This window comes from Paenibacillus sp. YAE3, from assembly GCF_057546105.1.
Window position 1 is genome coordinate 56,517 of record NZ_BAAIYF010000004.1, and the last position, 56,495, is coordinate 113,011.

58 protein-coding genes (2 of these 58 cut by a window edge) are annotated in these 56,495 nt (G+C 53.9%); 43 read left to right on the top strand and 15 right to left on the bottom strand.

Annotated elements, in window-relative coordinates; translation table 11 throughout:
- Window positions 1-840, top strand: partial view of a methyl-accepting chemotaxis protein gene (locus tag AC27KL_RS08920; protein ID WP_487169463.1) — the 3' portion only. The gene continues 708 nt to the left of window position 1, outside the view; 840 of the gene's 1,548 nt are visible here — the last part of the coding sequence; its start codon lies beyond the left edge, outside the window; the stop codon is at window positions 838-840.
- A gap of 163 nt (window positions 841-1,003) precedes the next feature.
- On the top strand, window positions 1,004-1,666 hold the full coding sequence (locus AC27KL_RS08925; RefSeq protein ID WP_487169464.1) for an HAD family hydrolase: 663 nt from the start codon (window positions 1,004-1,006) through the stop codon (window positions 1,664-1,666).
- 617 nt (window positions 1,667-2,283) lie between these two features.
- On the opposite strand, the gene AC27KL_RS08930 is transcribed toward AC27KL_RS08925, so the two are convergent.
- A complete protein-coding gene (locus AC27KL_RS08930; RefSeq protein WP_487169465.1) occupies window positions 2,284-3,204 on the bottom strand; it encodes a hypothetical protein in 921 nt (306 codons plus the stop codon).
- Window positions 3,205-3,262: 58 nt separating this feature from the next.
- Here AC27KL_RS08930 and AC27KL_RS08935 point away from each other — a divergent pair, with 58 nt between their 5' ends.
- The 15 genes from AC27KL_RS08935 to AC27KL_RS09005 all read left to right on the top strand — a co-directional run bounded on the left by AC27KL_RS08935 (window position 3,263) and on the right by AC27KL_RS09005 (window position 11,374).
- Complete coding sequence (locus tag AC27KL_RS08935) at window positions 3,263-3,559, top strand: hypothetical protein (RefSeq protein WP_212949192.1); 297 nt, start codon at window positions 3,263-3,265, stop codon at window positions 3,557-3,559.
- A gap of 5 nt (window positions 3,560-3,564) precedes the next feature.
- Entirely contained in the window at window positions 3,565-4,083 is a 519-nt protein-coding gene (locus AC27KL_RS08940; protein ID WP_487169466.1) for a P-loop NTPase family protein, read from the top strand.
- Window positions 4,080-4,382 (top strand): hypothetical protein, encoded by a 303-nt coding sequence (locus AC27KL_RS08945; protein ID WP_036708358.1) that lies wholly within the window; start codon window positions 4,080-4,082, stop codon window positions 4,380-4,382. Before AC27KL_RS08940 ends, AC27KL_RS08945 begins: the two co-directional genes overlap by 4 nt.
- Before the next feature lie 12 nt (window positions 4,383-4,394).
- Complete coding sequence (locus tag AC27KL_RS08950; RefSeq protein WP_487169467.1) at window positions 4,395-4,865, top strand: GNAT family N-acetyltransferase; 471 nt, start codon at window positions 4,395-4,397, stop codon at window positions 4,863-4,865.
- Between the two features lie 46 nt (window positions 4,866-4,911).
- Window positions 4,912-5,250: an HIT family protein gene (locus tag AC27KL_RS08955; protein ID WP_487169468.1), complete on the top strand. Its 339-nt coding sequence runs from the start codon at window positions 4,912-4,914 to the stop codon at window positions 5,248-5,250.
- A gap of 21 nt (window positions 5,251-5,271) precedes the next feature.
- A complete protein-coding gene (locus AC27KL_RS08960) occupies window positions 5,272-5,745 on the top strand; it encodes an NUDIX hydrolase (protein WP_487169469.1) in 474 nt (157 codons plus the stop codon).
- Between the two features lie 36 nt (window positions 5,746-5,781).
- The gene (locus tag AC27KL_RS08965; RefSeq protein WP_052146885.1) at window positions 5,782-6,201 is read left to right on the top strand and encodes a GNAT family N-acetyltransferase; all 420 of its coding nucleotides are present in this window, start codon (window positions 5,782-5,784) and stop codon (window positions 6,199-6,201) included.
- A gap of 69 nt (window positions 6,202-6,270) precedes the next feature.
- Entirely contained in the window at window positions 6,271-6,927 is a 657-nt protein-coding gene (locus AC27KL_RS08970; protein WP_487169470.1) for an HD domain-containing protein, read from the top strand.
- A 120-nt stretch (window positions 6,928-7,047) separates the two neighbouring features.
- Window positions 7,048-7,482 carry a VOC family protein gene (locus tag AC27KL_RS08975; RefSeq protein WP_487169471.1) on the top strand — a complete coding sequence of 145 codons (435 nt, stop codon included), beginning with the start codon at window positions 7,048-7,050 and terminating at the stop codon, window positions 7,480-7,482.
- Window positions 7,483-7,529: 47 nt separating this feature from the next.
- The gene (locus tag AC27KL_RS08980) at window positions 7,530-7,664 is read left to right on the top strand and encodes a hypothetical protein (RefSeq protein ID WP_487169472.1); all 135 of its coding nucleotides are present in this window, start codon (window positions 7,530-7,532) and stop codon (window positions 7,662-7,664) included.
- 20 nt (window positions 7,665-7,684) lie between these two features.
- Window positions 7,685-8,572 (top strand): TIGR01777 family oxidoreductase, encoded by an 888-nt coding sequence (locus tag AC27KL_RS08985; protein WP_487169473.1) that lies wholly within the window; start codon window positions 7,685-7,687, stop codon window positions 8,570-8,572.
- 99 nt (window positions 8,573-8,671) lie between these two features.
- Window positions 8,672-9,424 carry an enhanced serine sensitivity protein SseB C-terminal domain-containing protein gene (locus AC27KL_RS08990; RefSeq protein ID WP_036708379.1) on the top strand — a complete coding sequence of 251 codons (753 nt, stop codon included), beginning with the start codon at window positions 8,672-8,674 and terminating at the stop codon, window positions 9,422-9,424.
- A 105-nt stretch (window positions 9,425-9,529) separates the two neighbouring features.
- Window positions 9,530-9,724, top strand: coding sequence for a DUF4177 domain-containing protein (locus AC27KL_RS08995; RefSeq protein ID WP_036708384.1), 195 nt, complete (start codon window positions 9,530-9,532; stop codon window positions 9,722-9,724).
- A gap of 198 nt (window positions 9,725-9,922) precedes the next feature.
- Complete coding sequence (locus AC27KL_RS09000; protein ID WP_036708389.1) at window positions 9,923-10,636, top strand: YjjG family noncanonical pyrimidine nucleotidase; 714 nt, start codon at window positions 9,923-9,925, stop codon at window positions 10,634-10,636.
- 213 nt (window positions 10,637-10,849) lie between these two features.
- Window positions 10,850-11,374, top strand: a complete 525-nt coding sequence (locus AC27KL_RS09005; protein ID WP_212949180.1) for a hypothetical protein — start codon at window positions 10,850-10,852, stop codon at window positions 11,372-11,374.
- Between the two features lie 78 nt (window positions 11,375-11,452).
- Here the strand turns inward: AC27KL_RS09005 and AC27KL_RS09010 are convergent, their stop codons facing one another.
- The 3 genes from AC27KL_RS09010 to AC27KL_RS09020 form a co-directional block, all read right to left on the bottom strand.
- Complete coding sequence (locus tag AC27KL_RS09010) at window positions 11,453-12,217, bottom strand: SDR family oxidoreductase (RefSeq protein WP_487169474.1); 765 nt, start codon at window positions 12,215-12,217, stop codon at window positions 11,453-11,455.
- 153 nt (window positions 12,218-12,370) lie between these two features.
- Window positions 12,371-13,294, bottom strand: a complete 924-nt coding sequence (gene cysK, locus AC27KL_RS09015) for a cysteine synthase A (protein ID WP_036708603.1) — start codon at window positions 13,292-13,294, stop codon at window positions 12,371-12,373.
- 225 nt (window positions 13,295-13,519) lie between these two features.
- The gene (locus AC27KL_RS09020; protein ID WP_487169475.1) at window positions 13,520-14,248 is read right to left on the bottom strand and encodes a YwaF family protein; all 729 of its coding nucleotides are present in this window, start codon (window positions 14,246-14,248) and stop codon (window positions 13,520-13,522) included.
- Between the two features lie 216 nt (window positions 14,249-14,464).
- On the opposite strand from AC27KL_RS09020, the gene araA reads away from it, so the two are divergent.
- From araA to AC27KL_RS09045, 5 genes are all read left to right on the top strand, one after another.
- Window positions 14,465-15,952 carry an L-arabinose isomerase gene (gene araA / locus AC27KL_RS09025; protein WP_212949176.1) on the top strand — a complete coding sequence of 496 codons (1,488 nt, stop codon included), beginning with the start codon at window positions 14,465-14,467 and terminating at the stop codon, window positions 15,950-15,952.
- Window positions 15,953-16,083: 131 nt separating this feature from the next.
- On the top strand, window positions 16,084-17,172 hold the full coding sequence (locus tag AC27KL_RS09030) for a GntR family transcriptional regulator (RefSeq protein ID WP_212949174.1): 1,089 nt from the start codon (window positions 16,084-16,086) through the stop codon (window positions 17,170-17,172).
- Window positions 17,173-17,259: 87 nt separating this feature from the next.
- Window positions 17,260-17,955 (top strand): L-ribulose-5-phosphate 4-epimerase, encoded by a 696-nt coding sequence (gene araD, locus AC27KL_RS09035; protein WP_212949172.1) that lies wholly within the window; start codon window positions 17,260-17,262, stop codon window positions 17,953-17,955.
- 181 nt (window positions 17,956-18,136) lie between these two features.
- Complete coding sequence (locus tag AC27KL_RS09040) at window positions 18,137-19,807, top strand: ribulokinase (protein WP_487169476.1); 1,671 nt, start codon at window positions 18,137-18,139, stop codon at window positions 19,805-19,807.
- Window positions 19,808-19,923: 116 nt separating this feature from the next.
- Entirely contained in the window at window positions 19,924-21,048 is a 1,125-nt protein-coding gene (locus tag AC27KL_RS09045; protein ID WP_487169477.1) for a sn-glycerol-1-phosphate dehydrogenase, read from the top strand.
- Between the two features lie 108 nt (window positions 21,049-21,156).
- On the opposite strand, the gene AC27KL_RS09050 is transcribed toward AC27KL_RS09045, so the two are convergent.
- Complete coding sequence (locus tag AC27KL_RS09050; protein WP_339321997.1) at window positions 21,157-22,074, bottom strand: ArsR/SmtB family transcription factor; 918 nt, start codon at window positions 22,072-22,074, stop codon at window positions 21,157-21,159.
- Window positions 22,075-22,639: 565 nt separating this feature from the next.
- On the opposite strand from AC27KL_RS09050, the gene AC27KL_RS09055 reads away from it, so the two are divergent.
- From AC27KL_RS09055 to AC27KL_RS09065, 3 genes are all read left to right on the top strand, one after another.
- On the top strand, window positions 22,640-23,974 hold the full coding sequence (locus AC27KL_RS09055) for an ABC transporter substrate-binding protein (protein WP_487169478.1): 1,335 nt from the start codon (window positions 22,640-22,642) through the stop codon (window positions 23,972-23,974).
- A 73-nt stretch (window positions 23,975-24,047) separates the two neighbouring features.
- Entirely contained in the window at window positions 24,048-24,941 is an 894-nt protein-coding gene (locus tag AC27KL_RS09060) for a carbohydrate ABC transporter permease (protein ID WP_487169479.1), read from the top strand.
- A gap of 3 nt (window positions 24,942-24,944) precedes the next feature.
- A complete protein-coding gene (locus tag AC27KL_RS09065) occupies window positions 24,945-25,778 on the top strand; it encodes a carbohydrate ABC transporter permease (RefSeq protein WP_339321994.1) in 834 nt (277 codons plus the stop codon).
- A 105-nt stretch (window positions 25,779-25,883) separates the two neighbouring features.
- Here the strand turns inward: AC27KL_RS09065 and AC27KL_RS09070 are convergent, their stop codons facing one another.
- Window positions 25,884-26,801: an ArsR/SmtB family transcription factor gene (locus AC27KL_RS09070; RefSeq protein WP_339321993.1), complete on the bottom strand. Its 918-nt coding sequence runs from the start codon at window positions 26,799-26,801 to the stop codon at window positions 25,884-25,886.
- 357 nt (window positions 26,802-27,158) lie between these two features.
- Between AC27KL_RS09070 and arfA the strand changes: the two genes are divergently transcribed.
- From arfA to odhB, 11 genes are all read left to right on the top strand, one after another.
- The gene (arfA, locus tag AC27KL_RS09075; protein ID WP_487169480.1) at window positions 27,159-28,673 is read left to right on the top strand and encodes an arabinosylfuranosidase ArfA; all 1,515 of its coding nucleotides are present in this window, start codon (window positions 27,159-27,161) and stop codon (window positions 28,671-28,673) included.
- 422 nt (window positions 28,674-29,095) lie between these two features.
- A complete protein-coding gene (locus tag AC27KL_RS09080) occupies window positions 29,096-30,310 on the top strand; it encodes an extracellular solute-binding protein (protein ID WP_487169681.1) in 1,215 nt (404 codons plus the stop codon).
- An 86-nt stretch (window positions 30,311-30,396) separates the two neighbouring features.
- Window positions 30,397-31,272, top strand: a complete 876-nt coding sequence (locus tag AC27KL_RS09085) for a carbohydrate ABC transporter permease (RefSeq protein WP_339321991.1) — start codon at window positions 30,397-30,399, stop codon at window positions 31,270-31,272.
- A gap of 51 nt (window positions 31,273-31,323) precedes the next feature.
- The gene (locus AC27KL_RS09090; protein ID WP_487169481.1) at window positions 31,324-32,169 is read left to right on the top strand and encodes a carbohydrate ABC transporter permease; all 846 of its coding nucleotides are present in this window, start codon (window positions 31,324-31,326) and stop codon (window positions 32,167-32,169) included.
- Between the two features lie 31 nt (window positions 32,170-32,200).
- Window positions 32,201-33,685: an alpha-N-arabinofuranosidase gene (locus AC27KL_RS09095; RefSeq protein WP_487169482.1), complete on the top strand. Its 1,485-nt coding sequence runs from the start codon at window positions 32,201-32,203 to the stop codon at window positions 33,683-33,685.
- A gap of 60 nt (window positions 33,686-33,745) precedes the next feature.
- Window positions 33,746-34,006 (top strand): hypothetical protein, encoded by a 261-nt coding sequence (locus AC27KL_RS09100; protein ID WP_339321988.1) that lies wholly within the window; start codon window positions 33,746-33,748, stop codon window positions 34,004-34,006.
- Between the two features lie 78 nt (window positions 34,007-34,084).
- Window positions 34,085-35,068 carry a glycoside hydrolase family 43 protein gene (locus AC27KL_RS09105; RefSeq protein WP_487169483.1) on the top strand — a complete coding sequence of 328 codons (984 nt, stop codon included), beginning with the start codon at window positions 34,085-34,087 and terminating at the stop codon, window positions 35,066-35,068.
- 185 nt (window positions 35,069-35,253) lie between these two features.
- Window positions 35,254-35,796: an AAA family ATPase gene (locus AC27KL_RS09110; RefSeq protein WP_487169484.1), complete on the top strand. Its 543-nt coding sequence runs from the start codon at window positions 35,254-35,256 to the stop codon at window positions 35,794-35,796.
- A gap of 80 nt (window positions 35,797-35,876) precedes the next feature.
- Window positions 35,877-36,764, top strand: coding sequence for a DUF72 domain-containing protein (locus tag AC27KL_RS09115; protein ID WP_487169485.1), 888 nt, complete (start codon window positions 35,877-35,879; stop codon window positions 36,762-36,764).
- A gap of 349 nt (window positions 36,765-37,113) precedes the next feature.
- Window positions 37,114-39,990, top strand: a complete 2,877-nt coding sequence (locus AC27KL_RS09120) for a 2-oxoglutarate dehydrogenase E1 component (RefSeq protein ID WP_487169486.1) — start codon at window positions 37,114-37,116, stop codon at window positions 39,988-39,990.
- Window positions 39,991-39,996: 6 nt separating this feature from the next.
- Window positions 39,997-41,253 carry a 2-oxoglutarate dehydrogenase complex dihydrolipoyllysine-residue succinyltransferase gene (gene odhB, locus AC27KL_RS09125; RefSeq protein ID WP_487169487.1) on the top strand — a complete coding sequence of 419 codons (1,257 nt, stop codon included), beginning with the start codon at window positions 39,997-39,999 and terminating at the stop codon, window positions 41,251-41,253.
- Between the two features lie 208 nt (window positions 41,254-41,461).
- Here the strand turns inward: odhB and AC27KL_RS09130 are convergent, their stop codons facing one another.
- Together AC27KL_RS09130 and AC27KL_RS09135 are read right to left on the bottom strand one after the other, a co-directional pair.
- Window positions 41,462-42,511 (bottom strand): LCP family protein, encoded by a 1,050-nt coding sequence (locus AC27KL_RS09130; protein WP_487169488.1) that lies wholly within the window; start codon window positions 42,509-42,511, stop codon window positions 41,462-41,464.
- A gap of 236 nt (window positions 42,512-42,747) precedes the next feature.
- A complete protein-coding gene (locus tag AC27KL_RS09135) occupies window positions 42,748-42,903 on the bottom strand; it encodes a hypothetical protein (RefSeq protein WP_197069936.1) in 156 nt (51 codons plus the stop codon).
- A gap of 129 nt (window positions 42,904-43,032) precedes the next feature.
- Between AC27KL_RS09135 and AC27KL_RS09140 the strand changes: the two genes are divergently transcribed.
- The 5 genes from AC27KL_RS09140 (at window position 43,033) to AC27KL_RS09160 (ending at window position 48,553) form a co-directional block, all read left to right on the top strand.
- Window positions 43,033-43,653 (top strand): NUDIX hydrolase, encoded by a 621-nt coding sequence (locus AC27KL_RS09140; RefSeq protein ID WP_339321981.1) that lies wholly within the window; start codon window positions 43,033-43,035, stop codon window positions 43,651-43,653.
- 167 nt (window positions 43,654-43,820) lie between these two features.
- Window positions 43,821-44,117 (top strand): DUF6509 family protein, encoded by a 297-nt coding sequence (locus AC27KL_RS09145; RefSeq protein ID WP_339321980.1) that lies wholly within the window; start codon window positions 43,821-43,823, stop codon window positions 44,115-44,117.
- Window positions 44,114-44,650, top strand: coding sequence for a hypothetical protein (locus AC27KL_RS09150; protein ID WP_212949144.1), 537 nt, complete (start codon window positions 44,114-44,116; stop codon window positions 44,648-44,650). Before AC27KL_RS09145 ends, AC27KL_RS09150 begins: the two co-directional genes overlap by 4 nt.
- 240 nt (window positions 44,651-44,890) lie before the next feature.
- Complete coding sequence (recQ, locus tag AC27KL_RS09155) at window positions 44,891-46,753, top strand: DNA helicase RecQ (RefSeq protein ID WP_487169489.1); 1,863 nt, start codon at window positions 44,891-44,893, stop codon at window positions 46,751-46,753.
- An 18-nt stretch (window positions 46,754-46,771) separates the two neighbouring features.
- The gene (locus AC27KL_RS09160; RefSeq protein WP_487169490.1) at window positions 46,772-48,553 is read left to right on the top strand and encodes a B12-binding domain-containing radical SAM protein; all 1,782 of its coding nucleotides are present in this window, start codon (window positions 46,772-46,774) and stop codon (window positions 48,551-48,553) included.
- Between the two features lie 76 nt (window positions 48,554-48,629).
- On the opposite strand, the gene AC27KL_RS09165 is transcribed toward AC27KL_RS09160, so the two are convergent.
- The 4 genes from AC27KL_RS09165 to mnmL form a co-directional block, all read right to left on the bottom strand.
- Window positions 48,630-49,589, bottom strand: coding sequence for a lysophospholipase (locus tag AC27KL_RS09165; RefSeq protein ID WP_487169491.1), 960 nt, complete (start codon window positions 49,587-49,589; stop codon window positions 48,630-48,632).
- Between the two features lie 89 nt (window positions 49,590-49,678).
- Complete coding sequence (locus AC27KL_RS09170) at window positions 49,679-50,650, bottom strand: type I phosphomannose isomerase catalytic subunit (RefSeq protein ID WP_212949136.1); 972 nt, start codon at window positions 50,648-50,650, stop codon at window positions 49,679-49,681.
- Window positions 50,651-50,777: 127 nt separating this feature from the next.
- Window positions 50,778-51,362, bottom strand: coding sequence for a tRNA 5-(aminomethyl)-2-thiouridylate-methyltransferase MnmM (mnmM, locus tag AC27KL_RS09175; RefSeq protein WP_212949134.1), 585 nt, complete (start codon window positions 51,360-51,362; stop codon window positions 50,778-50,780).
- Window positions 51,363-52,316, bottom strand: coding sequence for a tRNA modification radical SAM protein MnmL/YtqA (mnmL, locus tag AC27KL_RS09180; protein ID WP_212949132.1), 954 nt, complete (start codon window positions 52,314-52,316; stop codon window positions 51,363-51,365).
- Window positions 52,317-52,582: 266 nt separating this feature from the next.
- On the opposite strand from mnmL, the gene AC27KL_RS09185 reads away from it, so the two are divergent.
- Together AC27KL_RS09185 and trmB are read left to right on the top strand one after the other, a co-directional pair.
- A complete protein-coding gene (locus AC27KL_RS09185) occupies window positions 52,583-52,771 on the top strand; it encodes a hypothetical protein (protein ID WP_036708437.1) in 189 nt (62 codons plus the stop codon).
- A gap of 207 nt (window positions 52,772-52,978) precedes the next feature.
- The gene (gene trmB, locus AC27KL_RS09190; protein WP_036708440.1) at window positions 52,979-53,728 is read left to right on the top strand and encodes a tRNA (guanosine(46)-N7)-methyltransferase TrmB; all 750 of its coding nucleotides are present in this window, start codon (window positions 52,979-52,981) and stop codon (window positions 53,726-53,728) included.
- Window positions 53,729-53,865: 137 nt separating this feature from the next.
- On the opposite strand, the gene AC27KL_RS09195 is transcribed toward trmB, so the two are convergent.
- From AC27KL_RS09195 to AC27KL_RS09205, 3 genes are all read right to left on the bottom strand, one after another.
- A complete protein-coding gene (locus AC27KL_RS09195) occupies window positions 53,866-54,999 on the bottom strand; it encodes an MGDG synthase family glycosyltransferase (protein ID WP_487169492.1) in 1,134 nt (377 codons plus the stop codon).
- Window positions 55,000-55,050: 51 nt separating this feature from the next.
- A complete protein-coding gene (locus tag AC27KL_RS09200; protein ID WP_487169493.1) occupies window positions 55,051-55,578 on the bottom strand; it encodes a phosphatase PAP2 family protein in 528 nt (175 codons plus the stop codon).
- Between the two features lie 198 nt (window positions 55,579-55,776).
- On the bottom strand, window positions 55,777-56,495 hold the 3' portion of the coding sequence (locus tag AC27KL_RS09205; RefSeq protein ID WP_487169494.1) for a LytTR family DNA-binding domain-containing protein. Its footprint extends 58 nt past the window's final position; 719 of the gene's 777 nt are visible here — the last part of the coding sequence; its start codon lies beyond the right edge, outside the window — the gene reads right to left on this strand; the stop codon is at window positions 55,777-55,779.

Genomic DNA, 56,495 nt, shown 5'->3' on the forward strand with positions numbered 1-56,495 from the left:
CATCGGATGGTTCAATCCATGCAGGACATTGTGGAGGGAACCCAGTCCCAGGTCATGGGTTCCGCCGAGAGTACCCGGGCCATGCAGGAGATCGCTGCCGGGATCATGCGCATTGCTTCGTTTTCAACAGAGGTGTCCCGCTCAGCACAACAATCGGCAGCGCTCGCGAAGGAGGGGAATGAATCGGCCCGCCGCGTAAGCGAGCAAATGGACCGGATTCAGCTGGCGGTCAACCGTTCCGATCACAGGGTACAAACGTTAAATGACCGCGCTTTGGAAATCGGCAAACTGCTTGAAACGATCCGGGCAATATCCAGCCAGACCGATTTGCTTGCGCTCAATGCCGCTATCGAAGCATCCCGGGCCGGCGAGCATGGGCGGGGTTTTGCCGTCGTCGCTTCGGAGGTTCGGAAGCTGTCCGATCAATCCGGCAAGATGGCCGGGGAGATTTCCCGCCTGGTTGAGACGGTCCGGCAAGATTCCCTGGACGCCTTGCTGTCCATGGACGAGGTGCAAGAAAGTGTTCGGAGCGGCATGGATATCACCTTGAGTGCCGGAAGGTCGTTTGAGAAGCTGCAGGTGTTGTCCAAGCAGGTAGCCGACCATATCCAGGACATCTCCGCAACCGTTCAGCAAATATCCTCCGGCTCTGGGCAGGTGTCGGCATCCATCGGGGATTTATCCTCCATTGCCAGCCGGAATGAGGACATTTCGCGCAAAGTTTCCGCCGAATTCAGATCGCATGCCTCTTTCTTGGAAGAGATGCAGGGAACCGCCCGGCTGCTGCACGAGTCGTCCCGCGAGCTCGAAGCCATTATGGATCAGATGCAGAGGGAGTAGGCCCTGAGGGGCTATAAAGGTACATAAGCACATAAGATGGCTCACCTGAAAAAGGGGCCATCTTAATTTTTAACTTGAGAAGGCCACAAAGCCTTTTCCAGGTTTTCACGACTCGGACCACCCGCCACAGTACCACGTTTGCAAGAGAGGAGGAAACTGCAAGTTGAACGGGATCAAAGGCATTATTTTTGACATGGATAATACGTTATTGAAATCCAAAATAGATTTTGCGGCCATGAAACTCGAGACCTTTCGATTTTTGGTTTCCAGGGGATTGCTCTCCCGGCCGCTTGATATATCGAAGCACACCACTTCCACCCTAATTGAAGAAGCTGCGAAAACCGGCGGCATGACGGAGGAACTGGTCGCCGAAATGTGGGAGATCCCCAGAAGATTTGAAATGGAAGGCATGAAGGGGGCCGAATTGGAGGACGGCGTTGCTGAAACTCTGGAAGAGCTGAAGGGGAAATACCGTATGGCCGTTGTGACGAATAACTCGAACATTGCCGCGGAGGCTGCTTTAAGGGATCATGATATATTGGATTTTTTTGATGTTGTCGTCGGTAGAGAAACCATGTCCTCCCTAAAACCATCGCCTGCCGGGTTTCATTACATTTTGGATCGGTGCAGCGATATTTCAGCCGGGGAATGGATTTCGGTAGGCGACTCTTGGATCGATGGAAAAGCCTCGATGACCGCGGGGATTCGATTCATATCCTATCAAGGAGACATCGCTAAGATGAACAGAATGGGCGTACATCCGTACGCATCGATTGCGGATATAAGAGAATTGCGGGATGTTGTAGGATCTCGGGAGCAGATCTGATATATAAAAAAATATTGTAACTAAACTAAAACCAAATGGTTATATTAAATGACAGTTTGATCGATGGTTAGGGGGAGAGCGTTTTTTATATTCATATGATATTGAAATTGGTCTGATTTCATCGGGATACTCGACATAAATGAAAGCATGACAAATCGTATATCAAGAAGTACTTATATAATACCAGTCAGCATGTATGCAGCTAGGGCGAAATAACTGTAGTCGTTGAGGGAGCGGATATTTTGAATTTTTCTTGGATGGCGGCGTTATATCAAATTGTATTTATATTGATCGTAATCCTGTTTTTTGCGGGATTATATAAATTCGTAAATAGACTCATCCAGCATACGAAAAACACGGAAGAAAGCTTGAGAAGATTGGAAGAGAAAATAGATCGGTTGAACCATGAAATGAATAAGACCGAATGAATTTTTCGGATGAATCCGTTGGAGCAAAAAGGACGTTCTAGGCGAACGTCCTTTTGGAGCATCTATTGGACCGATAAGATATTATGGACTCAAATCGATGTTCAGCGTCCGGTCAATTCGAACGGCATCCGTTTCCCGCATCATGCGGATTTCGTAAGTCTCCTGTTGCGGGGCCATAATGGACAGATCCTAGGCATCCGTTCCTTCGGCCGGAACGAGCAGATCTTTTCTTTGATCCGCCTTTTCTCCATAATACGTGTCCCTAAGCTCCCCTTCCGGCTGGAACGTAGGTATACGAAAACGTACGCTCATGCGATCTTTCTCCGGTTGCCGCACGCGAAGCTTCAGAAAACCATCTTCATATCGCGCCTGGGCAATGGCCATTTCCTTGCCTTTAAAGCGGATCGGTTTCGGCATGTTTTCGTTCAGACTAAGGGTAAACGAATCGCTTCTGGTCCAGTCCGATACTTTGATATTGCCGATATGCAGCGTCAAGCTTTTTACCGTCTCGTCAAAAAAAGGAGAGGAATTAAACGCGAGCTCGATTACGCCGGGTTGAAATTTCTCGTTCGCAGGCTGATACTTCGTCCGGTAAGTCTTGAGGGGATATGTCTTGCCATGATCGTCCGTAAGCCGAACAGCGTCCCCGGTCAAATCAAGATCGAGCCCGTAATCGGCGCTCTGGTCCAGCCGAAGCTCGGCGAAAGTATTCAGCGGAGTGATCTTGATATTTTCCAGCACAAGTTCTTTGATATCCGGATCCCCCTCAATTTCGAGCCTTTGATGTACGGGAATGATTCGGTCCTTCATCCATTGGGACGACGAAAAGGGCACATTCATGGCGTATTCCTGCGCCTCGCGGCCCGAAGCATCATGGCTGGCAAACAGCTTGAAATGAAGGGTGTCGGGATTCCCTGCCAGAAAATCGCGAACCTCTTCCGCATTCAGCTCGATGATATCGGAAATGACCAAAATCGGATCCCCCGTCTCTTGATCGGCAATCACTTCCTTGCTGCCGCTTCCTTCGATCTGCTTTTGCTCAATTTCAACTCTCCTTTGAAAGTGCTTCTCTCTATTTTCCTTGAAATCGTATACAATAACAACCAACATAGATTAAAATTGGAATCATATATGCTTTCCAAAATTTATCCGCTTGGGAGGTAACGTGATGCAATGGATCTCAAAGGCGTTATGCAGATTCGGCTGTGCGTCCATGGCCAGCGTCCTGTGCCTGGTCCCCTACCTCGGATATCTTCTTTTGCGGATGGAGGTCGCCAGTGCCGTTCTTTTTTTCGTTTTCGGGCTGTACATGGCTTTTAAAGGGATGATCTCATTAACGGCGGTATCTTTCATTCTGGATGAATGGCTGTTAAACCATTCGGTCTTCATCGGAGCGGGACTGATGACTTCATTGATTTACGTTTTGATGCTGCAAAAGCTCTTGCCAATCGGCTATAACGCCTGAAGGGGGTGTCACCGATAAAAATCCGGATTATTGGTTCTTGCGGCAGCGGAAAATCCTACATCGCACGCGAATGTTCGCGAAGGCTGAACATCCCTCACTATGAAACGGACAATTTCGTATGGGAACGCGGCGAGGTGCAGCGCAGATTTCCGGCGGAAACGAGGGATGCCTTGTTAAGGCGGGCGGCCTGCAGCGAGGCTTGGGTTATTGAAGGCGTGCATCATAAATGGGGAAAAGAGAGCTTCGAGCATGCCGATGTTATTTTTATTATTACGCCCAACCGCTGGGTCCGGGATTTTAGGGTCATCCGCCGCTTTTTGCGCACCAGGCTTGGACTCGGGCGGGCGAATTACAAGCAGTCTTTGAAAAATGTGTTCGAGATGGCTTGGGTATGGAACCGGAAATTTGACAGGGTACATATGAAGGAGATTATGGAAATGACCGAACCGTTTAAGGCCAAACGGATGGTCGTACGTAGCAATAAAGAGATTTTAAAATACATACAGGCGCGTGAAAGCCAGTGAAAAAAAGAACGCTGATTTATTGCATTTTGGCCGCTATCCTGGGGGTTGCCTTGTTAATCAATGACTTCATCGAAACGCATCAATCCTATTTTGGAACCCATCAGATGTCACAGGGCTGGGGAACCCGTTACAAGGTCACGCTTCTGTTTAATATCCAAGGTTTGCAAAAGGAAAAAGACGTACGCGTTTTAGCGATCACCGGAGATCGCGTTGAGACGTTCGAAGCTTCGGGTGACGGGGAAGATCGACATTTTGAGGCTCCGGGCGCAGGGAAATATGAAATAAATACATTCAATTGAAAGGAGAAACTGATGATACTGATACCATCTACGCCAAAGCTGTTTAGCGAGGAAGTCATCATTTTGAATTCGGATCCTTTTTTTAACCGGGTGTCGAAGGAGAAGGACGTGTTCACGGAAGAAGAGATCCGGGAAGAGATTCAAGAAGGCCGAAACATGGAGGCAGAACGGTTTGTCATTCAAGACGGAGACCGGTACGTCGGCGTGCTCGAGCTGTTGATGAACAATCCCAAAGACGGTTATCCGTGGCTTGGGCTGCTGCAAATACGAAAGAGCTTTCAGGGGCAGGGGTACGGCCGCCGGGCGATGGACTTATTTTATGACATCATGAAGGAAAGAGGCGTCAAAACGTTTCGCCTGGGGGTGATCGCCGAAAATGAACCGGGACACCGGTTTTGGAAGGGTCAGGGGATGGCGCCCGTAAAATCCGTAATCAATCAAGACGGAAAAGAAATTATCGTGTATCAAAAGGATATCGTTTAGCACGGTTGAATCATGATCCGGCAGGATGCAGGAACAGGAGGGGCATATGAGCCAAGATTTTTATTGTGATGAGGTTTTGAACGGAAAAACGTCTGTCCGCAAAGTGATGGAAACGGAGCGAGTTTTGGCGTATCATCACACAAGACCGTCCTATGAACATCATGTCGTCGTCATTCCGAAAATTCACGTCGGTTCGCTCGTCTCCGATGAAGAAAGCAACGACGATCATCTGCTGCTGGAGCTTATGGCCGTCGTCAAAAAGGTGGCTTCGGACATGACCTTAAGCACGGGCGCCGCCAGAGTGATCACCAACCTCGGAGCCTACCAGGACTCCAAGCATTTTCACTGGCATGTGGTGAGCGGCGAAAGGACCGTTTCCAAATAACGCGAAGAGAGGACGATCGGCATGGAGCATAATCCGCCCAAACACACGGTTTCGGTTTCCGCCTTGTTGATGAACGAACACGACGAGGTGCTGCTCGTCAGGACGCACTGGCGGAGCGACACATGGGAGATGCCTGGAGGAAACGTGGATGAAGGGGAGCCATTGGACCAGGCCGTATGCAGGGAATTTCTGGAGGAGACGGGGGTCGTGATTCGGCCGGTCGGAATTACGGGCGTTTACTTCAACGCGACGAAGCACGTCCTTTCGGTTGTTTTCAAAGCCGAATATGTGAGCGGGGAGATCCGCATCCAGCCGGAAGAAATTCAGGAAGCCGGATACGTTCGAATCACCGAATCCAACATCGATGAATATATTACCCGCCCGCAGCAAAAATCCCGCACGCTCGACGCGATGAGGGCCAAAGGTATGATTCCGTATGAGACATGGGAGGTCGCCCCGTCATACCGCTTGGTAACAAGAATTGAAAATGGATAACGAAACAAAAGCGATGTTTTGAAGGAGGGGCGGTTTGTGCAGACTGTCACACGTTTCGGTGAACCCGAAGATTTTGCGAAGGCACGGGAGATGGATCCGCATTTTGATCCCGAGTTTCTGAGGTGGAAGCTGGGCCGCCGCGAAGTCGTTTTGGCCGAAAACGACGGAGAATTGCTCGGCTATATGCGCTTGGAATACATATGGTCCACGGTTCCTTACATCGGTCTTATCCTCGTGAAAGAAGGCCGCCGCGCGCAGGGGATCGGCAAAAAACTGTTGGCTTTTGCATCAGAGGATTTAAAAAAACGCGGTCACCGCTACCTGTACAGCTCGTCGCAAGTGAACGAAGCGGAGCCGCAAAGCTGGCACAGGCATGTCGGCTTCGAGGAAGCGGGAATCGTTTCGGGCATCAACGAGGGCGGGATCGGCGAGGTTTTTTTCAAAAAAACGCTGTAGCATGGAATGTGCGGAGATGCCGCAACAGGCAAAAAACAATGCCGCAATCGCAGAAGGAGAGAGGCAAACATGAAAGTGGCAGATCATTCTTGGCTTATCCAACAGGCGGAGCGATTCGTAAAACAAGTGCATGCCGGGGAGGCCAGCGGCCATGATTGGTGGCATATCGATCGGGTACGGAATACGGCGCTCGACATCGCCGCCAAGGAAAACGCCGACCGGACCGTGTGCGAGCTGGCAGCGCTTCTGCATGACGTGGCCGACGAAAAATTGAATGCAAGCAAGGAAGCAGGGTTGGAAAAAGTGAGGGCATGGCTGACGGAACAAGCCGCTGACGAAGATTTGACCGACAAGGTGATGGACATCATCGCGAACATGTCTTATAACGGCGGCAAAAATCCGCCGATGACCACCCTGGAAGGGCAGGTCGTGCAGGATGCGGACCGTCTGGATGCGATCGGGGCGATCGGCATCGCCAGAACGTTTGCGTATTCGGGGGCCAAAGGCCGCATCATCCATGACCCGGAGCTGAGCCTGGATGATCTTGCCCAGGAGGATTACCGGTCCGCCGGCAAGACCGCTATCTACCATTTTTACGAAAAGCTGCTGAAGCTTAAAAATTTAATGAACACGCCGTACGCCAGGGAGCTGGCCGAACAGCGGCATGCGTTTATGGAGCAGTATTTGCAGCAGTTTTACCGCGAGTGGGGAAGCCGAAATCCATAGGGAAACGGTCGCCCGGGTCGTCGCCATCGTGGCGTCGTCATGCTCGAAAAATGGCGCTGAAGCTGAACGAAACGTGAGCATCGCAAAACGACGAAAAATAATCTTCGGGAAGGTTTTTTCATGACGTTTTCTTTCCTGCGGATCGGTTACGTGTACGTGCCGACGACCCGCCTCGACGATTCGATTGCGTGGTATACGCAGCATCTGGACTTCAAGCTGATGGGAAAATTCGAAGACCGCGGCTCTGACTTGGCCGTGCTGCATCATCCGCACGTGAACTCGATTGCCCTGCTGCTGATCGAAACCCGGGACAAGCAGCCGCTGGAAATCCGAAGAAACGGCAAGCCTTTTCCGATCATGGCCCTGAATTGCGAAAACATCGAGCATACCTACGACAAGTTGAAAAACGCGGGCGTTCAGGTGGAAGAGCTCCATACGCTCGGCCAAGGCGAAGCCAAATATTTTTATTTCCGGGACCCGGAAGGCCATTTGCTGGAAGCCGCCTGGTCCAAATGGGACCCGCAGGATGAGATCAAGGAGCATTTTAAGGCGTAGTCCGTTTTTTGAAAAATAACGTCTGTCGACGTTGACCGGAGGTTGCGATGAAAAAGCTACCCTATGCCGGACCGGCAGGCAGGCCGGGAGAGGCCTGGTTAAGCATTCTCGTCATTGCGCTGCTAGCCGCAGCCGGCATTTTTTTCTACCATCGCCATAGGACGCGCCATCGTCCTACTTGACGGAAAAGGAGAGAGCAGCGGTGAAACAAAAAATCGTGATCGCCGGCGGAACCGGTTTTATCGGGACGTACCTCGAACAAGAATTCAAACGGCGCGGATGGGAGGTGTGCATCATCTCCAGACGGGCTGGCCATATCTCCTGGCAGGACCGGGAAGGAATCCGCGAGGCGCTGGAGTCTGCGGACCTGCTCGTCAATTTGGCGGGCAAATCGGTCAACTGCCGTTATCATGACAAAAACAAAGCCGAAATTTTGAACTCCCGCACCGAAACGACGACGATTCTCGGGGAGGCCGTTTTGGCCTGCGAGCAGCCGCCGGAGCTATGGATCAATTCGAGCACCGCCACCATTTACCGGCATGCCGAAGACCGTCCGATGACCGAGGAAGCAGGCGAGATCGGCTCCGGATTTTCGGTGGATGTCGCCACGGCATGGGAGAGGTCTTTTTTCTCTTTTAAGCTTCCCCGTACCCGTCAGGCGGCCTTGCGGATCGTGATCGTGTTGGGGCGCGGCGGCGGGGTGATGGTTCCCTACCGCAATCTCGTCCGTTTCGGCCTCGGCGGCATTCAGGGGCCCGGCCATCAACGTTTCAGCTGGGTTCATCTTCACGATGTTTTGGGCGTCATTTTGTTCTTGAAGGAGCATCCGGAGCTTAGCGGCGTTTTTAACGTTTCGGCCCCTAATCCGGTCACGAACAAAGAGCTGATGCGGGAGCTGCGCCGGGCGATGAACATGCTTTTCGGGCTGCCGGCCCCGGCCTGGATGCTCGAAATCGGGGCGAGGATCATTCAAACCGAAACCGAATTGGTTTTAAAAAGCCGCTGGGTCGTCCCGGAGCGATTAATGCAGGCGGGGTACGACTTCAAGTACAAAACGTTGGGAGAAGCTCTCCAAGAAATCATTCCCTAAACGCCATTCGAAGGAATTAGGGCTTTAGTTCACAGCCAAAGAAAGGTACACTACTTATATTGGTCCTTATCCGATACTTTCCTGAAGGGAGCATCAACCATGTCTTTTGAGGCAACGAACACGCTGGAGGAGAAGTTGATCAAAGCGGTCAACGAGCCTTCCGCCAGACCTGATTTTTATTACGAACTCCGGAATTCCGAAATTTACGCGATCCAAGGCGGGACAAACCCTGTTCAGGAAACAACCGAGCTGACAGCAGGGCAATCCGTCCAGCTGTTAAGCGTTGAAATGAACGGGAAACGATACATCCCGATATTTTCTTCATTGACCCGCATGCAGGCCTTCATTCAAGAGCCCGTGCAATATTTGGCCATTAATGCGGTGCATTTTTTTAATTTGACGAAGGGAGCCGACCTTCTGCTTAATCCGGGCTCCGAGTTCGGCAAAGAGTTTACCGCGCAGGAAATCGAAGCGATCCTGAACGGCTCCGTGTTTAACGCCCAAGAAGCTTACGTCGTGGAAAAAAACACCCAAACGATGATCGGTCCCCCTGCGGAACCGCCGACGGAGCTGCTGAACGAGTTGAGCAAAGTTTTTGAAGGATTAAAAAACGTCATCTGCGCCTACAACGCCCAGGTGTTTAACCCGCGCACGGACCGCGCGCCGCGGACGCTTATTGCGGTCAGCTACATCGGCAAAGGCGATCAAATCATTGCCGAGGCCGGGAAAGTCGCCGAATCGGTTCAAGTGCAGTATCCTCCGGTGCAGTTTATCGAGCTGAACGGCAGCTCCGGGCTTGAAAGTTATTTTGAAAGCAAGTGCAAACCGTTTTATTTGAAGGAAACGTTCTAAGCTGTCAACGGATTGCTGGATTCCCGGTACCGCCGCTGCTCCGTCCATGGGCGACGCGGTCATCGGGGTTGAATATAATCAATATTCGAAGGGATGCGTTAGACGATGGAAAAATGGGAGTACAAAACGGTCAAGTACCAAACCGGCGGCTTTTTGGGAGGAAAGGTGGACGAAGAGGAATTCGAACAACTGCTGAACGAATGCGGCATGGAAGGCTGGGAGCTGACCTCCTGCTTCGACACCAGCGCGGGCCAAGGACATTCCAGGGATGTCATCGCCGTGTTCAAAAGAAAGGTGTAACGCTCGTCCAATAACCAGAAGCACATGGCTTGTCTTTCGGAGATCCGTCCGGCGGGCCGCGTGCTTTTTTTTTGTTGACGGAAACCTGCGTGCCCGGAAGAAGTCCCGGCGAAGGTGGATAAAATGCGTTTTTTCCCTTAAACTAGTTAGGATAAAGGCTGCAAGAAGCCGATTTTACATAGAAGGAAGGCCTGCAATTTGTCTTACGAATGGATTTTATTCGATCTGGATGAAACGTTGTTTGATTTTAAAATGTCCGAGGCGCGCGCCTTGGCTTACGTCATTTCGAGCCTGAATCTCGATCCGGAGGATGCCGGCATCATCGATTGCTATAACCGGATCAACAAAGGGCTGTGGAAGGAACTTGAGCAGGGGTTCATCAATTCGACCGATTTGAAGGTGGAGCGTTTCCGCCGGTTTTGCCAGGAGCAAAAGCTGGAGGAGGATGCGCAAATCGTCAGCGACCGCTACATCCAATCCCTTTCGGAGCATTCGTACGTGTTTGAGGGGGCGCTTGAGCTGCTGCAATATTTGAAGGACAACGGCTACCGCATCGCCGCCGTCACCAACGGCATCAAGCAGGTGCAGTTCGGGCGGCTTAACCGTTCGGCGCTTAAAGACTTTTTCGAAGCGGTGATCGTTTCCGAGGATACGGGCTTCCAAAAACCGCAGCCGGGGATCTTCGAGCATGCTTTTACCCAAATCGGCAGCAACGAAAAAGAAAAAATGCTGATGGTCGGCGATTCCTTGACCTCCGATATCCAAGGCGGAAACAACATCGGCATCGATACGTGCTGGTATAATCCGGACCGCCTGCCGAACCCGACCGGCATCGTTCCGACGTATGAAATCCACAAGCTGGACGAACTCAAGTCGGTTTTGCAGCGCGGCAAAGCCAAAGCCAGAACCTGATGAAAGCGCACTCGATCATGACAACAATTTGACGTGGTTGTAACCTTATTGTGACGATTTGGCGCGGGGGATGTTTTATAGTGAAACTATAAGAAGACCACGCCCGAACGGAGCTATTCCGGAGTTTTTACGCAAAATTCCGTTTGAAAATAACTCGGCAGGGTAATGGATAATATGGAAATCAATACATGTCCATTAAAGGAGATATTTTCAATGAAAAAAATCACGCTGTTTGCTACCCTCATGATCGCGGTTCTGCTAAGCATGACGACATCGGCCAGTGCAGTCGGAACGGACAAGGAATATACGCCGGTTCCTCCGAGCGAGGACACAGTGACAGCTTTGATTTCTTCGATAAAACAGGAGAACGGGCATATCGTCGTCCAGGCCGATCCGATCGAATGGTATGAAGGCGCCGCGGCCGACCAGAAGTTCATGGAACGGGAAAAAGAAGCCGCCGAAGAATTGGGCGGCGCGCCTGACGGTTATTACATCGTCAACGACGATCCGACGCTGAAGACGTATGACATTGCGCCGGATGCCCAGGTGCTGATGCAGTTGTACGATCACGACGGAACGTACGAAGGGATGGACATCCAGTGGAATGAACCGGTATCGCTGGATAAATATTTGGCCATCATGAACAACGACAAGCTGATCGACATGAAAAGCTTCCCGTACCACCTGACGATCCGGGACGGCAAAGTGGTTAAAATCGTTCAGCAATATATTCCATAAAAAGAAAGAATCCAGCACTTTGACGTGCTGGATTTTTTATATGCGGCGTTAAAAAGCGCGATCCATGCAGGCCGGCGCTTAGAGATGCGATCCGCCGCTGGCGTCGATGAGCTGGCCGGTGATCCAGCGGCTGTCTTCCGATGCAAGGAAAGCGGCGATGCCGGCGATGTCGCCCGGCTGGCCCCAGCGTCCGAAAATCGAAAAATCGGCGCCGAACTTCCGGCCTTCGGGACTTTCCAGGCTTCCGGCATTCATGTCGGTTTCGACAAAACCGGGAAGTATCGCATTGATCGTGATCCCGCGCCTGCCCAGCTGGTTGGCAAGGGAAAGCGTCAAAACGTTTACGGCCCCCTTGGTCATGCTGTAGGCGGGAACGACGGGCAGGGAAATTCGGGTGGTGGCGGATGAAAGATTGATGATGCGTCCGCCGTCCCGCAGGCGGGATAGGCCTTGCTGGATGATGAAAAAGGGAGCCTTCACATTCACCGCCACGATTTCGTCAAAAGCTTGTTCCGTCGTTTCTTCGATGGGAACCGGCAGCCCGATCCCCGCGTTGTTGACCAATATATCGAAGAGGCTGTCGTTCGAACGTTCCTGCAGCGATGCATCCAGGGATGCATACAGCTGCCGGATGCCCTCCATGGACGCGAGGTCCGCGCCTATGGCGAATGCGGTTCCGCCGCGCTCCCCGATTTCCCGAACGACCTCTTCGCCGGCGGCCCGGTTTCTTCCGTAATGAACGGCGACAAGCGCGCCTTCCTCCGCCAAACGCAGCGCGATGCTGCGTCCGATGCCGCGGCTTGCGCCCGTTACCAGCGCCGTTTTTCCTGCCAATGTACTCATAACCTTCAGCTCCCTTTATGTTTAACAGGCGCCCTGTTGGATGTTCCTGTTTGATACAGTTATAACATAAGGGGAATGCCAAAATTTTGCTCTCTCATTCGGGAGGGGGCCCTGGTCCTCCAGTTCTGCCTTTTCTTGCGATCACAGGTGAGCCTAAAAAATCCCCATGCTGAGGTAACGCTCCCCGGTATCCGGGGCGATGCACAGCACCCGTTTGCCCGGACCAAGCCGCTTAGCCGCTTGCAGGGCGGTCCAGACGGCGGCGCCGGAGGACGGTCCGACCAGTATTCCTTCTTCCTTGGCGAGCCGGCGGGCCGTTCCGATCGCATCCTCGTCGCTCACCTGGAAGATTTCGTCGTATACGTCCGTATTCAGGATGGGCGGAATGAAACCGGGGCTCGTCCCTACCAGCTTATGCGGGCCCGGCTGTCCGCCGGACAGCACGGGCGAGCCTTGGGGCTCGGCGACGTACACATGGATTCCCGGGATGCTCTCCCTTAATGCCTCGCCGGTGCCGGTAATCGTTCCGCCGGTCCCTGCCGTCGCCACAAAGGCATCCAGGCGCCCCTCCATCTGCTCGAGGATTTCCAGCGCCGTCGTCCGGCGGTGAATGTCGGGGTTGGCTTTGTTTTCGAATTGCTGGGGGATGAAGCTGTCCGGGATTTCCCGGCTCAGCTCAACCGCTTTGCGGATCGCGCCCGGCATGCGTTCGGCGGCCGGGGTCAACACGACCTCCGCGCCGTAAGCCTTCAAAATGTTGATCCGCTCCTTCGTCATGTTGTCGGGCATGACCAGAATGGCGCGATATCCTTTGGCGGCGGCGTTCATCGCCAGTCCGATGCCCGTATTGCCGCTCGTCGGCTCGATGATCGTGGAGCCGGGCCTCAGCAGCCCGTCTTTTTCGGCTTGGGCGATCAAGTTGAAGGCCGCCCGGTCTTTGACGCTTCGGCTCGGATTGAAATACTCGAGTTTGACGTACACTTCGGCTTCCTGGGCGCCCGCGAGACGGTGCAGGCGGACGGCCGGGGTTTGGCCGATAAGTTCGGTTATGTTTTGTACCACTTTAGGTCGTGTCATGGCGCAAAGCTCCTTTTCGCGTTTTTTGCACGTTGCGGACAAGCTTTTCAGACCATTATAATTCCCGGCGGGCGATTCCACAATGAAGGCGGGAGGCGTTGCGCCGCAGGGTTCAGGCATTGATCGACCGCTTTTTTGCGTACAGCATATATGTATTCTCCTAGGATCGATGCAAAAGCGGCCGAAAAGGCGGCAACACCAAGCCCTGCGTTAAGGTTGGATATTTTACATGGCCGATTGGCCGCGGGATTTTCCCATTTTGGCCCTCTTTTCCGGGAGAACAAAGCAGACCAGATGCATCAGAATGAAAATAAGCAGGGCGATGCCTTCTTCAACCAGCAGATAGAAAGGATGGGGACCGAGATAATCGAGCAGGGACGGCGTGGAAGGCTTATGCATCAAAAACATGTAGTTGGCGCCGAGAAGGTAATCCAGCGTCCCGACGACCACGGCGGCGGCGTTCAGGAAAATCATCGCCATCCCCACCGATCTCCAGGTCGGCCTGTCGTTTTCGATCCAGGTCATATACAGCGAAGCCAAAATGATCAGCATATGGGCGACAAAAAACTGGAAAAAGCGGATATGCGGATAGCCGAAGGCCAGATTGGGCGTGACCAGCGCCTGCAGCGCGCCCCCGATCCCGGCAAAAAAGAGGATGCCGTACAGCACCCGGCTGCGGGTCAGCAGCATGACGACGGATAGAAGCAAAGTGATGCTGCATAACTCCAGAGGCAGCGTATACGCTGCGCTCCAGGCGCCCTCGGCGATATTCCATGCATCAAGGACGGCTTGGGATACGGCCAGCAGCACGGCTAAGGCATAACGGAGAAAACGTTTGAGCTTTGGCCGCGTGCGCAAAGGAAACCGGAAGGCGTAAAGCAGAATAGAGAGAACGACAAGCGTAAGAAGCATAAGCAGATGGGAAGCTGAAAACGGGACAAACGGTTCGCTCATGGCCTTGCCTCCTGGAAACGGTTGTTATTCCCATGATAACGGTCAGCGCTCCGACCGCAAAGCTAAAAAATGTTTTGCTTGCTTTTTTGGGGCGGCAGGCATATGATAAAGCCATAGATACATGTACGTACAAGTGTGAATAATTCGCGAAATTTGATCATATTGGTATGTACAAGTGAATGAACCCATAAGCATCAATTTAGGAGGGCTAACAAAATGAATTTGAAACCGCACTCATTTTGGTTTGTGACAGGCAGCCAGCATTTATACGGACCCGAAACATTGGAAGAAGTAGCTTCGCATTCGCAAATTATCGCAAAAGAACTGGATCAGGACGCTTCGTTTACGTATCCGGTCGTCTTTAAGCCGATCGTGACCACGCCGGATGAAATCTACAACTTGATCATCCAAGCGAACAGCGATGAAAGCTGCGCGGGAATCATTACGTGGATGCATACCTTCTCCCCGGCCAAAATGTGGATCGCCGGCCTTTCGCAGCTGCAGAAGCCGCTGCTTCATCTGCATACGCAATTTAACCGCGATATTCCGTGGGAAACGATGGACATGGACTTCATGAACCTGAACCAGTCCGCCCACGGCGACAGAGAATACGGCCATATCGGAGCCCGTCTCGGCATCGCCCGCAAAATCGTCGTCGGACATTGGGAAGATCCTGAAGTACGGGATTCCATCGCCGGCTGGATGCGCACCGCAGCCGCATTTGCCGAAAGCCGCCGCCTGAAAGTGGCCCGTTTCGGAGACAACATGCGCGAAGTGGCCGTAACCGAAGGCGACAAGGTCGAAGCGCAGATCAAATTCGGCTGGTCGGTCAACGGCTACGGCGTAGGCGACCTGGTGCAGGTCCTGAACGAAGTCAGCGACAGCGAAGTGAAAGCGCTCCTGAACGAATATGCGGAGCAGTATACGATTACCCAGGCCGGACTCAGCGACGGACCGGTTCGGGATGCGATCGCGTACCAGGCGCGCATTGAAATCGCGATGAAACGTTTCCTCGAGGAGGGCGGCTTCGGCGCCTTCACGACGACGTTCGAAGACCTTCACGGATTGAAGCAGCTTCCGGGCCTTGCCGTGCAGCGTTTGATGGAAGCCGGATACGGCTTCGGCGGCGAAGGCGACTGGAAAACCGCCGCGCTGACGCGCGTTTTGAAAGTGCTCGCGAACAATAAGGACACGTCGTTCATGGAGGATTACACCTACCATTTCGAACCGGGCAACCATATGATCCTCGGCGCCCACATGCTGGAGGTATGCCCGACCATCGCGGCTACGCGTCCGTCCCTGGAAGTGCATCCGCTCGGCATCGGCGGCAAGGAAGATCCTGCCCGTCTCGTATTCGACGGCCGCGACGGCCAAGCGGTCAATGCGTCCCTTGTGGACCTCGGCCACCGTTTCCGCCTGCTCGTGAATGTCGTGGACGGCGTGAAAGTCGAGAAGGCGATGCCGAAATTGCCGGTTGCCCGCGTGCTTTGGAAGCCGCAGCCTTCCCTGCGCGAATCCGCCGAGGCGTGGATTTTGGCGGGAGGAGCGCATCATACCGTGCTCTCGTACGCGATTACGGCGGAGAACCTGACGGACTTTGCGGAAATGGCCGGCATCGAAGCCGTCGTCATCGACAAAAACACATCGGTTCAGCGCTTCAAGAACGAGCTTCTGTGGAGCGAAGCGGCATATCGCTTAAGATAAAAAGGGCAGTTTGTCTCTATTCGCCCAGCCTATGATACAATAACTATATATGGAAGAGCCTGCCCGGCTGCATCGAACCTGGCGTCGGGCACGGCAGGCTCTATACTCGAATTGTTTCGCTGAGGTGAATGATGAATAATAGACGGATTCCCAAATATATTCAATTAAAGAAAGAGCTGTTGTCCTGGTTCGAATCGGGCAAGCTGCAGCGGGGACAGCAGGTCCCTTCGGAGAACGAGATCGCGGAGCAGTTCGGCATGAGCCGCCAGACGGTCCGCCAAACCTTCGGCGAGCTGGAGAAAGAAGGGTGGCTGGAGCGGATTCAAGGCAAAGGCACTTTTGCCCGCCATCCGCAGCGCCGCGAAGCCGAACAGGCGAAAACGATCGGCATTATTACGACGTATATATCGGATTACATCTTTCCGCATATCGTCCGGGGTGCCGAAGCGGAGCTCCGCAGCCAAGGGTACCGGCTGCTGTTGTCCAGCACGGACAACACCAAGGAAAAGGAAATGGAAAGCCTGCAGCTGATGACCAGCCAGCCGCTCAGCGGATTGATCATCGAGCCGACGAAAAGCGCCGAAGGCAATCCGAACCTGGCCTATTTCCTGGAGCTTCAGGAAAAGGGAATCCCTTACCTGATGATCAACGAAAAATACCGGGAGCTGGAATGCGCCTGCTTGAAGGTGGACGACGAAGCCGGGGGCTACAAGGCGGTCCAGTATTTGCTCGAGATGGGGCATACCCAGATCGCCGGTTTCTTCAAGCGGGACGACCTGCAGGGCGTAAACCGCCTGAAGGGTTTTTTGGCGGCGCATAAAGCCGCTGGAATGAGCGCTTCCCCGAAAAGGGTCGTCACCTACACGACGGAGGAGAAAAACAGCCTGCCATACCGCCAGGCTTTGCAAATGCTTGGGGAAGGGGAAAACCGTCCGACGGCATTCGTGTGTTATAACGACGAGCTGGCGGTGCTGCTGATGGAGGCGGTTGCCGAAAGCGGGCTGCAGGTGCCGGAAGACGTGTCCATCATCGGCTTCGACGATTCCAGCTTGGCCACCGCTTCGGGAACGAAGCTGACGACGCTGACGCATCCGAAGACGGAGATGGGGCAGGCGGCGGCGAGCCAGCTGATCGCGATGATCGAACAAGGAAAAACGGCACGGGATACGATTTACGAACCCGAACTCATCGTGCGGGATTCCGTAGCGAAAAGAAATTGACGCGAAGAGGGACGGGTCTGCTTAAGTGCGGGCTCTCCCCGCCTTCGCTTGTACGTACAACCATCGATAAGAAAGGATGTGTCCGACATGCTGGAAGCATTAAAACAACAGGTGCTGGAAGCGAATTTGGCTTTGCCGAAACACGGCCTTGTCACTTTTACATGGGGGAACGTAAGCGGAATCGACCGGGAAAAAGGACTGTTCGTCATTAAGCCGAGCGGCGTTCCTTACGAGGATTTGAAAGCGGAAGACCTCGTGGTCGTCGATCTGGAGGGACGGGTCGTCGAAGGCGACTTGCGGCCTTCATCCGATACGCCGACGCACATGGTGTTATACCGTTCATTCCCTGAGATCGGCGGGGTTGTACATACCCATTCGCCTTGGGGAACCAGCTGGGCCCAGGCGGGACGGCCGCTGCCGGCGTCGGGAACGACCCATGCCGATTATTTTTACGGCGAAATTCCCGTGACGCGCCCGATGACGAAGGTGGAGATCGAAGGCGCTTACGAGCTGGAAACCGGGAACGTCATCGTTGAGCGGTTTCAGGAGCTTGGCTTGGATCCGATGCAGGTGCCCGGCATCCTGGTGCATGCGCATGCGCCGTTCGTATGGGGAAAAGATGCCCTGAATGCGGTCCATAATGCGGTGGTGCTGGAGGAAGTCGCCAAAATCACGGCGCGGCAGCTGCAGCTCAATCCGGACAGCAAGCCGATGGACCAAACGCTGCTCGACCGGCATTTTCTGCGCAAACATGGAGCCAATGCTTATTACGGCCAAAAATAATCGAAAAGCAAGCAACGTTTACTGCCATCATTTTATGATTTTGCAATAGGCATTCCAGCCGCTTCCGTGTAAGATATTGCCAAGTTCATCGGTTTCGAGCTAGGCAGCGCTGGATGGGAAGGTTATTTTCGGATATAGAAATTTCTCATGATAACTCGTTATCGAGCTGGAGGGGACTCAAATGAGCAAAAAGTATACGATCGGGGTGGACTACGGAACCCAATCCGGCCGTGCCGTATTGGTCGACCTGTCCAATGGGCGCGAAGTCGCGGACCATGTCACGCCTTACCCGCATCACGTCATCGACGAAAGGCTGCCGGGGGCGGGGAAAAAGCTGGAGCATGACTGGGCGCTGCAGCATCCCGCCGATTACATCGAAGTGCTGCGCCGTTCGGTGCCGGCCGTCGTCCGCGAATCCGGCGTCGATCCGGCGGACATCATCGGGATCGGCATCGATTTTACGGCCTGCACCATGCTGCCGGTCGATGAAAAGGGCGAGCCGCTGTGCCTGAAGCCGGAACTTCAGGACGATCCGCACAGCTGGGTGAAGCTGTGGAAGCACCATGCGGCCCAGCCGGAAGCGGATGCGATCAACCGGATCGCCGCCGAGCGCGGCGAAGCGTTCCTGGCGCGTTACGGCGGCAAAATTTCTTCGGAATGGATGATCGCCAAAGTATGGCAAATTTTGAACGAAGCTCCGAAGATTTATGATCAGGCGGATCAGTTCCTGGAAGCGACGGATTGGGTCATCTCGCAAATGACCGGCAGAATCGTGCGCAACAGCTGCACCGCGGGTTACAAAGCGATTTGGCACAAACAGGACGGATATCCAAGCAAGGAATTTTTCAAAGCGCTGGATCCGCGTCTGGAGAACTTGACCGAAACGAAGCTCCGCGGCGAAGTGATTCCGCTCGGAACCAACGTCGGCGGATTGACGGAAGACATGGCGGCCATGATGGGGCTGAAGCCGGGCATCGCCGTTGCGGCCGGCAACGTGGACGCCCATGCGGCCGTGCCTGCCGTTGGCGTCGTGACGCCGGGCAAGCTGGTCATGGCGATGGGAACCTCGATCTGCCATATGCTGCTCGGCACGGAAGAAAAGCAGGTCGAAGGCATGTGCGGCGTCGTGGAAGACGGCATCATTCCGGGATTGTACGGGTATGAAGCCGGCCAATCGGCCGTCGGCGACATTTTTGAATGGTACGTGGAAGAAGCGCTGCCGGCTTACGTGAAGGAAGCGGCGGACAAAGAGGGCATCGGCGTTCATGCTTGGCTTGAAAGGGAAGCCGCGCAGTATAAGCCTGGCCAAACCGGACTCCTTGCGCTGGATTGGTGGAACGGCAACCGCTCGGTGCTCGTCGATACGGATTTGACGGGCATGATTCTCGGCATGACGCTGCTGACCAAGCCGCAGGAAATTTACCGCACGCTGCTTGAAGCGACGGCTTTCGGCACGCGCAAAATCGTCGATGCCTTCCATTCGAGCGGCGTCAACGTGGATGTGCTGTATGCATGCGGCGGTCTGCCGCAGAAAAACAAGCTGCTGATGCAGATTTACGCGGACGTGACGAACCGGGAAATTTTCGTTGCGGATTCCAAACAGACGCCGGCGCTCGGAGCGGCGATCTTCGCGGCGGTTGCGGCCGGCAAAGAAGCCGGAGGTTACGACACGGTCATCGCCGCAGCCGAAAAAATGGCGAGGGTCAAAGAAGAAACCTTCAAGCCGATTCCGGAAAACGTTGAAGTGTACGAGCGCCTCTATCAGGAATACAACCTTCTCCATGATTACTTTGGCCGCGGCGCGAACGACGTGATGAAGCGGCTCAAGAACATCAAAAAGTCGGTCGAGTAGCCGGGAGGAAACTTGCAAAGACGCTGGTCTGCCTTCCATGCAATGGGGGGCAGACGGTTTTCCTCAAACCGGCGGTCGTTTCGTTTTGCGAGCAGATTTATAAGGAGGGGATCAGCATGAACATTCCGGGAGAATACGGTCTGGATCGGATGGTGCTCGAGAAGGGGGCTTTAAAGCAAGCGGCCTTCTATCTTAAGGACAAAGGATGCCGGGACGTCATAATGGCGGCCGACACGAACACTTACGAAGCCGCAGGCAAGAAGCTGAAAGAGGAGCTTGAGGCAGCCGGGGTTACCGTTCGGTTGTGCCTCATCGAACCCGGAGCTTCCGGCGACGTCGTGGCCGACGAAACTTCGCTTTTGCAGCTGCTGATCGAGGTGAATCCGGAAACGACGGATGCCGTGATTGCTGTTGGTTCGGGAACGATCCACGATATCGTTCGTTATGTTTGCTACAAAACCGGCAAACCGTTCGTTTCGGTGCCGACGGCTCCGTCGGTGGACGGCTTTACGTCGAAGGGGGCTCCCTTGATCGTCCGCGGCGTCAAAAAGACGTTCCCGGCCATCGGGCCCGTGGCGATCTTCGCGGATGTGGACGTTCTGACGAAGGCGCCTCAGCAGCTTGTTGCCGCGGGTTTCGGAGACATGCTCGGCAAGTACACTTCGTTGTTCGATTGGAAGTTCTCGCATCTTGCCGCACAGGAGCCATACGACGAGGAAGTCGCCGACATGACGGAGAAAGCGCTTCGCGCCTGCGTGGAGCACGTCGACGAGATCGGGAAGCGGACCGAGGAAGGCATCCGGATCTTGATGACTTCCCTGATCGAATCGGGAATTGCGATGCTGAAGTTCGGGCAATCCCATCCGGCCTCCGGCGCGGAACATCATCTGTCCCATTTCTGGGAGATGGAATATTTGCGCCGCGGCAGCCGCGCGCTGTTGCATGGCGCGAAGGTCGGCGTCGCCTGCGCGGAAATTTCGCGCCTTTACCACGATGCAGCCTTCCGCGGCGTCTATCCGGGACGGGAGCCGGAGATGCTGAAAAAGCACGAATCCCAGGTCCGGGAATGGCTGAACGAGGTGCCCGGGGAAGCCGATATCCGCTCGCTGCTGCAGCGTGCAGGCGGCCCTGCAAGCTTGCAGGAGCTTGGCATAGACGACGGCCTGTTTGCGGATAGCGTGCGCGAAGCCCATCGCCTGCGCGACCGCCATACGCTGCTGCGGGCGCTCAATGAAGCATAGTTCCGTCCGCCCGTTGACAGGGCGCATATCCGAAAGCAAAAGGGACCCGGAACAGGTGCATGTTCGAGGTCCCTTATGGATAAGCGCGATCACCCGAAACGGCGCGGCTTAATCCGGCTTTACGTCATACAGCACGCGGGCCAGCAGGTCCTGGCTGTAGTTGCCGAAATTTTTGCCGAAAATGGTCAAGCCGCGTTTGTTTTCGGCCTGTTCCGTGACGGCGATCCGGAAGGTCAACTCGCTTTTGTAGTCGAGGTTGATTTGGTCCAGCGTCACGTCCGAAATCCGGCAGCCGTCGATAAAGCTGCCGTCCTGGTTGATGCGGATCAGCTTCAGCATGCCGTATTGGTTCAGATGCGGCGGCCACCAGTCGGGATTGAAGGTGCCGCGGGCATCGCCGAAATCGCCGGGACTGGTCCAACAGCCGATCTCGATGCCGTTGACGTAAAAATAAATGTCCGAAGGATAGTTGTCGCAAAAACCCGGGGCTTCGGAACCGAGCTCCATCGAAAACTGGATTTCCCGGAAGGTTTGGTTCGGCTTCAGGTAGTTCGGAATGCGGTACTCCAGGAAACCCTCGGCCAGCCAAATGATTTCCGCGTCGATCCGCTGCGGGTCGGCAAAATACCGGGGATCGTCGAAATCTCCGACGATGCTGTCTTTGGTTGCGAGTCCGCATGTCGGGGCCGCCTGATAGTTGCTGTAATGCCCGACCTGGATTTCGACCTCGTACAGATTATCCACGTCTTTGCTGCGCAAATCGACCATCAGCTTGTCCTTGTTCAGATAGCAGATTTTCTGGATGCCGTGTTTGCCGACGCTCGTATTGATTTCGATCAGTCCGCTTTCCTCCAGCTTTTTAACGTGCATCGTAATAGCCCCGTTGCTTAAGTTTAACTTCCCCGCCAGATCATTCAGGTTCAGGGCCTGGTTTTTGGCCAGCAGCTCGAGGATCTGGATTCTGATTTCCGAGCTTAACGCTTTGAAAATATCAATGCCGCTCATTAAATCCTTGATATAAATCATTTCATCGAACCCTTCTTCAATAGGTAATGGATCAATCCCTAATTCTTTTATTTTAAATAATTATAAACTAATATAACGGCTAAAGATAGTGCGCCGCCTATTTTTTTAATAAATTACAATCTTTCTAGGAAAAATGATAGATTTTAAGACAGTTCATTTCATAAAAAGATAAAGTTATATAGGTGAGGTAAAAAGTGTAACAGGAGTATGTAACGTTTTCGTTAAGTAGATCGCTAATTTGTTTTAATAAACAATAAAAAGTTTTACAGTTATTTATTTACAACCGAAATTCGGTATGATATTTTATACATGTAAGCGAATTCATTGTGGTATACATAAAATGATTCACTATAAAGTAAAATAAAGGGTTGCGAAACGCCGACACGCCAGCGCCTTAAAACAGGGTTCATTTGAAAGCGGTTCATGATGAAATGAAATGATGAAGTCAAACCTCGTTCCGAATCAGGCTGAAAGCGCGGGACCTTGCGCCTGCTTGGGCCTGAAACCGGAATGTTATAAGTTTGAACAAGGCTTCAAGCCTATCAATCATTCAGGAGGGTCAAGTATGAAGAGAACATGGCTGATTACGCTTCTGGTGCTTACGATGACAACGATTTTATGGGGCTGCGGCGGCGGCAAGCCGGCGACTTCGGGAGGGAAAACCTCCGTGCTGGATGGCGGCGCCGGTCAAAGCGCGACGGAATTATCCTATTGGACGTTCGTGGAGCTTCATGGACAGCATTTCGAAAAAATGCTTGAAAAATGGAACAAGGCAAACCCGGAACGCCAGATCAAGCTGAACGTGACGGTCATGCCTTACGACGACATGCACAACAAGCTGTCCATCGCGGTGCAAACCGGCGTCGGGGCTCCCGATATCGCGGATATCGAGCTGGGCAAATTCCCGGACTTCCTGAAGGGCACCCCGCAGCTGGAGCCGCTGAACGACGTGATCGACCCTTACCGGGACACGGTCGTGAAGTCGAGAATCGATCTGTACAGCAAAGACGGCAAAAATTACGGCGTTCCGACCCACGTCGGAGCATCGGTCGCATTTTACAATACGGAAATTTTGAAGGAAGCCGGGGTCGACTACACGAAGATCGTCACCTGGGAAGATTTCAAACAGGCGGGCATCAAGGTGCATGAGAAGACGGGAAAATATATGGGAACCGCGGACACCAGCGCGCTCTGGCAGGTTTCCCAGCTGCTCGCCCAGCAGGGAACCGACTTGACGGACGATCAAGGCAATCCGGTGGTGAATTCGGAAGCGATGGTGAAAGCGCTGAAGCTGCTGAAGGATTTGCAGGACAACAACGTCATTGCGACCATTGCCGGAGGCCAGCCGGACACCGAGGAAGCTTACGGGGAATTCAATTCCGGGAATTACGCTACGGCTTTCATGCCGCTTTGGCAAATGTCGCGATACACGAACTACATGACCGATCTGGCGGGGAAAATCGCGATCGCGCCGATTCCGGTCATGGAAAAAGGAATGCCTCGTTCCGTCGGCGGCGGAGGCACGGGCACGGTCGTCACGAAAACGGCGAAGGACGTGAAGCTGGCCAAAGATTTTCTCGCATTCGCCAAATTGAGCCTGGACGCGAACAAGGAAATTTGGAACACGCTCGGGTTTGACCCGGTCAACATGGACGTTTGGAACATGAAGGACGTCACGCACAATCCGGAGAACAAGTTCGTCAAATATTTCGTCAACAACCCGTTTGACGTGCTGAACGAAATCAAGGACGAAATCCGGCTGATCAAATCGACGCCGGCAAGCCCGACGATCAACAACGTGCTTTGCACGGTGACGCTGAACGAAATATTCGAAGACGGCAAGGACATCAAGCAGGCGCTTGACGATGCCCAGGCGCAAATCGAACAGGAATTGAAATAAAGCCGTCGTGATGGCAAATCAGGAAAGCTGCCCGGGGACCTGGGCAGCTTTCCTCCAAAAGGGGTCGGAGGCTATGGTAAAAAGATTTTTGTATTCGCAGAAAGTCGCTCCGTATGTCTTTGTTCTGCCGTTCGTTTTGGTTTTTCTCGTATTTTGGATTTACCCGCTTGCGAGTTCGGTAGGCATGAGCTTTCAGAAGGTGACGCTCGGGCAGGAGGCGCAGTGGATCGGTTTCGACAACTATGCGAAGCTGATGGGCGACAAGACGTTTTTTAAAGCGGTAACCAACAGCGCGGTCTACATGGTGCTGACGCTTGTCATTCTCATTCCTTTCCCGATGCTTTTTGCGGTGCTGATCAACAGCAGGCTGATGTGGGGGAGGGAATTTTTCAAATCGTCCTTTTTCTTCCCGGCGCTGACCTCGGTGGTCGTGGCCGGCACGATTTTCCGCCTGATGTTCGGCGAAATGGAAGGTTCCCTGATCAACAGCATCCTCGGCTGGTTCGGCTTGGACCCGATCAAGTTTCTGAAAGGGCAGGCGACGGGTTATATCGCGTTGGTCGCGCTGGCCACGTGGCGATGGACCGGGGTTAATATCCTCTATTTTTTGTCGGGGCTGAAAAGCATTCCGGACGATTATTATGAGGCTGCTTCGATCGATGGCGCTTCCAGCTGGCAAAAATTCACCAGAATCACGATGCCCTTGCTGAAGCCGACGACGATCTACGTCGTAACGATCAGCATCTACGCGGGACTCGCCATGTTTATCGAAAGCATGATGCTGTGGAACGGCAACAATTCGCCCAAAAACATCGGCCTTACCATCGTCGGATACCTGTACCGCCAGGGCATCGAGAAAAACAACCTTGGTTACGCGGCGGCCGTCGGGGTCGTGCTGCTGGCCATCACCATGATCATCAACCTCGCCCAGCTGGCATTCTCCGGCATGTTCAAGAAGGAGGAGTAGTCCATGAAAAAAGAGCTGGCAGCCAAAATCGCCATTTTCGCGCTGTTTGCGGTCATCTGTCTCCTGATCCTCATTCCGTTTTACGCGGTGACGATCGCTTCCTTTAAACCCGGGGAGGACCTGATCCGGTACGGCCTGAACCTGCGGTTCGACGTATCCGCGATGAGCCTGGACAATTTCGCCTACCTGTTCACCGGCGATCATGCTTATTTCAAGTGGTTTTTCAATTCGCTCCTGCTGACCGTCGTCCAGGTGGCCCTGACGCTGATCGTCAGCGCCACGGTGGCTTACGGATTCGCGGCGTACGATTTTAAAGGAAAAAACATGTTGTTCGTCTGCGTGCTGCTCATCATGATGGTGCCGTTTGAAATTTTGCTGCTTCCGCTGTATAGGCTGATTTACGACATGGGACTGATGAATTCCTATTCGGCCATCATTTTGCCGGGCGTTGCGAGCGCGGCCACGATTTTCTTTTTCAGACAGTACCTCAGCGGCGTACCCAAGGAAATCATCGCGGCGGGACGGGTCGACGGCGCCACCGAATACGGCATTTACGCCCGCTTGATTTTGCCCGTGATGAAGCCGTCCTTTGCGGCGATGGCCATTTTGAACGGGATGAACAGCTGGAACAATTTCCTGTGGCCGTTCATGGTTCTGAGCGATGACAAAAAATATACGCTGCCGATCGGATTGAAAACGCTGCTGACGCCTTACGGCAACAACTACGACCTGCTGATCGTCGGCTCGTTTTTTTCGATCATTCCGATCTTTATCCTGTTTGTCGCTTTCCAAAAGTATTTTATCGACGGCATGACGGCCGGGGCGGTAAAAGGCTGATGCATCCGCTGCGGGAACGGCCTCACGCCATTCAAGCCCAAAAGGGGACACGGAGCAAAATATGGCCCGGTCCCCTTTAGCGTTGTCTTCCGCGAACGCTTGAGCTTAATCCTGTTTTACGTCATACAGCACGCGGGCCAGCAAGTCCTGGCTGTAGTTGCCGAAATGTTTGCCGTAGATGGTCAGGCCCCGCTTGTTTTCGGCATGCTCCGTGACCGCGATCCGGAAGGTCAGCTCGCTTTTGTAGTCGAGGTTGATCTGATCCAGCGTCACGTCCGAAATCCGGCAGCCGTCGATATAACTGCCTTCATGGTTGATGCGGATCAGCTTCAGCATGCCGTATTGGTTCAAATGGGGCGGCCACCAGTCCGGGTTGAACGTGCCTCTTGCATTGCCGAAGTCGCCGGGACTGGTCCAGAAACCGATTTCAACGCCGTTCACGTAAAAATAAATGTCCGACGGGTAGTTGTCGCAAAAACCCGGGGCTTCGGAGCCGAGTTCCATCGAAAACTGAATTTCGCGGAAGGCCTGGTTCGGCTTTAGGTAGTTGGGAATGCGGTATTCGAGAAAGCCTTCGGTCAGCCAGATGATCTCCGCGTCGATCCGCTGCGGATCCGCAAAATACCGGGGATCGTCGAAGTCGCCGATAATGCTGTCTTTGGTGGCGAGGCCGCAGGTCGGCTCCGCCCGGTAGTTGCTGTAGTGCCCGACCTGGATCTCGACTTCGTACAGATTGTCGAAATCCTTGCTGCGCAGGTCGACCATCAGTTTGTCTTTATTAAGGTAACAAATTTTTTGGATGCCGTGTTTGCCTACGCTGGTGTTGATTTCGATGAGCCCGCTTTCTTCCAGCTTTTTGACGTGCATGGTGATGGCCCCGTTGCTCAAATTGAGCTTGCCGGCCAAATCATTGAGGTTAAGCGCCTGGTTTTGGGCGAGCAATTGCAGAATCTGAATTCTGATTTCCGAGCTTAATGCTTTGAAAATATCAATGCCACTCATTAAATCCTTGATATAAATCATATCATCGAACCCTTCTTCCGGTAGATATGGAAAAAATAAATGATTCATTTCACATCATTATAAACGAACGGAACGGCTAATGATAGTCCGGCGGCCGATCGGCAGATACCGGTTCCTAACGTTTGTTTTCCCATTTGTTTTATATAAATATAAAAAATAAGCAAAAACCGGGTGGGAATTCCCTATGAAATCTACGTAATAAGCGCCGGATCGACAATTAATTTTAGAAAAACATAAAATGTTTTAGATTTTTATGTTTACATTTTGCTGATCATATGTTATTTTATATCTGTAAGCGGATTCAATCAAGTTTTCTAAATTAATTCATATATCGTTAAAACGGAAGGTGGTCGAACGATGTCATCGACAGGACAAAAAGCCCGCATCGTCATAGATAAAGCTTTTAAAATCGCGGAAGTGGATAAACGGATATACGGCTCGTTCATCGAACATTTGGGACGCGCGGTGTACGGCGGAATTTATGAGCCTTCGCATGAGACGGCCGACGCCTTCGGCTTCCGCGGCGACGTCAAAGAGCTCGTTCGGGAGCTGGGCGTTCCGATCATCCGATACCCCGGAGGCAACTTCGTATCGGGATACAATTGGGAGGACGGCGTAGGGCCGGTCGAATCCCGGCCGAAGCGTTTGGAACTCGCATGGAGAACGGTCGAACCGAATGAAGTGGGGACCAACGAATTCATGCGCTGGGCGAAGGAAGTCGGCTCGGAAGTGATGATGGCCGTCAACCTGGGAACCCGGGGCGTGGACGCGGCCCGCAACCTGTTGGAGTACTGCAACCATCCTTCCGGCAGCTATTACAGCGATCTGCGCCGCAGCCACGGCTTCGAACAGCCGCACAAGGTAAAAACGTGGTGCCTCGGCAACGAAATGGACGGCCCTTGGCAGATCGGGCAGAAGACGCAGGTCGAATACGGGCGGCTGGCCTATGAAACGGCCAAAGCGATGCGCCTCGTCGACCCGGACATCGAACTCGTGTCCTGTGGAAGTTCGAGCACCGCGATGCCGACCTTCCCCGAATGGGAAGCGGTCACGCTGGACCATACGTATGACGTCGTCGATTTCGTATCGCTGCACCAATATTACGGCAACCGGGACAACGACACCGCCAACTTCCTTGCGCGAACGATGGATCTGGAGCACTTCATCCACACCGTCATTTCGACATGCGACTACATAAAAGCGAAGAAGCGCAGCAAAAAGACGATGTATCTCAGCTTCGACGAATGGAACGTTTGGTATCATTCCAACCAGGCGGATACGAAAATCGAGCCTTGGTCGGTCGGACCTCCGCAGCTGGAAGATATCTATAACTTTGAAGATGCGCTTTTGGTCGGAGGTTTCCTGATCTCCTTCCTGCGACATGCCGACCGCGTGAAAATGGCTTGCTTGGCCCAACTGGTCAACGTCATCGCGCCGATCATGACCGAAAACGGCGGCCGTTCCTGGAAGCAGACGATCTTTTACCCGTACCTTCATGCTTCAATGTATGGACGCGGCACCTCGCTGCTGCCGATCATCGATTCGCCGAAATACGACGCGCAGGACTACACGGACGTGCCGTACCTGGAAAGCGCGGTCGTACACAACGAAGAAGACGAAGAGCTGACCGTTTTTGCGCTGAACCGCCATCTGCAGGAAGCGCTCGACGTTGAAATCGACGTCAGAGGTTTCGAGGGGTACCGGGTCGCGGAACATATCGTTCTGGAGCATGACGACGTGAAAGCCGTCAATACGGCCGACGCGGAAAACGTCAAACCTCATTCGCGCGGCAACGCGGAATGCAAGGACGGATTCGTGAACGCCCGTCTTGGCAAGGCTTCCTGGAACGTGATCCGTTTGAAAAAGGGTTAATTCAAAGAGACGTTTTGGATGGATCCGGGCGGCCTGGGGCCGAGGCGTTTAAATGAAGTTTGGATATTACCTCATATTTTCATAGATTGCAGGTGTGGATCTGCCGTTTCCTTTTTGTCCGTCGGCAAAAGAAACGATCGGGCCGAAAGGAACGGCGGGTCTTCAGGATTTTGCTTTGGGGGGTGGGACGATCCGGGCGCCGGCAAGGGACCAGGAACATGAATGTCATAGGTTCAATGCACATCAACATGTACGTACAAGTTGAAGGCGGGTCTTATAAAAAAACGCAATGCTTTACAAGTTTTCGAAATGCAGTGAAAGCAAGGCTATCAAAAAAAAGAAAAAATCTCGAAGGAAACGAGAGAATCCATCTTTAGGGGGCGGAAGTTTTGAAGAAAAAAGGCTTTGTGGCTACATTGTTGATGGTATTCGCGGCAAGCATGCTGCTGTCGGCATGCGGCGGGGGCAACGACAGCAAGACAATTACGTTCTGGACGCCGCTGACGGGCGACGACGGTGCCTATATGGACGAAATCGTCAAGGCGTACAATGCGACGAATCCTGAAATCAAAGTCAAACACGTCATTACGTCCGATATGTACACGAAAATTTCGACCGTGCTGAACTCGGGCAAAGGCGTTCCGGATTTGGCCATCATCCACGCAGACCGCGTGCCGGGATTCGCGAAGCAGGGCGTGCTTGAGCCGATCGAAAGCGCCATTAAAGGGCAGCCGGAAATCAAGCAGGAGAACTATTTGCCGCAAGCGTGGTCGACAGGAAACGTGGGGGGCACGCAATATACGGTACCGCTCGATATTCACAGCAACGTGATGTACTACAACAAGGATTTGCTTAAAAAATACAATGCCGAGTCCATCCTCGACGACAACGTCGTCACGATCGACGAAATGCTTTCCCTGAAAGGGAAGCTGGCTCCGGACGAATACGTCGTCAACGACGCGCTGCTCGGTTGGGTTATTTTGGCGCAGGTTCAAGACCTGGGCGGAGACATCCAAGAAAACGGCAAGCCGGCCGTCAATACGCCGGTGATGAAACAAGCGTTCGAAAACGTGAAAAAGATTGCCGACGCCGGCCTGATGACGCCGTTCGGCGAAGACGGCTACCTGATGTTCCAATCCGGCAAAGTGCTCTTCTCGACGGACGGAACCTGGAGCTCGACGGCCCATGCCAAAGTCGAAGGCTTGAACTTCGGCGTGACGAACGTCTACTCGCCGACGGCCGACAAGTTTACCAACCGCGCATCCTCCCACTTGTTCGCGATGTTCAAAAACGACAAGCGTACGGATGAAAAAGAAGCAGGAATCGGCGCCTTCCTGGAGTTCGTTCGCGAACACTCCCTGGAATGGGCGAAAGCAGGACAAATCGTAGCAAGTAAGCAAGTCAATGAAAGCCCTGAATACAAGCAATTCATGCAGTCCTTCTTCACTTCGAATGATCAGGAAACGAAATCGCTCTACATCTACACTTACGAATATTACCCATACGTAGCCGAAGCGGTTGACACATATTGCGCCGATATCGTTCGCGGCAACGTGGATCTGGATGAAACGCTTCAGAAAATGCAGAAATTCGTAGAGGATAAGATCGCGGAAAGCAGCAAACAAAGCACCAAGTAAGCCTTAGCAAAATAGAAAGATAGAAACAATGTGCCGGACAATTCTGCCTGGCGCATTGTTTCTCCAAAAGGAGAATTTACAAGGCTATGAAAAAGAAATCATTTGCACCGTTTTTCTTTGTCGGCCCTCATCTGATTTTATTTCTGATTTTCATCCTGATCCCGACGATTTACGGGATTTATGCTTCGTTTACGCAGTGGAATCTCATGAACGATCCGGTTTGGATCGGCCTTGAAAACTATAAAACGATTTTGTTCGACACGACTTCGACGTTTCACACCCAATTTTTTAACGGTTTGAAAAATACGTTGATTTTTGTCGTCATCAGCGTCCCGCTCCTGATCGTCATCCCGCTTATGGTTGCGGTCGCTTTGGAGCATAAGCAGGTGAAGCTGAAGGGCGTCATTCAATCGATCATCTATATTCCGGGTCTGATTTCGATATCCGCGGCCGCCTTGATTTGGCTGCTGATTTTCAATAAACAGCTGGGGATAACCGGCAACGTGCTGAATTCGGCGGTTTCCTGGGCGGCAACGCAGCCTTACGCCTGGATCATTATTTTCGTCATTACGGTATGGGGCGGCGTCGGCGGCAACATGATCATTTACCGGGCTTCCATCGCCGGTGTTTCCAAAGAATTGTACGAAGCGGCAGAGATGGATGGAGCCGGATCGATACGGAGATTTTTCAGCATTACCTTGCCTTCCATCAATTTCCCGTTAATCTACACCTTTGTCATGACGACGGCGGGCGCCTTCAACGTGTTCGGACAACCGCTCATGATGACCAAAGGCGGACCTCAGCAAAGCACGCACGTGCTCATGATGTATATTCGCCAGCTTGCTTTCGGCAACGGGGAATCGATTGCCGGAATGGCCTCCGCCATGGCCGTTTTGCTCGGCGTGGTCATTTTGGTCATCTCAGCGCTGCAATATTACGTCATGAACCGGAACACGAAGTAGGTCGTTTAAGCAGATGCTGGATTTAGGAAACGAGAGGTAGGGTTAATCAAAATGTCGAAAAAAGTGAGCATCTCCAAGTATATCGCGTACCTATTCTTAATCGTTCTTTGTGTCATTTGGGTGGTCCCGGTATTGTTCGGGATATCGACATCTTTCCGATCGCAAACCGAAGTGGTATCTTCGGGTTTCCGTCTTTTCCCGAAAGAATGGACGTTCGAAAACTACGTAGCCATTTTGGACAACACATCCACGGCGCCGATCGTGCGCTGGCTGTTCAACTCCGTATTTATCGCGGTGTCGCACACGTTGCTTGTCGTCGTCATCATTTCCCTGACGGGTTACGGGTATGCCCGCATGAAATTTAAAGGCAGGGACGCGCTGTTTTTCACGCTGCTGGGCATCTCGTTTTTCCCGGGGGTCGTCAACATCATCCCTTCTTATAAAATCATCGATGCTTTCGGCTGGGTAAACACGTCGCTTGCGATGATTATTCCCGGCCTGGCCGGAATGGGGAACATCTTCCTTGTCAGACAGTTCCTGAAGGGGATTCCGGGCGAGCTGGACGAATCCGCGCGCGTCGACGGCGCAGGCGATTTCAGGATTTATTTCTCCATCATCCTGCCGCTCATCAAGCCGGTGCTGATCGTTTGCGGCCTGTTTTCCTTCGTCGGATCGTGGAACGACTTCCTGTGGCCGGTCATCGTGTATACGGATGTCGACAAAATGCCGATTACAGCCGGTTTGCTGCTGCTTCAGGATATTTACGGCAACTACCGCATGATCGGGCAATTGATGGGTTCGGCGATGCTGGCCATCATTCCGACGCTGCTGCTGTTTGCGTTTGCCCAAAAGTACTTCATTCAATCGATCAATTTGAATTCGGGCATCAAAGGATAAAAATACAACATCTCATTGGAGGATTCAGAATATGCATAACGTTATCGTCAACACGGACATTGCAAAAGGAAAAATCAGCAGACATATTTACGGCCATTTTGCCGAGCATCTCGGCCGATGCATCTACGAAGGCATTTGGGTCGGAGAGGATTCCCCGATTCCGAACACGAAAGGGATCCGCAATGACGTGCTGGAAGCTTTGAAAAACATCAAGGTGCCGGTTCTGCGCTGGCCGGGGGGCTGTTTCGCCGACGAATACCACTGGAAGGACGGGGTCGGCCCGAGAGAAAGCCGCAAACGGATGGTAAACACGCACTGGGGCGGCGTGGTCGAAAACAACCATTTCGGCACGCATGAATTCATGCTGCTGTGCGACCTGCTGGAATGCGAACCGTACATTTGCGGCAACGTCGGCAGCGGGACCGTTCAGGAGATGTCCGAGTGGGTCGAATACATGACGTTCGACGGCGAATCCCCGATGGCCAACTGGCGCAAGGAAAACGGCAGAGAAGAGCCTTGGAAGCTGAAATATTTCGGCGTCGGCAACGAAAACTGGGGCTGCGGCGGCAACATGCGTCCGGAATATTACGCCGACCTGTACCGCCGTTACCAGACGTACGTCCGCAATTACGGCGACAACAAAATTTACAAAATCGCCGGCGGTGCCAACGTGGACGATTACAACTGGACCGAAGTGCTCATGAAAAACGCGGGCTGGCTCATGGACGGCTTGAGCTTGCATTATTACACGATTCCGGGCGATTTCTGGCTTGGCAAAGGATCGGCGCTTGACTTCGAAGAAGGCGAATGGTTCATCACGATGAAAAAGGCCCTTCATATGGACGAACTCATCACGAAGCACAGCACGATCATGGACAAATACGATCCGGAGAAACGCGTGGGCATGATCATCGACGAATGGGGCACATGGTTCGACGTTGAGCCTGGAACGAACCCGGGATTCCTGTATCAGCAAAACACGATCCGCGACGCGCTCGTGGCGGGCGTGCATTTCAACATTTTCCACAAACACGCCGACCGCGTGCATATGACGAATATTGCCCAGACGGTAAACGTGCTTCAGGCGATGATTTTGACCGAAGGCGAAAAAATGATCCTGACCCCGACGTATCACGTGTTCGATATGTTCAAGGTGCATCAGGACGCCGAGCTGCTGGCCGTGGACGGTTCGATCGGCACGTATGAAATGGGCGGGGAAACCTTGCCGCAGGTGACCGTGTCGGCTTCCAAGGATGCCGAGGGCAAAGTCCATGTCAGCCTGGTCAACATCGACCATCAAAACGAAGCCGTCGTCAGCCTGGAGCTTCGCGGGCTTCAAGCCGGAAATCCGCAGGTGTCGGGTACGATCCTGACGGCGGACCGCTTGAACGCGCATAACACGTTCGAGCAGCCGAACGTCGTTGCGCCGGCGGCATTCAACGGCGCGGCCGTGGAAGGCGGCAAGCTGAACGTGAAGCTTCCGGCGATGTCGGTGGTCACGCTGGCTATTCAATAATTATTGATAGCGCCATAACCCCCAATGCCGACAGGCGGGGAAAAAGGAGGCTGAGCCGTCATGGAGCGTCAGGAAGGCTGCAAGGGATGCAGCGCGAGCGTCCAGGTTTCGCCGGAAAAGCTGGAGCGGCTCGTCGAGATTGCGACGCGCGGCAGAGAAACGGCTTCCGAGGAGGTATACCGGCAGCGGATCGCCCAGTGCGAACGCTGCCCGGGGCTTCAATATGGCACGACATGCCAATATTGCGGGTGCCTCGTTGCCGTAAAAGCCCGGCTGCTGGATTCCGCTTGTCCGTATCCTTTTGCTCCGAAATGGGGCTAGAGGGGGCAAAGCAAGCGCAGAAAAAGGACCGGTCCCCGGTCCGAAAAATCGGTAATACGTTATAAAGGAGAACCTGATATGGAGAGAAACCGAACATACAACAACCCGATCGTTTTGCAGCGTGCCGATCCTTGGGTGTATAAGCATAGCGACGATTACTACTATTTTACGGCCTCCGTTCCGGAATACGACCGCATCGAAGTCCGCAGATCCAAAACGCTGCAAGGGCTGGCGGAAGCCGAGCCGGTCGTGGCTTGGCGCAAATACGAAACCGGCCCGCTCAGCGCGAACATCTGGGCGCCGGAGATTCATTATATCGACGGAAAATGGTACATCTATTTTGCCGCCGCCCGGACCACCGAAACGAAGGAGGGGCTGTTCGACCACCGGATGTACGTTTTGGAGAACGGGTCGGAGAATCCGCTTGAAGGCGAGTGGGTCGAAAAAGGGCAAGTCCGTACCCAGTGGGAATCCTTCGCGCTGGATGCCACCACGTTCGAACACCGCGGGGTGCGCTATTACGTCTGGGCCCAAAAGGATCCGGAAATCGAAGGCAATTCGAATCTGTACATTTCGGAAATGAGCAACCCATGGACGCTGAAGGGCAAGCAGGTCATGATCTCGACGCCGGAGTATCCGTGGGAAGTGATCGGCTTTAAGGTGAACGAGGGAGCCGCCGTGCTGAAACGCAACGGACGCATCTACATCAGCTACTCTGCCAGCGCCACCGACCATAACTACTGCATGGGGCTGCTGTACGCCGACGAATCGGCGGATCTGCTGGACCCGGCTTCCTGGGTGAAGTCGCCGGAGCCCGTGTTCCAAACGTCGGAAGCGACCGGGCAATACGGGCCGGGGCACAACAGCTTCACCGTCTCCGAGGACGGGGAGGACGTCATCGTCTACCATGCCCGCAATTACAAAGAAATTACGGGAGATCCGCTGTACGATCCGAACCGGCATACGAGAGCCCAGGTATTTACCTGGAACGAGGACGGGACGCCGAATTTCGGCATTCCGGTGCCGGACGGCGCCGAACGCGAAGACGAGGTCAAAGCTTAATAGCAACGAAATTGCGAGGGTCCGCTGCGATGGCAGCGGGCTCTTTTTGCTCATTTTGGAAAGCCCCGAATTGCGGGGTTATTTTTGCGTTAGCTTTCGAATAAACGCTCCTAAACCCGGCGGGCCTTTTGTATACTAGCAGTAGAAAGACTAAATTACGTTTTTTCAAGAGAGGAGCCGAAGCGATGGAAACCAGCCGGAAGGCCATCATTTTGATCACGGGGATCATGGCCAGCGGAAAATCGACCGTCGCCCAGCTGTTGGCCGAACGATTGGACAGATCGGTGCACCTGCGCGGGGACGTGTTCCGAAAAATGATCGTAAACGATCGCAGGGAGGTGCGGCCGGATGCCGGCCAAGCGGAGCTTGAGCAGCTTTCGCTGCGCTACCGGCTGACCGCGCAGGCCGCCGATGCCTATTTTGCCGCGGGATACAACGTGGTCGTGCAGGACGTGGTGATCGGCAGGATGCTTCAGGATTTTGTCTCTTATGTACATAGCCGCCCTTTTTACGTCGTCGTGTTAAACCCCGATCCTTCCGTCGTGGCGCAAAGGGAAGCCGGACGGGCCAAAAAAGGCTACGGGGACTGGACGGTGGAAGGGCTGCATGGAGTGCTGCTCGGCGAAACCCCGCGGATCGGCATGTGGCTTGATTCTTCGTCGATGACGGCCGAACAGACGGCCGATGAAATCTTGAAATCCGTGTGGGAGCAAGGAGTTATTTCGTAGACAAAAGCGGAAAGCCCGTTTTTTGGGTATAACGTTATTGGAAGGAAATAGTTGGTCATACTAAGTCATGATGGAGTCGATTGCCATTGAAACATGCAGACATAAGCGACAAACAGGTCCAAATCGGCCTTGCGGGCTGGGGAGACCATGACGGCATTTACCCGCCCGGGACGAAAACGGGAGACAAGCTCAAGGAGTACGGCCGCCGTTTTCCGATCGTGGAGCTCGACAGCTCTTTTTACGCGATTCCAACGCCGGAAAGAATGCAAAAATGGAGCGAACAGACGCCGCATTCCTTTGGATTTATCGTCAAAGCCTATCAGGGGATGACGGGACATACCCGCGGCAAAATCCCGTTCCCGGACGCCAGATCGATGTTTGAGGCGTTCCGGGAATCCGCGGAAGCGCTTCAAGCCGAGGGCAAGCTGAGGGCCGTGCTGTTCCAGTATCCGCCCTGGTTCGATTGCGGCCGCAAAAACGTGGAAGTGCTGCGCAGAACCCGGCAGTGGATGGACGGGCTGCCGCTTGCGCTGGAGTTCCGCCATCAGAGCTGGTTTGCCGGGGAGATGCGGGAGAAGACGCTCGCCTTTATGCGCGAGGAAGGATGGATTCATTCGGTGTGCGACGAACCTCAGGCTGGGGAGGGCTCCATCCCGACGGTCCTTGCGCCGACGCGGGAGGACTTCACGCTCGTCCGCCTGCACGGGAGGAACGCTGCAGGATGGCAATCCGGCGGCCAGCCGAACTGGAGAGAGGTTCGATACTTGTACCGCTATGACGAGCGGGAGCTTTCGGAATGGAAGGCGAATATTATGACGCTGCTCGAATCGACGCAGACGTGCTGGATCGTGTTCAACAACAACTCCGGCGGAGACGCGGCGGACAACGCGATGCAGCTGATGCGTTTATTCGGCTTGGACGTGCCCGCGCTGCCGCCGGATCAGCTTTCGCTTTTTGACGAGGCGTAGAGAACCGATCGTCCCGTACCCGGGCCCGTCAACGGCGCCCATTTTTCCATGGGCGTCATGCATCGATGCCGGTTTTGCATGGGTGCTGTCAATGTTGCCATATCGTTTGACGGGCAAACGGGCGTTTTTGTCCCGATTGATCTGTTTTTTAGATCATAACTATATTAAATGGTTATTTCAGGTATGGAGAGGATTTGTTTATAATAGAAATTGAGCCGCTTACATTTTGCTGAAACGGCTTACAAGAATCATTTTTTCAGATTTCCGTCCAACGTATAGATTGAATGATTCGAACGATTCTCATTCTATATGACTATTAAAAAATCAAGGCGGAGGTATTACTTTAGCGATGATAACCAATAAGAGCGACACACAAACGCAGGGTGCCTGGGAATCTTACTACGGTCCCAATCTGGGTTATGTTCAGGAGCAGTACGAACGTTACGTCAACGATCCCGAATCGGTAGACGAAACGTACCGCAAAGTGTTTGAAACATGGGGCGCGCCTCCGATGGCATCGGCACAGACGGCGCCTGTAAGCACAGTATCTGCCGGCGCGCCGTTTGACCCGAGCATGCTGAAAAAGGGCGTGGATGCCGGCAAGCTGGTATGGAACATCCGGGCATACGGCCACTTGGCGGCCGACATCGATCCGCTCGGCATCATTCCGAAGCCGGATACGCGCGTGCTTGAACCTGAACAATACGGTCTCAGCCAGGCCGATCTCACGGCTTTTCCCGCATCCCTGATCTGGGACGGGGCGCCGGAGAACGTCAAAACGGGCTGGGAAGCGATCCAGAAACTGCGTCAAACATATACAGGAACGATTGCGTTCGAATTCAGCCACGTGCATGAAACCGAAGAACGCATATGGCTGAACCGCCACGTCGAAAGCGGCATCTTCCCGGCGCCGCTGAGCGAAACGGAGAAAGTGAACCTGCTGGAACGACTGATCGAAGTCGAGCAATTCGAAGAATTTTTGCACCGCACTTTCGTCGGGCAGAAACGTTTCTCGATCGAAGGGAACGACGTGCTGGTTCCGATGCTCGACGAGCTGGTGAAGAGCATGGCCGACGACGGAGCGGAGCATATCCTGATGGGGATGGCCCACCGCGGCCGCTTGAACGTGTTGGCGCACGTGCTCGGCAAGCCTTACGAAAAGATATTTTCCGAATTCCATCACTCGCCGAACAAAAAGCTGTTCCCTTCCGAAGGTTCGATGGGCATTAACTTCGGATGGACCGGCGACGTCAAGTACCACCTGGGAGCCAAACGCGTCCTGAAGGACGGCAGCGTCGTGCAAACCCGCATCACGCTTGCGAACAACCCGAGCCACCTGGAGTTCGTCAATCCGGTCGTCGAAGGTTTCGCGCGCGCGGCTCAAGAAGACCGTTCGAAGCCGGGTTACCCGCAGCAGGACGTCAACAAGGCGGCAACGGTGCTCATTCACGGGGATTCGGCTTTCCCTGGCGAAGGCATCGTGGCGGAAACGCTCAACTTCAACAAGCTTCCGGGCTTCCAGAACGGCGGCACCATCCATATCATTGCGAACAACAACATCGGATTTACGACCGAAAGCCGTGATTCGCGCTCGACCCATTATGCCAGCGACCTGGCCAAAGGGTACGAAATTCCGATCGTCCACGTCAACGCGGATGATCCGGAAGCATGCATCGCAGCGATCCGCCTGGCATGCGAATACCGCAACAAATTCAAGAAGGATTTCCTGATCGACCTGGTGGGCTACCGCCGTTACGGCCACAACGAAACGGACGATCCGGATACGACGCAGCCGCTCATTTACGATAAAGTGAAAAGCCATCCGCGCGTCGCCTCCATCTATGCGGGCTTGCTCGAGAAACAGGGCCTGGTCAGCAAGGAGCAAAACAGCCGCTTGATCCAGGGCGTGCAGAACCGCATGAAGGAAGCGTACGACAAAATCAAGGACCAGGAGCAGGAGCCGGCGACTTCGCATCAGCAGACGCCTGCGGAGGATCGCATCAAAGCGATCAAAACCGGGGTGCCGCTGAAAAAGCTGCGCGAGATCAACGCCGACCTGCTGAAGCGGCCTGAAGGCTTCAACGTTTATCCGAAGCTGCAGCGCATTTTGGAACGCCGCGAAACGGCGCTGAACGACGGGGAAAAGGTGGACTGGAGCCTGGCCGAAACGCTGGCGTTCGCCAGCATCATCGCCGACGGCAAACCGATCCGCATTACGGGACAGGACGCCGAACGCGCAACGTTTGCGCACCGGAATCTCGTGCTTCACGACGTGAAAAACGGATCGACCTACTGCCCGCTGCATGAGCTGCCGCAGGCGAAAGCATCCTTTGCGATTCATAACAGCCCGCTGTCCGAAGCCTCCGTGCTCGGATTCGAATACGGCTATAACGTATATTCCCCGGAAACGCTGGTGATCTGGGAAGCGCAATTCGGCGATTTCGCCAACTGCGCGCAGGTCATTACGGACCAGTTCATTTCGGCCGGACGTTCGAAGTGGGGGCAAAAATCGAGCCTGGTAATGCTTCTGCCTCACGGCTACGAAGGACAGGGGCCTGAGCACTCCAGCGCCCGCCTGGAACGTTTCCTTCAGCTTGGCGGAGAAGAGAATTTTACCGTCGTCAATCTGACGAGCGCGGCTCAATATTTCCACCTGCTCCGCCGTCAGGCGGCCTTGACCGAAAGCGAAGACGCGCGTCCGCTGATCGTGATGTCGCCGAAGAGCCTCATCCGCAACAACCGCGTCGCATCCAGCGGCAAGGAGCTGAGCGAAGGGCATTTCAAACGCGTGCTTGAGCAGGAAGGACTGGGCCAACATCCGGAACGCGTCGAGCGACTCATTCTTTGCAGCGGCAAAATCGCCGTCGAACTCGAGGAAGCGCTCAGCAAGGAAGAGGGACCGCATGATTGGCTGCATATCGTGCGCGTGGAGCAGCTGTATCCGTTCCCTGAACAAGAAATCCGCGATATTTTCGCAAGATATACGAATGCCAAAGAAATTTTGTGGGTACAGGAAGAACCGGAAAACATGGGAGCATGGCGTTACATCGAACCTCATCTCCGCAAGCTGGCGCCTCAAGGCACGCCTGTGAACTACAACGGCCGTCCTGAACGTTCGAGCACGGCCAGCGGCTTCCAGCAGGTACACAGCTTTGAGCAGCAGCAGATCGTATCTACAGCTTTGAACCAAAAATCTATCAAGCATAACATCGCATTGGGGAGGTAGCAGGCCGTGAGCGAAATTACAGTACCGGCAATGGGTGAATCGATTACCGAGGGAACAATTTATAAGTGGCATGTTCAGGAAGGGGACGCCGTCAATCAGGGGGATGTGCTCCTTGAGCTGGAAACCGACAAGGTTAACCTGGAAATCAGCGCGGAGGAGTCCGGCGTCGTCGAAAAGATTTTGAGAAAAGACGGCGAAACCGTCCAAATCGGCGAAGTGATCGGAAGATTGGCGGCAGGCGGCGAAGCTGCCGCCGCAGCTTCCGCCGCGCCGGCCAAGGAAGAGCCGAAAGCGGAAGAAAAAGCCGCTCCGGCTTCTCCGGCGGCGCCAAGCGTACCGGCCGAGCCTGCGAAGGAAGGGGAAACGTACCTTGCGGCTTCTCCGGCGGCGCGTAAACTGGCCCGTGAGCAAGGCATCGATCTGGAACAGGTGAACCGCGATCCGAAAGGGCGCATCTTCCAGGAAAACGTGAGAAACCACGCGGAAGCTCCGGCTCCTCGTCCGGCAGCCGCAGCGCCTGCAGCGCAAACGGCAGCGCCGGCCGTAACCGGCCAGCCCGGAAAACCTGCCGAACGTCAGCGCATGTCCCGCCGCCGGGCAACGATCGCCAAACGTCTGGTGGAAGCACAGCACACGGCCGCTATGCTGACTACCTTCAACGAAGTGGATATGACCGCGATTATGGACATCCGCAAACGCCGCAAGGATGCGTTTAAGGATAAACACGACATCGGACTCGGATTTATGTCCTTCTTCACGAAGGCGGTCGTCGGCGCGCTGAAGCAGTTCCCGCTGCTCAATGCCGAAATCGACGGCGAAGACATCATCGTGAAAAAATATTACGATATCGGCATCGCCGTCGCGGCGAAGGAAGGTCTCGTCGTACCGGTCGTCCGTGATGCGGACCGCCTCAGCTTCGCCGATATCGAGAAGGAAATCGCTTCGCTCGCTTCCAAAGCGCGCAGCAACACGCTGGCATTGTCCGAACTTCAAGGCGGAACGTTCACGATTACGAACGGCGGCACATTCGGTTCGCTGATGTCCACGCCAATCCTGAACGCGCCGCAGGTAGGCATCCTCGGCATGCACAAAATCCAACTCCGTCCGGTTGCGATCGATGCGGAACGTTCGGAGAACCGTCCGATGATGTACATCGCGCTTTCCTACGACCATCGCATCGTAGACGGCAGCGACGCTGTCCGCTTCCTGGTAACGGTGAAGGAACTGTTGGAGGATCCGGAATCGCTGCTGCTCGAAGGTTAATGATATTCATAACACTTACTAGGAACTTAAAGCCGCCCGAAGGTTGCGACCGGGGCGGCTTTTTTGCGAGGGTGGGGCAAAGCGAATACCTTAACGGAAACCTCTGAGAGGGCGGCAGGCATCGAAAAGCGCTGAAGCCCGCCATAGCAAAGGCCCGCTCGTTCTTCCGGAGACCGGAAGGACAAGCGGGCCTTTTTGACGTATGATGTTATGAGTTCCCGCTCGCTTTCGCTTTGTCATCATCCGAAGCAGGCTCGATCAGTTGATCGGCGGGCGTATTCGGATCATGCCAATTGTCGATCAGTTTGCGAATATATTCGATGTCTTTTTCGTCCGGATCGTAATACCAAAGGGAGTCGCGCATGGCTCCTTTGCCTTTGAGCATGTAATTGCTGATGGCCGGCATGCTGCCCCCTTCATAGAAGGTTTTGGCCAGATCGATCATAAAGGTGGAGGTCATGTTCGTTTTGAAATTGCTTCCCGCGACTTTCATCAAATCCGGCAGTTTCGTAATATTTTTGATTTCAAGCGCTCTTGCCAGAATCGCGTCGATCAGCACGCGGTGCCTCATCGTCCGGTTAAAGTCGGAGTCTTCGCGGTAGCGGGCGTAGCTGAGCGCGTCCTTGCCGTCGTAAATCGGTTTGTTCGGCTCGATCCGGAGCTTTTCGTGGTATTTCTGTTTGTTTTCGATCACTTTGGTGATCGGGAGACGCACGCCCCCAAGCTTGTCGACGACGTCTTTCAGGCCTTGAAAATTAATGGTGGCGTAAAAATCGACGTTGCTTCCCAGCAGGTTTTCCACCGTGTCGACGCTGCGTTTGATCCCGCCGCGGGCATACGCCGCGTTGATTTTGCTTTTTTTGTTTTCCTCGGCGATTTCGGTGTAGGTGTCCCGCGGGATGGAGATGAGCAGGACTTTGCCGTCCTTCGGACGCACGACGGAAAAGATGATCGTATCGGAACGTCCCGGTTCGTTTTTGCGTTCATCCGTGCCAAGGAGCAAAATCGAAAACGGGTTTTGAACCTTTTCCGGTTTTACCTCTTCGTCGATTTTTTCATAGGATTGGTCAAGCGTCTCGGCAACGGTATCTTTCATCAGCGTATCAAAAGCGAGCAGCGCGACTTGTTTCCGGAAGATATATCCGGCTCCTGCCGCGAGCAGCAGGCAGATCAGCGTAACGAGCAGCCACGTTTTTCCTTTTCGCTTTTTTTTCCTTTTCCTGGGGCGGGTAAGCCGCGTCGGCTCTTGATTTTCCATCGGTCACTCCTGTTTCGATTTACAAAATTTTCTTCTGCTTTCCATCATTTTATAGTATTCTCTTAACCAAAATCAACCGAGGGTTCGCGATCGTTCGTCACCAGCGGCGTTTTTTCGTTTTTTGGCAGCAAAAAAGACGGCCGTTGAAGGAGCCGCCGATCGGAAAGCGAATGTTATTTTCAACAAAAAAATAATATCCGCTAGAATTGGAATTGAGTTATAGCGATGCTGCTATTCTATGAATTTAGGGCAAAATGTTTGTGTTGAAGACGCTCCAGCTTGCGGATGATCTCTTTTTGCCATCTGGCGTCGTCCAGCTGTTTGGCAAGATTCAGCAAATCCAAATAATCGTCAATGCGCAGCTCGGCGCATTGGGCCGATGGGTTTACCATGCTCGTCGACTCCTTACCATTGGTGTTGATTGCGATTCTTACATCATTGTATCACACTTCATTCGGGTAGTGATAATCTTTCTCAATGAAAAATATAAATTTTTTAATGCGAAGGAGCGTGTGCGCAGTATGGAGAAACCACTCAAATGGCTTGATTGGGCCAAGCAAATTCAGGGCATTGCCCAGACGGGACTCGCCTACGCCAAGGACGTATACGACAGGGAACGGTACGAGCAGCTGCGGGCGCTCAGCCTGGAGATCATGGCGGAATATACGGAAGTGGAAACCGGCAAGCTGGCCGAATTGTTTGCGGGCGAACACGGCTATGCCACCCCGAAGGTGGATATCCGGGGCGTCGTCATTCGAAATGGCGAAATTTTGCTGGTTCGCGAAAAGGAAGACGGGGAGTGGTCGCTGCCGGGCGGATGGGCCGACCTGCTGCTGTCCCCGACCGAAATTGCGGTCAAAGAGGTGCGTGAAGAATCGGGTTACGAGGTGAAGGCGCTGCGTCTGCTGGCCGTGATGGACAACCAGAAACATAATCCGCCCGCTCCCTATCATGTCTATAAAATGTTTATTCAATGCGAGATTACGGGGGGCCGGGCGCAGGAAGGCGTGGAGACGAGCGGCGTAAGGTTTTTTGGCAGGGAGGAGCTTCCCAAGCTATCGCGCAGCCGCAATACGGAAGCGCAGATCCGCCTGATGTTTGAACTGCTGGAACATCCGGAACGCATCCCGGTGATCGATTAGAAGGGAAAGCAGCGCCTTCACCGTCAAGGGGCTCCTGACTTCCCTAAGCGGTACGAAAACGCGGCTGCGGGAAAAGGTGTATGTTCCATGAGCATGTCTGTTAGAATAAGAAGGAACGCAACAAGCGGCGGCAACGAGCTGAATTTAAGCTGAGAAAGGATGACATCATGCTGACGATTACCGAATATGAGGTGGAGCATATTAAAGACCCGTTCCGCATTTTGGCGGGCAAACGTTACGAATACAAGCTGGATCTCGAGGTTCCGGAGGACGACGAGCTTTACTCCGAAAACGGGCTGTACGTCCGGGCCATCTATAACGAGCTGGAAGAGGGCGGAAATCTCGTCAAATACGATTTGTACGAAAAATCGACGGACCGTTATCTCGACTTCGATCTGGAAGAGGACGAGGTTCGGATGATCGAGGCGTTTTGCCGCGAGCATCTGGGGGATGCGGAAGCATGAGACGTACGCCCGTGACGGTTCCTTACGGCTATGAACCTCCCGCAGAGCAAAACAAGGGGACGCTGATTTTTTACGATGCCTTTGAGGACATCACCGTCCAAGGACTGCTTAAAGCGGAGAAAACGGCGGAAGAACGCGCGTTTTCGCGGTTGGTGCTGTATCCGCTGCATGAAGAAACGGCCAAACGCATGCTGAAGGCTGCCGTCAGTGCTTATTACAAACGCGAGCGGCAGCTGGAGAGCTGGAAGGAAGAACATCGTTCCTCCGCCGTGATCGAGGGATTTGAAGCCAAGCGGAAAAAATATACCCCGATGGACACGGCTTTGCGCCATTTGACGGAGAAATACCCGGCTCCGCATTTTTTGTACCTGACGCCGGACATGGCAAACCTGTTTGCGTCCTACGCTTCTTTTAAAGACTGGATCGTCCGGCTGCGGCTCATTTTGTCGGAGCGCCCGGAGCGGGTACACCCGCTGCTTGAAGAATACCAGAACCGCTGGGACGTATCGGGAGAACCCAGGGCAGGGGAATAAGCGATTCATGCAATGTAAACAAAGCCGGCATTCGTGCCGGTTTTTTAAATGCAAAGGATGTTTGTTGCACCGGGCTCCGAAAAAATACGAGAACGGGCTGAAATCGAGGCCCTGATACCGGGCTATCTTACTTTTTTTGTTGGGGCCGTGCCTCCTTCGGATGGTTGCTCATTCCCGGAAAGCCCGGTAAACTTAATAGTAACGGTTTTGAACTAGATTTCGTTAGGAGTTTTTAAATATATGAGTGTGGAAACGATGACGATGGAGAGGGCGCAGCAGCAGCTGCAAACCTATTACGGGTACCCGGATTTCCGGGAGGGCCAGAAAAAGATCGTCCTCAGTCTGCTGGAAGGAAACGATACGCTTGGCATCATGCCGACGGGCGGGGGCAAATCGATCTGTTACCAGATTCCGGCGCTGATGCTGCCGGGGCTGACGCTGGTCGTTTCGCCGCTGATTTCGCTGATGAAGGACCAGGTGGATGCGTTAACGGCGATGGGCATTCCGGCTGCGTACATCAACAGCACGCTGAGCGGCAAGGAAGTCAACGAGCGGATCCGCGCCGCCAAACGCGGCGATTTGAAGCTGCTGTACGTGGCGCCGGAGCGGCTGGAGGTCGAATGGTTCCGCGACGAGATGAACCAGCTTTCCATCTCCTGCGTCGCGGTGGACGAGGCGCATTGCGTGTCCCAGTGGGGGCATGATTTCCGGACGAGCTACCTGGCGGTGGCGCCGTTCGTCGAGAGTCTTCGCGACCGGCCGATCGTCGCCGCCTTTACGGCCACGGCCACGCCGGAGGTCACGGACGATATGGTTCGGCTGCTCCGTTTGGAAAAGCCCGAAGTGTTCGTCACGGGGCTGAGCCGCGATAATTTGGCGATGTCGGTGCTGCGCGGGGAAAACAAGCGCGATTTTGTCATGAAATATGCCGAGGTTCATTTGCATCAGCCGGGAATCATCTATGCCGCCACCCGTAAAGACGTGGACGATTTGTACGAACGTTTGCGCAGCAACGGGCTGGCCGCGGGGAGATACCATGCCGGCATGAGCGACGAGGAGCGGGCGGCAAGCCAGGAGGCTTTCCTGTACGATGATATCCGGGTCATGGTGGCGACCAACGCATTCGGGATGGGGATCGACAAATCGAACGTACGGTACGTCATCCATTACAACATGCCGAAAAACATGGAGGCTTACATCCAGGAAGCGGGCCGCGCGGGCCGCGACGGCGAACCGAGCCAGTGCATTTTGCTGTTCGGCGCCCAGGACATCATCACGCAAAAGTTTCTGATCGAGCAAAATCCGCAGGACCCGGAGCGTAAAGCCAACGATTACCGCAAACTGCAGCAGATGGTCGATTACTGCTATACGACACGCTGCCTGCGCAGCGCCATGCTCGATTATTTCGGGGAAAAGCATGAGGACAAGCCTTGCGGGATCTGCAGCTCCTGTACGGACGAACGCGAGCTGGTCGACATGACGATCGATGCGCAAAAAATATTTTCCTGCATCCACCGCATGCGCGAACGGTTTGGCGTATCCATGGTGGCGGCCGTTTTGAAGGGCTCCCGCAACAAGAAAGTGCTTCAATACCGGTTCGATGAGCTGTCGACCTATGGCGCGATGTCGGACCGGACGGAAAAGGAAATTTCGGAGATCATCAACGTCATGGCCTCGGAAGGGTACTTATCCCTCTCGGAGGGACAATATCCGGTCTTGAAGCTTCAGCCGCTGGCTGCGGAGGTGCTGAAAGGGCAGCGGAAGGTGATGCAGCGCCTGCCGGCCAAGGCGGCTTCCGGAGACGGTACGGGCGGGCGCTCCGGCAGTTCGCGGAGAGACTATTCGCCGTCGGCCGTCAACGAGACGGTGTTCGAACAGCTGCGCCTGATCCGGCGCGAGCTTGCGGAGCGGGAGCGCGTGCCTTCCTATATCATCTTCAACGATGCGACGCTTCGCGAGATGAGCGTGGTATGCCCGCAGACCGAACAAGCCATGCTGAAAGTAAAAGGCGTGGGCGAAGTGAAATACCGCAAATACGGCAAGCCGTTCCTGGATTTTTTCCGGGAGATGGGCGACGACCGTTACGACGGCGATTATGAATAATAGAAGGAATGTGAACCCATGAAAGTCATTTTATCGACCTTAAACGCCAAGTTCATCCACACCTCGCTGGCGATCCGCCTCCTGAAGGCCTACAGCGAGCATGCGTTTGACATTGAGCTGGCGGAATATACGATCAAAGATCCGGTGATGAACATCGTCTCCGACTTGTTCCAGCGGCGCCCCGACGTGATCGGTTTTTCCTGTTACATCTGGAACATCGAAGAGACGCTCCGGGTGATCGACATCGTCAAAAAGGTCATGCCCGAAGTCAAAATCGTCCTCGGCGGTCCTGAAGTGTCTTATGACACGGGGTTTTGGATGGAGCGCGCGAAAGGCGTCGATTTTATCGTCATGGGCGAAGGCGAGGAGACGTTCCATCATCTGCTGCAGGTGATCGAAGGCGACCGGAAATACCATTTTGTGTACGGCATCGCCTACCGGAAAGGGGAAGAGGTGATCATCAATCCGCCCCGCCCGAAAAGCGATTTGAATTCGCTGCCGTCCCCGCACCGTTTTCAGGAGGACATTCCGAACCTCGGCAAACGGATCGTTTATTTCGAAACAAGCCGGGGTTGCCCGTTCCAATGCCAGTTTTGCCTGTCAAGCATCGAAAACGGGGTGCGTTATTACGACATTGAGCGGGTCAAAGCGGATATTACGTATTTGATCGACAAGGGCGCCAAAGTGATCAAGTTTTTGGACCGGACCTTCAACATCAACCACAGCTATGCGATGGAAATGTTCAAGTTCCTGATCGAAAATAACCGCGGCTGCATTTTCCAGTTCGAAATTACGGCCGACATCATGCGTCCCGAGGTGCTGCAATTTTTGGCGGACAACGCGCCGCCCGGCATCTTCCGCTTCGAGATCGGGGTGCAGTCCACCAACGACCCGACCAACGTGCTGGTCAAACGCCGGCAAAACTTCGAGAAGCTGTCCCGGACCGTCAATATCATCAAAAACAGCGGCCGGATCGCGCAGCATCTCGATTTGATCGCGGGCCTGCCGGAGGAAGATTACGACACGTTCCGAAAAACGTTCAACGACGTGTTTGCGCTCAGGCCGGAAGAGCTGCAGCTCGGCTTCCTGAAAATGCTGCGCGGGACCGGCCTCCGGCGCGACGCCGAAAAATACGAATATACTTACATGGATCAGGCGCCTTACGAAATTCTCGGCAGCCATAAGCTTCCGTTCGAAGACATCGTGCGGCTGAAAAGGCTCGAGGACGTGCTCGAGAAATATTGGAACGCGCACCGGATGGATCATACGCTGAACTATTTAATGAAGCATGAATTCGACTCGCCGTTCGATTTCTTTCAGGAATTCGGCGATTATTGGGAAGGGCAGGGATGGCAAAAAATCGGCCACCAGCTGGAGGATCTGTTCACGCGCCTGTCCGCTTTTCTCGCGCATCGGGGCATCCGGCGGATGGACGTGGCGCTGGGCCTGATGAAGCTGGATTATTTCCTGAACCACAAATACAAGCCGCGCAAAATTTGGTGGAGCGAGCCGATCGATAAGCAGGAGTGGAGCACGCTAATGCGGCGGGTGCTGGACCATCCCGAAAACGTATCCGGCAGCTTCGCGGGGCTTGGAATCGGCGAAAGGGAGCTGCAAAAGCATGCCGTTCTGGAGGTGCTTCCTTTCAGGCTGGAAGACGTGCTGGCGGGAGGTACGGGCGAAACGCCGGAAGGAACGCCGCTGCGGCAGCTTCTGATGGTGCTGTACCAGCAGGATGACAGCGAGCAGCCGGTCTATTACACGATGGAGCTGGAACCGGCCGGCTCGGCGCAAAGCTGATTCCTTAACGAAAAAAAACGCTCTCGGCCATAAAGTCGAACTTTATGGAACCGAGAGCGTTTTTGCGTGGAAAGGGTTATGCTTCCTCTCCGGAACTCGTTTGCGAAGAAGACGGGGTATGGCGGTCGAGCCAGTCGATGACGTCCGCCGTAACCTCGTCCCGGTTGACTTCGTTCAGCATTTCATGCCGTCCTTCCGGATAGAGCCGGCATTCCACGTCGGCCAGACCCAGGTTGCGGTAAACCGCTTCGAGGCGGCGGACCCCCCGGCCGTTCAGGCCGACCGGATCTTTTTCCCCGCTGAACAGGTAGACGGGCTTATGCTTCGGAATGCCTTGATACCCTTCCGGTTGCTGGATTTCCTGGAGCAAGCCGAAAAAATCCCGGAAAAATCTTGTCGTGCAAATCGCCCCGCAGTAGGGGTCTTCGATGTAACGGTCGACTTCGGCCGGGTCGCGCGACAACCAATCGAACCGGGTGCGGTTAGGGGCAAAGGCCTTATTGAATCCGCCGAACACGATGGCGTTCATCATCAGGCTGCGATGCGAATCGCCCTGCAGCGCCCGCTGCAGGGAGGCCAGCGTTTTGCCTGCGCGAAGCATGCCGCGCGGACCGTTGGTGCCGGATAAAATGAAACCGTCGTACCCGTCCGATTGCGTCATGATGACCTTTTGCACGAGAAAGGATCCCATGCTGTGCCCCATCAGGAACAAGGGGACGCGGGGATGCTGAGCTCGCGCCAGCCGGCCCAGCTGGACGATATCCTGAACCATGAGCTGAAATCCGTTTTCTCCGACGTCTCCCAGCCGCTCGAGCGAACCGGCGGTCAAGCCGTGTCCGCGCTGGTCATGGGCGTATACCGCATATCCTTTGCCGGTCAGCGCCGAAGCGAAGCGGCCGTAACGTTCGGCGGTTTCGCACATGCCGTGGGCGATCTGGACGATGCCGGCGATTTCGGCCTCCGGATCGGGAAGCCACTGATAGACATGAAGCTTCGTTCCATGCGGATCTGTCATCGCAAAGGTCTGCTCAAGCATGCGCCATCCCTCCTCGTTATCCATTAGGAACCCTCAGGCCGGCCGCAGGATCGGCTGCCGAGGTTCGAAAATATATAAAAGCGAATAGATTATTCCGGCAAATAAGAACGAAGCACGGTTGCGTTGCCTTCCAAAGTGTATGCGCCGAGGTTGGCCGGAAGAAGGAAACATTGGCCCGCCTTGATGTCCAGGGAACCGCCGTTCCAGCCCAGCTTGCCGCTGCCGTCGCATACGACCAGGATCGTAAAGCTTTCCGGCGTCGTGTTCAAATTCCAGGAGCCGTCCACGATGCCTTTTTCCACGATAAAATAAGGCGATTTGGCGATTTGCAGCCATTCTCCGGCACCCAGGCCGCCCGTTTTCATCGTCGTTGCGCCGGAGCCTTCGAACGCGGTAACGTTCAGGGAATCCTCGATATGAAGCTCGCGCGGTTTGCCGTCCAGGCCCGGACGGTCATAATCGTAAATGCGGTAGGTCGTATCGGAGTTTTGCTGAATCTCCGCCACGACGACGCCCGCGCAAAGGGCGTGAACCGTACCCGCAGGGATGTAGAACGTGTCGCCGGCTTCGACGGATACTTCGCGCAGCGTATCCATGACGGTTCCGTTTTCCAGCGCCGCTTTCATGCTTTCGCGGGTGACGCCTTCCTTCAGGCCGTAAATGATTTTGGCCCCGGGTTTGGCGTCGAGGACGTACCACATTTCCGTTTTGCCGAGCTCGCCTTTCGGCAGGCCTTCATAGTCGTCCGTCGGGTGAACCTGCACGGACAGGTTGTCGTTGCAGTCGAGGAGCTTGATCAGGAGCGGAAAACGCCCGTTTTTCTCGGAAAAGCCTTTGCTGCCGAACCATTCCTTGCCGAGCTCTTCGCGGATTTGATCGAGTCCTTTTCCGGCCAGTTCGCCGTTGACGACGGTCGTGGTGCCGTTCGGATGATCGGCGATCATCCAGCCTTCGCCGATATGCCCTTCCGGAGGGGTGAGGCCGAAACGTTCAAGGGCGCGGCCGCCCCATACGCGTTCTTTGAATTCGGGTTGGAACAATAATGGATAAGGTTGTGTCATAGCTGCATCTTCCTTTCAAGTCATTAATCTGAACATGATTCGTTGAATCAAACCGCTTGCATTCGGATTCGTCAGATCCGAGATCTATATGTTTCAGGCGCACATGCTTGGATGTGCCACCCGCGGTTTACCGCTTTTTTTCGATCGCGACGACGTACGGCGCGTCGTTTCGCTGAAGCTGCCTGTACATCACCGTCTGGCACGTATCCTGGGGCAGGCTTGAGGCCCAGGCCGTCACCGCTTCCGCTTCGGCAGCCCCGCCGGCATGGCCGGGATACAGCACGGCCGTAATGATCCCTTTGGGGCGGAGCAGCGAAAGCGAGGCTTCCAGCGCTTCAAGCGTGCTTTCCGTTTTCGTTATGATATGTTTGTCGGCATCCGTCGCAGGCAGATAGCCCAGATTAAACATGACGGCGCCGACGCGGCCCCGGCACTCCGGGGGGATGTATGCCGTCATCCGCGCGTGGCTTGCAAGAAACAGGGAAACGGAAGCCATGCCGCCGGCAGGCTCCCGGGACAGCCGTTCCTCGGCAAGGCGAAGCGCCTGCTCTTGAATATCGAAGCCGTACACCCGGCCTTTAGGCCCTGCGGCCTTGGCGAGGAACGCCGTGTCGGCTCCCGTGCCGACCGTGGCGTCGACGGCGATGTCTCCGGGCGCCAGGCGTCCTTCGATTTGCTTATGCGCGAAGCTGAGTACGGATAAAAAACCCATTTACGCGTTCCTCCAATATTTCCCTTGCCATGTATCCCGCGCTTTCAGTTCGGCGTCGATGCCGTTGAGCACTTTCCATTTATTGAGGCTCCACATCGGTCCGATCAGCAGCTTGCGCGGCGCGTCGCCCGTCAGGCGATGGACGATCATGTCCGGCGGCAGCATCTCGAGCGTGTCGACGACAAGCTTGATGTATTCGTCCTCCTCCAGAAAGCGGAGCAAGCCGGCTTCATGCTGGCGTACCATCGGCGTGCCTTTCATGAGATGGAGCAGGTGGATCTTGATCCCCTGCACGCCCATTTTGGATACTTCGTATCCGGTTTCGAGCATCATTTCATGCGTTTCCTGCGGAAGTCCGTAAATGATGTGGGCACAGACCCGGATGCCATGCTTGCGGAGCTTGGCGACGGCATCCACGAAACATTTCGTATCATGGGCGCGGTTGATCAGCTCGGAAGTGGAATCGTGGACCGTTTGCAGCCCCATTTCGACCCAGAGGTAGGTCCGCCGGTTCAGCTCGGCCAAATATTCGACGACATCGTCCGGCAAGCAATCGGGCCTAGTCGCGATCGACAAGCCGACGACGCCGGGCTGCCGCAGGATCGTTTCGTAATATTCCCTCAGCACCTCTAACGGCGCATAGGTATTCGTGTAAGCCTGAAAATATCCGATGTACTTCGCGTTCGGCCATTTCAGGTGCTGTTTGTCCCGGATTTCATTGAATTGGGTGACGAGGTCGTCACGGCGTTTGCCGGCGAAGTCTCCCGATCCGCGCGCGCTGCAGAACGTGCAGCCGCCCCTGGCGATCGTGCCGTCGCGGTTCGGGCAGGTGAAGCCGGCATCGAGCATGACCTTGAACACCTTTTCGTCGAACTCGCGGCGCATTTCGTAATTCCAGGTATGGAACCTTTTATCTCCCCATAGAAGCGGAGGGCTTGCTGCTTTCGAATGCATGTGAAGGTGCTCCTTTTTGGCGTATCAGCAAAGGTTAAAACGTTATGGCTTACTGCTTGCTCTATTGTAGCAAAAAAAATCGGGGAAGGGTATGAGAGGGCGAAACCGAGTCATTTTTATCGGCGGCCGGGCATATGATTTATTGAAAAAACTTACATGAAATGTTATATTAAAAGTGAGAGTCGGCGCGCTCCTGTTTTCGCAAAACCGGCACCGATTCATAAAAGAAACGAATCTCGGCAACCATAATCCGTGAGGTGATCATGATGAGTTATTTAACCGCAGAAGCTTCAGGAAAAGGTAAAATTGCTGTGGAATTGACTCCGGAGGAGGCGCTTGCGTTGACGGGCGTCAAATTTAACGGAAATCCGGAGGTGAAAGCGGAGGCGCATCGAAAAATTCGCAAAGCCTTCGAAAAGACATTTGATTTTCAGTATCAAGATAGGTTAGACTAACAACAAAGAATTCGTTGGACCCCAATTCCAAATAGATTTGGAAAAGGAATTCTGCGCCCCTTGGCATCGCTGCCGGGTGGCCGGAATTCTTTTTCTTTTTTTCCGGGGATGCTCTTTACATTTGAGTGTATCTTCGGCACAATATTGCAAGTAAGCTGTCCGCGAATACCTGCGCGGATATTAAAGCGATGAAAGTGGAGGTATGAAATGCGTTTACGCGGCAGAAAAGGAATCCGGGAGAATTTGGAGGCCCAGGCAGGCTTCGTTATTCTTGATCCCCGGTCCCATAAAGGAAAATGGCATACGTTATTCGGCAACGACCGTCCCATTTACGTGGAGCTCGGCATGGGCAAAGGCCAGTTTATCAGCCAGATGAGCTTCCGTTATCCGGACATTAATTTTATAGGCATCGATATGTATGACGAACTGATCCGCCGGGCGAGCGAAAAGGCCCGTTTGGCCTGGTCCGAGCGGAATGTCGAAACGCCCCCGAATTTGCGGCTCGCGCTTGCGAACGTGGAATTTTTGGAGGACGTGTTCGAAGAAGGGGAAATCGAGCGGATTTTTTTGAATTTCAGCGATCCTTGGCCTAAAGCGAGACATGCCCGCCGCCGTTTGACACATCCCCGTTTTTTGGAGAAATATCGCCGCTTGCTGAACGAAAACGGAGAAATTCATCTCAAGACCGACTCGCAGACGCTGTTCGAGTTTTCGTTGAACGCTTTTGCCGATTTCGGCCTGCAAATGACGAACATTTCGCTAAACCTTCACCGCGAAGGTCCCAACGAACAGCATGTCATGACCGAATACGAAACGAAATTCCACGGGCAAGGCGTGAACATCCACCGCTGCGAGGCCATCGTCGGGGAAAAAGCGCTGCAGCGTTACCAGGAACACCGGCTCGACAATTACCGCCTGCAGGACAAGCCTCAAGCGAACAAAAGCGGGCAGGAATAACGAGGGAACCTAGAGCTGCGATGCAGCCCGGTCTTTTATAACAAAAAACAATCCCTGCGAACGTGCGCCGGCCGGTTTGGCCGCGGGGCCCGTTTGCGGGGATTTTTTGTAAGCGCAAAAAAACGGCGCCTTCCTTCTCAGGAGGACACCGTTTTCGAATCCAGCATTTCGATGATGCTATGCGCGCTTTCCATCGGGCGGTACCGGGCAATGCTCTGCAGCTGCTCTTCCCGCCGCCGCCGGATGCCGTCCAAATCGCCGACGAGCTTGTCCATCCATTTTACGATGACGTCCAGCGACGAAATCGGCTCGCCCAGCCCTTGCGCGGTGAAATAATGGCAGTTTTCTTCCTCCTGCCCGGGAAGGGGATGGTGGAACAGCATCGGGATGCCTTTCGCCAAACCTTCCGTGCAGGTCATCCCGCCCGGTTTCGTGACGAGGAGGTCCGACACTTCCATCAGCTTGTCCACTTCGAGCGTAAACCCGATCAAATGGATGTTGGGATGATTGTATTTGGGGTCCTGCTCCAGCTTTTTCAGCTCTTTTTCGTTATTGCCGAGACAGAACAGAATCTGGACCTTGTCCTTCCAGCGGGTCAAAAAATCGTTGATGACCTCGTCGTTCATGATGCCCCAGCCCCCGCCCATCACCATGACCGTAGGCATGTCCTTCAGCCCGAAGCGTTCGCGGATTTCTTCCTTCCCGGGATGCTCCCAGAAGCTGGGATGGACGGGGATGCCGGTGACCTTGATTCTGGAAGGGGGAACCCCTTGGTGGATCATTCTGGCCCGCACCTCCTGGGTGGAAACCAAAAAACGGTCGACCTGGGGGGTGATCCATGTGCCGTGCGCGTCATAGTCCGTGATGACGGTACACAGCAATATTTGCTCTCCGAGCCGCTTCAGGCGCGAGATGACGGCGCTCGGGATGGGATGCGTGCAGACGACGATATCCGGCCGCAGCTGGTGGACGACGTTTTTCGTATGCGTGTAAAAAATGCGGTGCAGCGCAAGCGTCGTAAAACGGTTCAATGATTTGTTGTATTGATGGCGGTACATCATGCCGACCAGCTTGGGCTGCGAAAGCACGGTTTTTTTATATGCGGTGATGATCAAAGGCGCAACCTTCGGGTTTAAAAAACTTCCAAGTTCAAGGACTCTCGTCTGAACGTTCGGTGAGAGTTTGCGTAGACTGCTTGAGAGTGCGTACGCAGCTCGAGTATGTCCAGCACCGAAGCCTTCAGATAATAACAATACCCTTTTTTTGCTCACTCTCAATTCACCTGTTCCTGCTTGTTTTGGTCTAATTACACCTTATCCGCTTTAGGGCCATAATGCAACCGTCCCCGCGGCAACGGCCGTCCCGATGGTCGCGCCTGCGAGGCAATCGGAGGGATAGTGCAGGCCTAAATACATGCGGGATACGGCGACGGACAGAGCGACCGGTACCAGAACCCAAGCCAAAACGGGGCATGCGGCCACAAAGGGCGTAACCAGCGAGAAAACGGCGGTCGTATGGCCCGACGGAAATGAGTGGTCCGTCAGCGGATTGCGAAACGTGTTCGTCCCCGGCAGCGTCAAATACGGCCGTTGCCTGGGCCATGTTTTTTTCGACACGGCTACGGGAATATGGCTTAATGCGAGCGCCACGCCGGCCTGCAGTCCGTATGTGCTCCACGGTTTGGGCGCCAAAAGCCACATGGACAGGGAAAACAAGATCGTAAACCAAGCGCCGCCAATATGGGTAATATAATAAAGCCAGTGATTTACCATGCTCCGGTGCAAGCTGCTGTTCACCTTTGTAAATAACTGTTGGTCCAAACGTTTTAATTTCTGAATAAGACGGATCATGGGATACCTCCGGGCGTAGTTTAGCCATAGCGGGCGCTGGTTTGATATTTTTTTCATGAATTTATCATATTTTGAATCCGTCGGCTTTTCAAGAACGATCGCGAAAAGGGGTCATTTTCGGAACAATTAGTCCTGAAAATGACCCCTGAAACGTATATGGGGAGTATGCGGTTGGATCCGCGGGGAGGCCCCGCCCGTTTAACGAAAAGTTTGGATTGCCGAAGACTTAAGGAGGTTTTTGGCAACGGTAAAGTGCGGGAAGAAGCCTTTCGACAGCGGAATCGTCAGCTCGCCATCCAGGGTGATGTCGTAATGGTTCCATTCGTTCGGGGAAATCGCTTGGATATATTTAATGTTGACCAGGAAGCTTTTATGGCACTGAAAGAGACATGGCGTCGATTGGCTGGCGATGTCTTTTAAATTGGACGTGCTGTCGATCTTCTCGTTGTCGGACAAGGTCACCTGAATAACGTTTTTGCCCGTTTTCTCCACGCATTTGATGAGATTTTCGACCAGGATCAGCTTTTTGTTGTCATGCTTGAGCGTAATGTAGTTCAGGCGGTCTTCGTTTTCGGCAATTGCGGCCAATTTGCTTTCCAGAAGGCGGCTGGACGCCAATTTGATCGATGACAACAACGTATTATAGCCGGAAAAATGAAGCCGAAGCGGCTTTTCGTTGGCATAAGAAATCATTTTTTTCATGAATTCCCCGCAATCCTCATCGCCGCACAGGCACAGAATTTCGATGTTGTTTTCCTGTTCGCACAGTTTCGCCAACAAAATCCGCAGATGGCATAGCGTGGACTTGGATAATTCCCATACGAAGATAAAACCGTCGTTTTTACGGGCGAAATCCAGAAACTCCTTGGGATTCTTCAGGTTGTATACCCTATTGTTTTTGAGGTGAGCTGACAATT

What these genes read in the sequence shown, in the direction of transcription:
- AC27KL_RS09200 (WP_487169493.1), bottom strand. Translation starts at nt 55,578, where the DNA reads ATGATCCGTCTTATTCAGAAATTAAAACGTTTGGACCAACAGTTATTT.
- AC27KL_RS08980 (WP_487169472.1), top strand. Translation starts at nt 7,530, where the DNA reads ATGAAAAAGCTACCCTATGCCGGACCGGCAGGCAGGCCGGGAGAGGCC.
- AC27KL_RS09100 (WP_339321988.1), top strand. Translation starts at nt 33,746, where the DNA reads ATGGAGCGTCAGGAAGGCTGCAAGGGATGCAGCGCGAGCGTCCAGGTT.
- AC27KL_RS09030 (WP_212949174.1), top strand. Translation starts at nt 16,084, where the DNA reads ATGAATAATAGACGGATTCCCAAATATATTCAATTAAAGAAAGAGCTG.
- AC27KL_RS08995 (WP_036708384.1), top strand. Translation starts at nt 9,530, where the DNA reads ATGGAAAAATGGGAGTACAAAACGGTCAAGTACCAAACCGGCGGCTTT.
- AC27KL_RS09095 (WP_487169482.1), top strand. Translation starts at nt 32,201, where the DNA reads ATGCATAACGTTATCGTCAACACGGACATTGCAAAAGGAAAAATCAGC.
- AC27KL_RS09040 (WP_487169476.1), top strand. Translation starts at nt 18,137, where the DNA reads ATGAGCAAAAAGTATACGATCGGGGTGGACTACGGAACCCAATCCGGC.
- AC27KL_RS09055 (WP_487169478.1), top strand. Translation starts at nt 22,640, where the DNA reads ATGAAGAGAACATGGCTGATTACGCTTCTGGTGCTTACGATGACAACG.
- AC27KL_RS09105 (WP_487169483.1), top strand. Translation starts at nt 34,085, where the DNA reads ATGGAGAGAAACCGAACATACAACAACCCGATCGTTTTGCAGCGTGCC.
- AC27KL_RS09150 (WP_212949144.1), top strand. Translation starts at nt 44,114, where the DNA reads ATGAGACGTACGCCCGTGACGGTTCCTTACGGCTATGAACCTCCCGCA.
- AC27KL_RS08950 (WP_487169467.1), top strand. Translation starts at nt 4,395, where the DNA reads ATGATACTGATACCATCTACGCCAAAGCTGTTTAGCGAGGAAGTCATC.
- AC27KL_RS09005 (WP_212949180.1), top strand. Translation starts at nt 10,850, where the DNA reads ATGAAAAAAATCACGCTGTTTGCTACCCTCATGATCGCGGTTCTGCTA.
- AC27KL_RS08990 (WP_036708379.1), top strand. Translation starts at nt 8,672, where the DNA reads ATGTCTTTTGAGGCAACGAACACGCTGGAGGAGAAGTTGATCAAAGCG.
- AC27KL_RS09130 (WP_487169488.1), bottom strand. Translation starts at nt 42,511, where the DNA reads ATGGAAAATCAAGAGCCGACGCGGCTTACCCGCCCCAGGAAAAGGAAA.
- araD (WP_212949172.1), top strand. Translation starts at nt 17,260, where the DNA reads ATGCTGGAAGCATTAAAACAACAGGTGCTGGAAGCGAATTTGGCTTTG.
- trmB (WP_036708440.1), top strand. Translation starts at nt 52,979, where the DNA reads ATGCGTTTACGCGGCAGAAAAGGAATCCGGGAGAATTTGGAGGCCCAG.
- AC27KL_RS09050 (WP_339321997.1), bottom strand. Translation starts at nt 22,074, where the DNA reads ATGATTTATATCAAGGATTTAATGAGCGGCATTGATATTTTCAAAGCG.
- AC27KL_RS08975 (WP_487169471.1), top strand. Translation starts at nt 7,048, where the DNA reads ATGACGTTTTCTTTCCTGCGGATCGGTTACGTGTACGTGCCGACGACC.
- AC27KL_RS08970 (WP_487169470.1), top strand. Translation starts at nt 6,271, where the DNA reads ATGAAAGTGGCAGATCATTCTTGGCTTATCCAACAGGCGGAGCGATTC.
- AC27KL_RS08960 (WP_487169469.1), top strand. Translation starts at nt 5,272, where the DNA reads ATGGAGCATAATCCGCCCAAACACACGGTTTCGGTTTCCGCCTTGTTG.
- AC27KL_RS09045 (WP_487169477.1), top strand. Translation starts at nt 19,924, where the DNA reads ATGAACATTCCGGGAGAATACGGTCTGGATCGGATGGTGCTCGAGAAG.
- AC27KL_RS09110 (WP_487169484.1), top strand. Translation starts at nt 35,254, where the DNA reads ATGGAAACCAGCCGGAAGGCCATCATTTTGATCACGGGGATCATGGCC.
- AC27KL_RS08935 (WP_212949192.1), top strand. Translation starts at nt 3,263, where the DNA reads ATGCAATGGATCTCAAAGGCGTTATGCAGATTCGGCTGTGCGTCCATG.
- AC27KL_RS09120 (WP_487169486.1), top strand. Translation starts at nt 37,114, where the DNA reads ATGATAACCAATAAGAGCGACACACAAACGCAGGGTGCCTGGGAATCT.
- arfA (WP_487169480.1), top strand. Translation starts at nt 27,159, where the DNA reads ATGTCATCGACAGGACAAAAAGCCCGCATCGTCATAGATAAAGCTTTT.
- AC27KL_RS09165 (WP_487169491.1), bottom strand. Translation starts at nt 49,589, where the DNA reads ATGCTTGAGCAGACCTTTGCGATGACAGATCCGCATGGAACGAAGCTT.
- AC27KL_RS09090 (WP_487169481.1), top strand. Translation starts at nt 31,324, where the DNA reads ATGTCGAAAAAAGTGAGCATCTCCAAGTATATCGCGTACCTATTCTTA.
- AC27KL_RS09010 (WP_487169474.1), bottom strand. Translation starts at nt 12,217, where the DNA reads ATGAGTACATTGGCAGGAAAAACGGCGCTGGTAACGGGCGCAAGCCGC.
- AC27KL_RS09170 (WP_212949136.1), bottom strand. Translation starts at nt 50,650, where the DNA reads ATGACACAACCTTATCCATTATTGTTCCAACCCGAATTCAAAGAACGC.
- cysK (WP_036708603.1), bottom strand. Translation starts at nt 13,294, where the DNA reads ATGACACGACCTAAAGTGGTACAAAACATAACCGAACTTATCGGCCAA.
- AC27KL_RS08955 (WP_487169468.1), top strand. Translation starts at nt 4,912, where the DNA reads ATGAGCCAAGATTTTTATTGTGATGAGGTTTTGAACGGAAAAACGTCT.
- mnmM (WP_212949134.1), bottom strand. Translation starts at nt 51,362, where the DNA reads ATGGGTTTTTTATCCGTACTCAGCTTCGCGCATAAGCAAATCGAAGGA.
- AC27KL_RS09070 (WP_339321993.1), bottom strand. Translation starts at nt 26,801, where the DNA reads ATGATTTATATCAAGGATTTAATGAGTGGCATTGATATTTTCAAAGCA.
- AC27KL_RS09140 (WP_339321981.1), top strand. Translation starts at nt 43,033, where the DNA reads ATGGAGAAACCACTCAAATGGCTTGATTGGGCCAAGCAAATTCAGGGC.
- AC27KL_RS09145 (WP_339321980.1), top strand. Translation starts at nt 43,821, where the DNA reads ATGCTGACGATTACCGAATATGAGGTGGAGCATATTAAAGACCCGTTC.
- recQ (WP_487169489.1), top strand. Translation starts at nt 44,891, where the DNA reads ATGAGTGTGGAAACGATGACGATGGAGAGGGCGCAGCAGCAGCTGCAA.
- AC27KL_RS09135 (WP_197069936.1), bottom strand. Translation starts at nt 42,903, where the DNA reads ATGGTAAACCCATCGGCCCAATGCGCCGAGCTGCGCATTGACGATTAT.
- AC27KL_RS09060 (WP_487169479.1), top strand. Translation starts at nt 24,048, where the DNA reads ATGGTAAAAAGATTTTTGTATTCGCAGAAAGTCGCTCCGTATGTCTTT.
- AC27KL_RS08930 (WP_487169465.1), bottom strand. Translation starts at nt 3,204, where the DNA reads ATGTTGGTTGTTATTGTATACGATTTCAAGGAAAATAGAGAGAAGCAC.
- AC27KL_RS09080 (WP_487169681.1), top strand. Translation starts at nt 29,096, where the DNA reads ATGGTATTCGCGGCAAGCATGCTGCTGTCGGCATGCGGCGGGGGCAAC.
- AC27KL_RS09065 (WP_339321994.1), top strand. Translation starts at nt 24,945, where the DNA reads ATGAAAAAAGAGCTGGCAGCCAAAATCGCCATTTTCGCGCTGTTTGCG.
- araA (WP_212949176.1), top strand. Translation starts at nt 14,465, where the DNA reads ATGAATTTGAAACCGCACTCATTTTGGTTTGTGACAGGCAGCCAGCAT.
- AC27KL_RS09160 (WP_487169490.1), top strand. Translation starts at nt 46,772, where the DNA reads ATGAAAGTCATTTTATCGACCTTAAACGCCAAGTTCATCCACACCTCG.
- AC27KL_RS09020 (WP_487169475.1), bottom strand. Translation starts at nt 14,248, where the DNA reads ATGAGCGAACCGTTTGTCCCGTTTTCAGCTTCCCATCTGCTTATGCTT.
- mnmL (WP_212949132.1), bottom strand. Translation starts at nt 52,316, where the DNA reads ATGCATTCGAAAGCAGCAAGCCCTCCGCTTCTATGGGGAGATAAAAGG.
- AC27KL_RS09085 (WP_339321991.1), top strand. Translation starts at nt 30,397, where the DNA reads ATGAAAAAGAAATCATTTGCACCGTTTTTCTTTGTCGGCCCTCATCTG.
- AC27KL_RS09185 (WP_036708437.1), top strand. Translation starts at nt 52,583, where the DNA reads ATGAGTTATTTAACCGCAGAAGCTTCAGGAAAAGGTAAAATTGCTGTG.